The sequence below is a fragment of the Streptomyces sp. NPDC001851 genome (assembly GCF_040297165.1).
GTDB lineage: Bacteria > Actinomycetota > Actinomycetes > Streptomycetales > Streptomycetaceae > Streptomyces.
On the sequence record NZ_JBEOYR010000032.1, the window covers coordinates 1 to 56,030 of the forward strand.

Annotated in this window: 52 protein-coding genes and 5 pseudogenes (1 of these 57 running past the window's edge); 27 read left to right on the forward strand and 30 right to left on the reverse strand. The window is 68.5% G+C overall.

The features are described 5' to 3' along the window. Positions 1-891 precede the first annotated feature (891 nt). Positions 892-1,143 (reverse strand): hypothetical protein, encoded by a 252-nt coding sequence (locus ABT171_RS34645; protein WP_351250480.1) that lies wholly within the window; start codon positions 1,141-1,143, stop codon positions 892-894. A 947-nt stretch (positions 1,144-2,090) separates the two neighbouring features. On the opposite strand from ABT171_RS34645, the gene ABT171_RS34650 reads away from it, so the two are divergent. Then, positions 2,091-2,612, forward strand: coding sequence for a hypothetical protein (locus tag ABT171_RS34650; protein WP_351250370.1), 522 nt, complete (start codon positions 2,091-2,093; stop codon positions 2,610-2,612). 234 nt (positions 2,613-2,846) lie between these two features. Here ABT171_RS34650 and ABT171_RS34655 read toward each other — a convergent pair whose 3' ends face one another. From ABT171_RS34655 to ABT171_RS34680, 6 genes are all read right to left on the reverse strand, one after another. After that, positions 2,847-3,869, reverse strand: coding sequence for a histidinol-phosphate transaminase (locus ABT171_RS34655; protein ID WP_351250371.1), 1,023 nt, complete (start codon positions 3,867-3,869; stop codon positions 2,847-2,849). A gap of 3 nt (positions 3,870-3,872) precedes the next feature. Next, positions 3,873-4,892 carry a 3-oxoacyl-ACP synthase III family protein gene (locus ABT171_RS34660; protein ID WP_351250372.1) on the reverse strand — a complete coding sequence of 340 codons (1,020 nt, stop codon included), beginning with the start codon at positions 4,890-4,892 and terminating at the stop codon, positions 3,873-3,875. Next, positions 4,889-5,542, reverse strand: a complete 654-nt coding sequence (locus ABT171_RS34665; protein ID WP_351250373.1) for a DUF8713 domain-containing protein — start codon at positions 5,540-5,542, stop codon at positions 4,889-4,891. Before ABT171_RS34665 ends, ABT171_RS34660 begins: the two co-directional genes overlap by 4 nt. After that, on the reverse strand, positions 5,514-7,295 hold the full coding sequence (locus tag ABT171_RS34670) for a thiamine pyrophosphate-binding protein (protein ID WP_351250374.1): 1,782 nt from the start codon (positions 7,293-7,295) through the stop codon (positions 5,514-5,516). Before ABT171_RS34670 ends, ABT171_RS34665 begins: the two co-directional genes overlap by 29 nt. Beyond that, positions 7,292-8,308, reverse strand: a complete 1,017-nt coding sequence (locus ABT171_RS34675; RefSeq protein WP_503077765.1) for a GlxA family transcriptional regulator — start codon at positions 8,306-8,308, stop codon at positions 7,292-7,294. Before ABT171_RS34675 ends, ABT171_RS34670 begins: the two co-directional genes overlap by 4 nt. A gap of 936 nt (positions 8,309-9,244) precedes the next feature. Further along, complete coding sequence (locus ABT171_RS34680; protein ID WP_351250376.1) at positions 9,245-10,153, reverse strand: aldo/keto reductase; 909 nt, start codon at positions 10,151-10,153, stop codon at positions 9,245-9,247. A gap of 76 nt (positions 10,154-10,229) precedes the next feature. On the opposite strand from ABT171_RS34680, the gene ABT171_RS34685 reads away from it, so the two are divergent. Continuing rightward, positions 10,230-11,219, forward strand: a complete 990-nt coding sequence (locus ABT171_RS34685) for an ArsR/SmtB family transcription factor (protein ID WP_503077768.1) — start codon at positions 10,230-10,232, stop codon at positions 11,217-11,219. 50 nt (positions 11,220-11,269) lie between these two features. Here the strand turns inward: ABT171_RS34685 and ABT171_RS34690 are convergent. Continuing rightward, positions 11,270-11,654: pseudogene (locus tag ABT171_RS34690) on the reverse strand (transposase); the annotation flags it as partial. On the opposite strand from ABT171_RS34690, the pseudogene ABT171_RS34695 reads away from it, so the two are divergent. Beyond that, a pseudogene (locus ABT171_RS34695) lies at positions 11,653-12,023 on the forward strand (transposase); the annotation flags it as partial. The pseudogenes ABT171_RS34690 and ABT171_RS34695 overlap by 2 nt on opposite strands. 47 nt (positions 12,024-12,070) lie before the next feature. On the opposite strand, the gene ABT171_RS34700 reads toward ABT171_RS34695, so the two are convergent. Continuing rightward, positions 12,071-12,526 carry a MarR family winged helix-turn-helix transcriptional regulator gene (locus ABT171_RS34700; protein WP_351250378.1) on the reverse strand — a complete coding sequence of 152 codons (456 nt, stop codon included), beginning with the start codon at positions 12,524-12,526 and terminating at the stop codon, positions 12,071-12,073. A gap of 70 nt (positions 12,527-12,596) precedes the next feature. Here ABT171_RS34700 and ABT171_RS34705 point away from each other — a divergent pair, with 70 nt between their 5' ends. Then, positions 12,597-13,172 carry an isochorismatase family protein gene (locus ABT171_RS34705; RefSeq protein WP_351250379.1) on the forward strand — a complete coding sequence of 192 codons (576 nt, stop codon included), beginning with the start codon at positions 12,597-12,599 and terminating at the stop codon, positions 13,170-13,172. Between the two features lie 165 nt (positions 13,173-13,337). Here ABT171_RS34705 and ABT171_RS34710 read toward each other — a convergent pair whose 3' ends face one another. After that, positions 13,338-13,916 carry a GNAT family N-acetyltransferase gene (locus tag ABT171_RS34710; RefSeq protein WP_351250380.1) on the reverse strand — a complete coding sequence of 193 codons (579 nt, stop codon included), beginning with the start codon at positions 13,914-13,916 and terminating at the stop codon, positions 13,338-13,340. Positions 13,917-14,348: 432 nt separating this feature from the next. Here ABT171_RS34710 and ABT171_RS34715 point away from each other — a divergent pair, with 432 nt between their 5' ends. Further along, positions 14,349-14,807 carry a hypothetical protein gene (locus ABT171_RS34715; protein WP_351250381.1) on the forward strand — a complete coding sequence of 153 codons (459 nt, stop codon included), beginning with the start codon at positions 14,349-14,351 and terminating at the stop codon, positions 14,805-14,807. A gap of 44 nt (positions 14,808-14,851) precedes the next feature. Here ABT171_RS34715 and ABT171_RS34720 read toward each other — a convergent pair. Further along, a pseudogene (locus tag ABT171_RS34720) lies at positions 14,852-14,983 on the reverse strand (IS5/IS1182 family transposase); the annotation flags it as partial. 245 nt (positions 14,984-15,228) lie between these two features. On the opposite strand from ABT171_RS34720, the gene ABT171_RS34725 reads away from it, so the two are divergent. Further along, positions 15,229-15,456: a hypothetical protein gene (locus tag ABT171_RS34725; protein ID WP_351250382.1), complete on the forward strand. Its 228-nt coding sequence runs from the start codon at positions 15,229-15,231 to the stop codon at positions 15,454-15,456. Between the two features lie 358 nt (positions 15,457-15,814). Here ABT171_RS34725 and ABT171_RS34730 read toward each other — a convergent pair whose 3' ends face one another. Further along, the gene (locus tag ABT171_RS34730) at positions 15,815-16,213 is read right to left on the reverse strand and encodes a VOC family protein (RefSeq protein WP_351250383.1); all 399 of its coding nucleotides are present in this window, start codon (positions 16,211-16,213) and stop codon (positions 15,815-15,817) included. Between the two features lie 94 nt (positions 16,214-16,307). Between ABT171_RS34730 and ABT171_RS34735 the strand changes: the two genes are divergently transcribed. Next, positions 16,308-17,297, forward strand: coding sequence for a helix-turn-helix transcriptional regulator (locus ABT171_RS34735; protein WP_351250384.1), 990 nt, complete (start codon positions 16,308-16,310; stop codon positions 17,295-17,297). Between the two features lie 23 nt (positions 17,298-17,320). Beyond that, the gene (locus ABT171_RS34740; protein ID WP_351250385.1) at positions 17,321-17,599 is read left to right on the forward strand and encodes a hypothetical protein; all 279 of its coding nucleotides are present in this window, start codon (positions 17,321-17,323) and stop codon (positions 17,597-17,599) included. A gap of 153 nt (positions 17,600-17,752) precedes the next feature. On the opposite strand, the gene ABT171_RS34745 is transcribed toward ABT171_RS34740, so the two are convergent. After that, positions 17,753-18,208 (reverse strand): hypothetical protein, encoded by a 456-nt coding sequence (locus ABT171_RS34745; RefSeq protein ID WP_351250386.1) that lies wholly within the window; start codon positions 18,206-18,208, stop codon positions 17,753-17,755. A 684-nt stretch (positions 18,209-18,892) separates the two neighbouring features. Here ABT171_RS34745 and ABT171_RS34750 point away from each other — a divergent pair. From ABT171_RS34750 to ABT171_RS34765, 4 genes are read left to right on the forward strand one after another with little or no spacing between them, the layout of a single operon-like run. Continuing rightward, the gene (locus tag ABT171_RS34750) at positions 18,893-19,771 is read left to right on the forward strand and encodes a TnsA-like heteromeric transposase endonuclease subunit (RefSeq protein ID WP_351250387.1); all 879 of its coding nucleotides are present in this window, start codon (positions 18,893-18,895) and stop codon (positions 19,769-19,771) included. Further along, entirely contained in the window at positions 19,768-22,047 is a 2,280-nt protein-coding gene (locus ABT171_RS34755; protein ID WP_503077648.1) for a transposase, read from the forward strand. Before ABT171_RS34750 ends, ABT171_RS34755 begins: the two co-directional genes overlap by 4 nt. After that, positions 22,044-23,300 (forward strand): AAA family ATPase, encoded by a 1,257-nt coding sequence (locus tag ABT171_RS34760; protein WP_351250388.1) that lies wholly within the window; start codon positions 22,044-22,046, stop codon positions 23,298-23,300. The genes ABT171_RS34755 and ABT171_RS34760 overlap by 4 nt, the downstream gene beginning before the upstream one ends. Further along, entirely contained in the window at positions 23,300-25,252 is a 1,953-nt protein-coding gene (locus ABT171_RS34765) for a TniQ family protein (RefSeq protein WP_351250389.1), read from the forward strand. The genes ABT171_RS34760 and ABT171_RS34765 overlap by 1 nt, the downstream gene beginning before the upstream one ends. A gap of 134 nt (positions 25,253-25,386) precedes the next feature. Here the strand turns inward: ABT171_RS34765 and ABT171_RS34770 are convergent, their stop codons facing one another. After that, positions 25,387-26,550, reverse strand: coding sequence for a hypothetical protein (locus tag ABT171_RS34770; protein ID WP_351250390.1), 1,164 nt, complete (start codon positions 26,548-26,550; stop codon positions 25,387-25,389). Positions 26,551-26,605: 55 nt separating this feature from the next. Then, positions 26,606-27,418 (reverse strand): phytanoyl-CoA dioxygenase family protein, encoded by an 813-nt coding sequence (locus ABT171_RS34775; RefSeq protein WP_351250391.1) that lies wholly within the window; start codon positions 27,416-27,418, stop codon positions 26,606-26,608. A gap of 126 nt (positions 27,419-27,544) precedes the next feature. Between ABT171_RS34775 and ABT171_RS34780 the strand changes: the two genes are divergently transcribed. Beyond that, positions 27,545-28,867, forward strand: a complete 1,323-nt coding sequence (locus ABT171_RS34780) for a cytochrome P450 (protein ID WP_351250392.1) — start codon at positions 27,545-27,547, stop codon at positions 28,865-28,867. A 61-nt stretch (positions 28,868-28,928) separates the two neighbouring features. On the opposite strand, the gene ABT171_RS34785 is transcribed toward ABT171_RS34780, so the two are convergent. After that, the gene (locus ABT171_RS34785; protein WP_351250393.1) at positions 28,929-29,714 is read right to left on the reverse strand and encodes an aspartate/glutamate racemase family protein; all 786 of its coding nucleotides are present in this window, start codon (positions 29,712-29,714) and stop codon (positions 28,929-28,931) included. A 68-nt stretch (positions 29,715-29,782) separates the two neighbouring features. Between ABT171_RS34785 and ABT171_RS34790 the strand changes: the two genes are divergently transcribed. Then, positions 29,783-30,679 carry an LLM class F420-dependent oxidoreductase gene (locus ABT171_RS34790; RefSeq protein ID WP_351250394.1) on the forward strand — a complete coding sequence of 299 codons (897 nt, stop codon included), beginning with the start codon at positions 29,783-29,785 and terminating at the stop codon, positions 30,677-30,679. Positions 30,680-30,733: 54 nt separating this feature from the next. Here ABT171_RS34790 and ABT171_RS34795 read toward each other — a convergent pair whose 3' ends face one another. Together ABT171_RS34795 and ABT171_RS34800 are read right to left on the reverse strand one after the other, a co-directional pair. Beyond that, complete coding sequence (locus ABT171_RS34795) at positions 30,734-32,110, reverse strand: cytochrome P450 (protein ID WP_351250395.1); 1,377 nt, start codon at positions 32,108-32,110, stop codon at positions 30,734-30,736. Continuing rightward, positions 32,107-33,114, reverse strand: a complete 1,008-nt coding sequence (locus ABT171_RS34800; RefSeq protein WP_351250396.1) for a methyltransferase — start codon at positions 33,112-33,114, stop codon at positions 32,107-32,109. Before ABT171_RS34800 ends, ABT171_RS34795 begins: the two co-directional genes overlap by 4 nt. Before the next feature lie 334 nt (positions 33,115-33,448). Here ABT171_RS34800 and ABT171_RS34805 point away from each other — a divergent pair, with 334 nt between their 5' ends. Continuing rightward, entirely contained in the window at positions 33,449-34,561 is a 1,113-nt protein-coding gene (locus ABT171_RS34805; protein ID WP_351250397.1) for a glycine amidinotransferase, read from the forward strand. A 56-nt stretch (positions 34,562-34,617) separates the two neighbouring features. Here ABT171_RS34805 and ABT171_RS34810 read toward each other — a convergent pair whose 3' ends face one another. Beyond that, the gene (locus tag ABT171_RS34810; protein ID WP_351250398.1) at positions 34,618-35,349 is read right to left on the reverse strand and encodes an SDR family oxidoreductase; all 732 of its coding nucleotides are present in this window, start codon (positions 35,347-35,349) and stop codon (positions 34,618-34,620) included. A 79-nt stretch (positions 35,350-35,428) separates the two neighbouring features. After that, a complete protein-coding gene (locus ABT171_RS34815) occupies positions 35,429-36,559 on the reverse strand; it encodes a cytochrome P450 (RefSeq protein WP_351250399.1) in 1,131 nt (376 codons plus the stop codon). A 736-nt stretch (positions 36,560-37,295) separates the two neighbouring features. Between ABT171_RS34815 and ABT171_RS34820 the strand changes: the two genes are divergently transcribed. From ABT171_RS34820 to ABT171_RS34835, 4 genes are all read left to right on the forward strand, one after another. Then, a complete protein-coding gene (locus ABT171_RS34820; protein WP_351250400.1) occupies positions 37,296-38,147 on the forward strand; it encodes a TauD/TfdA dioxygenase family protein in 852 nt (283 codons plus the stop codon). A gap of 257 nt (positions 38,148-38,404) precedes the next feature. After that, the gene (locus ABT171_RS34825) at positions 38,405-39,154 is read left to right on the forward strand and encodes a glycosyltransferase family 2 protein (protein ID WP_351250401.1); all 750 of its coding nucleotides are present in this window, start codon (positions 38,405-38,407) and stop codon (positions 39,152-39,154) included. A gap of 98 nt (positions 39,155-39,252) precedes the next feature. Then, positions 39,253-39,408 (forward strand): transposase, encoded by a 156-nt coding sequence (locus ABT171_RS34830; protein WP_351250475.1) that lies wholly within the window; start codon positions 39,253-39,255, stop codon positions 39,406-39,408. Then, positions 39,369-39,650, forward strand: a complete 282-nt coding sequence (locus tag ABT171_RS34835; protein WP_351250402.1) for a hypothetical protein — start codon at positions 39,369-39,371, stop codon at positions 39,648-39,650. Before ABT171_RS34830 ends, ABT171_RS34835 begins: the two co-directional genes overlap by 40 nt. Before the next feature lie 189 nt (positions 39,651-39,839). Here ABT171_RS34835 and ABT171_RS34840 read toward each other — a convergent pair whose 3' ends face one another. The 4 genes from ABT171_RS34840 to ABT171_RS34855 all read right to left on the reverse strand — a co-directional run bounded on the left by ABT171_RS34840 (position 39,840) and on the right by ABT171_RS34855 (position 44,587). Next, positions 39,840-40,505, reverse strand: coding sequence for a hypothetical protein (locus tag ABT171_RS34840; RefSeq protein WP_351250403.1), 666 nt, complete (start codon positions 40,503-40,505; stop codon positions 39,840-39,842). Between the two features lie 111 nt (positions 40,506-40,616). Next, entirely contained in the window at positions 40,617-41,066 is a 450-nt protein-coding gene (locus ABT171_RS34845; protein ID WP_351250404.1) for an NUDIX hydrolase, read from the reverse strand. After that, positions 41,063-42,442 carry an MFS transporter gene (locus tag ABT171_RS34850; RefSeq protein ID WP_351250405.1) on the reverse strand — a complete coding sequence of 460 codons (1,380 nt, stop codon included), beginning with the start codon at positions 42,440-42,442 and terminating at the stop codon, positions 41,063-41,065. The genes ABT171_RS34845 and ABT171_RS34850 overlap by 4 nt, the downstream gene beginning before the upstream one ends. A gap of 276 nt (positions 42,443-42,718) precedes the next feature. Beyond that, positions 42,719-44,587 carry an ABC transporter ATP-binding protein gene (locus ABT171_RS34855; protein WP_351250476.1) on the reverse strand — a complete coding sequence of 623 codons (1,869 nt, stop codon included), beginning with the start codon at positions 44,585-44,587 and terminating at the stop codon, positions 42,719-42,721. Positions 44,588-45,175: 588 nt separating this feature from the next. Between ABT171_RS34855 and ABT171_RS34860 the strand changes: the two genes are divergently transcribed. Beyond that, complete coding sequence (locus tag ABT171_RS34860) at positions 45,176-45,808, forward strand: Rossmann-fold NAD(P)-binding domain-containing protein (protein WP_351250406.1); 633 nt, start codon at positions 45,176-45,178, stop codon at positions 45,806-45,808. 183 nt (positions 45,809-45,991) lie between these two features. Here ABT171_RS34860 and ABT171_RS34865 read toward each other — a convergent pair whose 3' ends face one another. Continuing rightward, positions 45,992-46,231, reverse strand: a complete 240-nt coding sequence (locus ABT171_RS34865) for a hypothetical protein (RefSeq protein WP_351250407.1) — start codon at positions 46,229-46,231, stop codon at positions 45,992-45,994. 403 nt (positions 46,232-46,634) lie between these two features. Here ABT171_RS34865 and ABT171_RS34870 point away from each other — a divergent pair, with 403 nt between their 5' ends. Continuing rightward, positions 46,635-47,123, forward strand: coding sequence for a hypothetical protein (locus ABT171_RS34870; RefSeq protein ID WP_351250408.1), 489 nt, complete (start codon positions 46,635-46,637; stop codon positions 47,121-47,123). An 857-nt stretch (positions 47,124-47,980) separates the two neighbouring features. Here the strand turns inward: ABT171_RS34870 and ABT171_RS34875 are convergent. Continuing rightward, the gene (locus ABT171_RS34875; RefSeq protein WP_351250409.1) at positions 47,981-48,175 is read right to left on the reverse strand and encodes a hypothetical protein; all 195 of its coding nucleotides are present in this window, start codon (positions 48,173-48,175) and stop codon (positions 47,981-47,983) included. On the opposite strand from ABT171_RS34875, the gene ABT171_RS34880 reads away from it, so the two are divergent. After that, the gene (locus ABT171_RS34880) at positions 48,174-48,512 is read left to right on the forward strand and encodes a hypothetical protein (protein ID WP_351250410.1); all 339 of its coding nucleotides are present in this window, start codon (positions 48,174-48,176) and stop codon (positions 48,510-48,512) included. The genes ABT171_RS34875 and ABT171_RS34880 overlap by 2 nt on opposite strands. Positions 48,513-48,668: 156 nt before the next feature. Here ABT171_RS34880 and ABT171_RS34885 read toward each other — a convergent pair whose 3' ends face one another. Further along, on the reverse strand, positions 48,669-48,830 hold the full coding sequence (locus ABT171_RS34885; protein ID WP_351250411.1) for a hypothetical protein: 162 nt from the start codon (positions 48,828-48,830) through the stop codon (positions 48,669-48,671). A 155-nt stretch (positions 48,831-48,985) separates the two neighbouring features. Between ABT171_RS34885 and ABT171_RS34890 the strand changes: the two genes are divergently transcribed. The 3 genes and pseudogenes from ABT171_RS34890 to ABT171_RS34900 all read left to right on the forward strand — a co-directional run. Next, positions 48,986-49,393 (forward strand): hypothetical protein, encoded by a 408-nt coding sequence (locus ABT171_RS34890; RefSeq protein WP_351250412.1) that lies wholly within the window; start codon positions 48,986-48,988, stop codon positions 49,391-49,393. After that, the gene (locus ABT171_RS34895; RefSeq protein WP_351250413.1) at positions 49,390-53,163 is read left to right on the forward strand and encodes a type VII secretion system-associated protein; all 3,774 of its coding nucleotides are present in this window, start codon (positions 49,390-49,392) and stop codon (positions 53,161-53,163) included. The genes ABT171_RS34890 and ABT171_RS34895 overlap by 4 nt, the downstream gene beginning before the upstream one ends. Before the next feature lie 306 nt (positions 53,164-53,469). Further along, positions 53,470-53,917, forward strand: a pseudogene (locus ABT171_RS34900) (ATP-binding protein); the annotation flags it as partial. A gap of 116 nt (positions 53,918-54,033) precedes the next feature. Here ABT171_RS34900 and ABT171_RS34905 read toward each other — a convergent pair. Further along, positions 54,034-54,888 carry a patatin-like phospholipase family protein gene (locus tag ABT171_RS34905; protein WP_351250414.1) on the reverse strand — a complete coding sequence of 285 codons (855 nt, stop codon included), beginning with the start codon at positions 54,886-54,888 and terminating at the stop codon, positions 54,034-54,036. A 97-nt stretch (positions 54,889-54,985) separates the two neighbouring features. Here ABT171_RS34905 and ABT171_RS34910 point away from each other — a divergent pair, with 97 nt between their 5' ends. Beyond that, positions 54,986-55,171, forward strand: coding sequence for a MerR family transcriptional regulator (locus ABT171_RS34910; RefSeq protein ID WP_351250415.1), 186 nt, complete (start codon positions 54,986-54,988; stop codon positions 55,169-55,171). A 100-nt stretch (positions 55,172-55,271) separates the two neighbouring features. On the opposite strand, the pseudogene ABT171_RS34915 reads toward ABT171_RS34910, so the two are convergent. Both ABT171_RS34915 and ABT171_RS34920 read right to left on the reverse strand, forming a co-directional pair. Then, a pseudogene (locus ABT171_RS34915) lies at positions 55,272-55,399 on the reverse strand (helix-turn-helix domain-containing protein); the annotation flags it as partial. Beyond that, positions 55,374-55,700: a hypothetical protein gene (locus ABT171_RS34920; RefSeq protein WP_351250416.1), complete on the reverse strand. Its 327-nt coding sequence runs from the start codon at positions 55,698-55,700 to the stop codon at positions 55,374-55,376. The gene ABT171_RS34920 and the pseudogene ABT171_RS34915, both read right to left, overlap by 26 nt. 226 nt (positions 55,701-55,926) lie before the next feature. Between ABT171_RS34920 and ABT171_RS34925 the strand changes: the two genes are divergently transcribed. After that, positions 55,927-56,030, forward strand: partial view of a hypothetical protein gene (locus tag ABT171_RS34925; protein ID WP_351250417.1) — the beginning only. The gene runs 949 nt beyond the window's last position; 104 of the gene's 1,053 nt are visible here — the first part of the coding sequence; its start codon is at positions 55,927-55,929; its stop codon lies off the right edge, out of view.

Genomic DNA, 56,030 nt, shown 5'->3' on the forward strand with positions numbered 1-56,030 from the left:
TGCGGGGGCGGGGTGCGTGTTGTTTTTACTTTTTTGGTGCGTCTTGTTTTTTTTTTTTTTTTTGGGCGGCCCCGCCTTATCGCCCCCCCCCCCACTTCATGCGTTGCAAGTACATCCTTGCTGGGACGGATCGGGCGTATCGGGTGCATCAGAGGGTACGTGGGTGATGCACCGGCCTCGCAGAAGCAGCAGTGGAACCCTGCGCCTCCTAAGGCTGCGGGGCCGATGCCCACATCCGGCGCCTTCACCGCCCCACATCCACGAGCTGCTCCACACGCGCACCGGAGCGTCGTCCGGCAGGGTGCCCAGCGCGAGCAGCCAGGCGTAGAAGAGAGCGTGGCCGGCCGACCGGCTGTGGTGGGTGCGCAGCAGGTCCAGGTATTCCAGCCCGTCGCCGACTGTGATGTCTGCGAGTGTTCCGCCCTTCGCCACCGTGATCCTGATAAGAGGGTTCAGGGCCAGGCGGCCGGTGAGTGAGGCGCCCATGGTGAGGGGCCGGCCAACGCCTCCAGCCGGGCGAAGCCGTCGGGGTCCTGGATCAGGGGCAACCGGTCCTGCAGTTGCATCGCCCGCCGCCTCAACTGCCATTCCCGCACGGCCGCAGCACGTCCGCCAGCACCAACGCGACCAGCCCCGAGCTGACGATCGGGCAGGTGACCTGCCCCGTGGAACCCACCCACTCGGTCGCCCGGGCACACCACTTCTGCCCCGAGGCCGCCGCCGGGCACCGGTGACACGGCACCGTCCGAGACGGGACCAGGAGTTCAGCGGCTTTCTGTACGGACAGGCATGGACGCATGCCGAGGGGCCGGTGGCGCTGTTCAGTCACGTGGTGACGTGGCTGCGCAAGAACCGGGTGCTACTGCCGGGCGCCTCTCGGTGTGCGAGTTCTCAACCGTCCTGGCGGGGCGTCACCGCCCGAGCACCCTCCATCAGACCCTTCCGGGCCTCGGCCACGATCTCCGTGTGCCGGATGAGCAGCTCGAGGTGGCTCGTGACCAGAGCCGCCTCGGCGGGCGTCGTCCAACCAGGTCTGTGGATGATGGTGAGGAGGTCCTCGTATTCATCGTGCGTGATGGACCTCGTCATGGTGATGAGATGACGAATCCGCTGCTCCAGGTGGGAAAGTTGAGTCTGCTCCATGGGTGCTCCTTGGACCGTACGGGTTCGAGCAGGCCATACATATCCGGACTGGAGTCGTCGCCATCGCGGCTGAACGGGTGGAGTGAACCCTGCCGAGCGATGCCGCCGTCACAGGTGCGTCTGGTCAAGTGCCCAGGGAACCGGCAGTGCTGTGGCCGACTCATGGCGGCAGCGCCGAGCCCGGCAGTGGGTCATGCGTATGGAAATCAGCGCATCGGGTGGCCGGGGGCCTCACACCGGGGGCTCTGCGTTCCCGGCTGGACGATGGCCGCGACGCGTGACTCCACCAGCCCTCGCACGCTGAGGGGCAGCAGGGGGCACCGGCTCGACCGCGTGGAGGCTGGGCACGCACTGGACCACCCTGCTCACCAGCAGCGTGCTGGCCTCGGGGGCCGTGCCACGGCGCTCGACGAAGTGGGGCACGGTGCCCTGGCCGGCGGCAGCCACAGCGCGGACGATGTCGGGTGCGACACCCACGGGAGACTTCTCGTGCGTTGCGACGCGATCAGAAACTCCCCTGAGCCGACGCTCCCTGCGCTCGCCGGTGACTGCCCGTCCAGGGCGATGGCTGCTCTGGTAGGTGACTGCGGGGGCGAGCTCACCCCGACGGGGAACAGGCCAGACCCGCGCCTGCTTCCGCGGTGGAAGACGGGCGGTGCCGGGTCCGCCCTGGCGTCACTGTCGATCGCGGCATGTGCCTGACTGCCCCGCGAGGGTGCCAGGGGCGGGACAGCAGGGGCTGGCTGCCAGCCGGTTGGCGACGAACGCAACCAGTCCCGCGTAGAGCAGGGCGGCTGGCCGCCAGGCGCGGGTTCCCGGATTCTCTCCAAGGGGTCCGCACGCGAACCCGTACGTCTATTTGACGATCCGGTCCGTGTCCGTCGTACCCTCTGCCTGCTCCTGCAACGGGAGCCAGCCGAGGAAGACGAGAACTAGGATCGCCTCTCATGCGGATCGTCCGGATCGCGCTCCTGGTGATGGGAGCCATTGCCACGCCCTTCACCGGGTTCTTCATCGGCGCGATTGCTGTTGCCGTCCTCGTGAGGCCGCTGACCGGTGACCCGGCTATCGTGGACACGGCGGTCCCGCTGGTCGGCATCGGCGGAGCCGCTGCCGCCGTCATCGGCTGGATCAGGCTCCTGCACTTTGCGCACTATCGACACCTGCGACGGCTGCGCCGCTCCGGCTCGGCCGTGCGGGGGAAGGTCGTCGCGGCGCGCACCTCTTTTGCCAAGAACCCGCGGGGGCCAGGCCACTGGACGGTGCGACTTGAGGTTGCCTGGACCGATCCCGGCAACGGACGCACACACGAGGCGAGCAAGGCTTTTCGCTTCACCGAGCGGAACGTGGAGAGCGTCCGTGACTTCGAGCGTCGCCACAGGGCCGGATCGGCGATCGGTGTGTTGCCCGGTCGGGGGTCCGGTTTCCTGCTCGACGTCCCGGAGCTGCCGGCCTGGTGGGACCGCTGATCGGCATAGTTGGGTACGGCGGTGCAGGTCAGCGACAGCACCGGCGAGGTGGCGAACGCCAAGGTGGCGACTGGCGACGTCACGCTCGACCGGCCCAGCTCGGCCAAGTACGCGGCGGTGGATGCGCTGCACCACGGGTGAGTCACACGTGGAGGCGCCTCAGGGCGCCACGCCTTCAGGCCGTATCGGCGAGGCCCGGTGATCGCCTCCTGCCGGGCCGCCCGCCTCAGGTGCCTACGTCAAGGCCGTGCCGCACTCCCGTACGCGCAGCCCCGCCAACGCGGTGAGCACCGTGTCGTTCGCCGTCCGGCTGCCGACGGTGAGCCGTAGCCCCTCGCCGGGGTAGTAGCGCGTCTGGACGCCGGCGACGGTCAGTGCCCTGGCGGCGTCGTCCACCGGATCGGGCGTGGCGAGCCAGACGGAGTTGGCGTGGCCAGGGGGTATGTGCCAGCCCAAGCCGACGAGTTCGTGCCGGAGTCGCTCGCGTTCGGCGATGACGGTGTCCACGCGCAGGCGCAGCTCGTTGCCGGCCTCCAGCGAGGCCTTCACCGCCGCCGTCGCCACCGCGTTGATCCCGAACGGCAGTTGTTGCCGGCGGACCCGCTCCACCAGGTCGGGGGCGCCGAGGCCGTAGCCGATCCGCAGGGCGGCGAGGCCGTAGGCCTTGGAGAAGGTGCGCAGGACCAGCACGTTGGGGTGCGCGCCCACGAGCGAGGACGTGTCCGGCAGGCCGGTGTCACGGGCGAACTCCACGTATGCCTCGTCGAGGAGCACGGTGACGTGTCGGGGGACCCGGTGCAGGAACACCGACAGGGCGTCGGCGGGGATCACGCCTCCGGTGGGGTTGTGCGGACTGCACACCACCACGACGCGGGTGCGGCGGTCGAGCGCGGCCAGCAGGGCGTCCAGGTCCTGGTGTCCGTCCGGCGACAGGGGTACGGGAACGGGCTGGGCGCCGACCATGTCGGCCAGCAGGGGGTACGCGTCGAAGCTGCGCCAGGCGTAGGCCATCGCATCACCGCGCTGGACGACCGCCTGCAGCAACTGCAGGGCCACGCCCACCGATCCGCTGCCCACCACGACGTGGTCGGGGGGCAGCCGGCACCATGCGGCGATCCGCTCGGTGAGGTCGTCGGGGTAGAACTGCGGGTACCGGTGAGCTTGCGCGACGGCCCGTCGCATGGCCTTGCGCACCGCGGGCAGCGGAGGGTACGGGCTCTCGTTCAGGGCCAGCCGGTGCAGCACGGGAACACTCACCGGTCATCCCCGCCCGCCGTGCCAGCGGATGGCGGCGGCACCGGCGAAGTCGCCCGCATGGGCGAATCCCCCCAGCACCACCAGGTCACCGTCCTTCATCTGACCCGAGCGGATCGCCCCGTCCAAGGTGATCGGGATCGCCGCTCCGAAGAGATTCCCGCACCGGTCGAAGGTGTTCAGGTGGCGTTCGGGCGGCAGTTGCAACGCCTCTCGCCAGTTCCGCAGAAAGGTGCGGTTGGGCTGGTTGGTGATGAGGACGTCGATGTCGCCGGTCGCCACGCCGAGCCGCCGGCACACGTCCGTGACGACCTCCGGGACGAGCCGGTTGCCGCGCGCCAGGACCTTGGCGACGCTGGCGTCGCTGAACCCGATCCGCAGCTGGGACTCTCCCGGCTCCCAGTACTTGCGGCCGTCGTCGACCGCCACGGTCATGTCCCCGGCGTACTCGCCGATGTGCCGGGTCTCCACGTCGAGAACCGGGGCCTCGGCCGACGTCGTCACGTATCCCACGCCGCAGCCGTCGCCCGGGATCGCGGCCTGGGCGAGCCTGCGCACCTCGGACTGGGTGAAGCACTGGCCCGCGGCGCTTTGCGCGTTGCAGATCAGTGCCGTCTTCGCATCGGTGGTGGTGAGGATCTGCCGCGCCAGTTTCAGCATGTACACGAAGGAGGCACAGCCCGCATTGGCCACGTCGACGAGCCACTCCGGATGCAGGCCCAGCCGGCGTGCGACCTCGGTGCCGGCGCCCACGAACGGCAGGTCCGGCAGCTGGCTGTGCACCAGCAGCACGTCGACACCTCGGATCGCAGCGGTGCCGTGCCGTTCGATCAGGGGTTGTACGGCGCGCTCGACCATGTCCGCGTTGGTCTCGTCCGGAGCCACGTGGTGCCGGAACGGCGGGACCTTGAACATGGGGTGGTTGCGGAGCTTGTCCTCGGCTCCGGGGTAGTCGGTGTAGAACTCGGCGGGGACCGGCTCGCCGGGGAGGTAGCCTGCGACGTCGGTGAGACTGACCGTGGTCACCGCGTCACCGCCGCCGCCGGAGCGACACTGACGGGCAGGCCGTTGCGGTGCCGGTGTTCCAGGATGGTCTTGAGGTTGTTCATCTCCACCGCGTGCCCCGCGTAGAACAGGTCCCAGTAGTCGCCCACCCAGGGCCGGTCCCGGCGGGGGGCCTTGTCGGGGTGCGGGTTGGCGTCGTAGTACGGGTGCCGGCAGTTGGTCCACGTGATCACCGATCCCGGCTTGTCGAGCACCAGGCGGGCCGGTACGACGCGCATGAGGTAGATCATCCACAGCTTCTCGCCCTGGTCCCAGGCACAGTGGTAGTCCACGGTCATGGCCTCGGGGTTGGCGGACACCCTGCAGTAGATCCTGGTGTCGTCCTCCAGCCGGTCGTGGCCGACCCACAGCCCCGAAGTGCCGGTCGGTCGGAAGTCCCGCAGGCTGCACGTCCACTCCTCCAGGTGATGACCCTGCCGGAGGTAGTCGTAGGCCAGCTCAGGGGGGCAGTCGACGTACTCGTGGATGGTGCAGTACTGCCCGTAGACCTGGTGGTGGGGGTATACGGCGTGGGTGAGCTCCATGCAGTGGGCGGTCAGCTCCTCTTTGCCGGGGTTCTCGATGCGCATCAGGCCGGGGATGTCAGCCAACGTGGACGATTCCTCGCTCATGCGAATTCTCCTTCTCGGCGGGGCGTGCGGTGCCGCTGTCGGTGGTTGTGGCGAAGGACTGGAAGGGCAGGAACGGCGGGATCTCCCGCGGGTCGCAGTCCAGCGCGACGAACGTCGGGCCGCCGCTCGTGTTGCTGCTCAGCAGCGCCCTGCGCAACTGCGCCACGTCGTCGGCCCGGGTGACGTCGAGGGACGGGAAGGCGGCGGCCACTCCCGCGGCGAGGTCGGTCCGGCCGAACAGGTCGTCGTTGCGGGCGCCTCCCTGGAGGAACCGCTCGCGCAGCGCGCACATGGCGTGGGCGTTGTTGTTGAAGATGACGAAGGTGACGGGTGCGGAGTACTCCACGGCGGTGTGCACTTCCATCCCGTGCATGAAGAAGGAGCCGTCACCGGCGAGTACATAGGTGCGCCGCCCGGTGGCGAGCGCGGCGCCGATGCCGGCACCGAAGGTGTAGCCCATGCCGCCCATGCCGACCGCCACCACGAAGCGGCCGTGGCGCGGCGCGGGGAGGAGATGGACCGCGCTGGCACCCGCGTTGCCGGCGTCCACGAAGACGTGCGCGTCCTGGGGGAGGGCCGCCTCCACGGCGCGGACCGCCTGGGCGTAGGGGACGGTTCGCCCGAGCGCGCCGGAATCCGGGATCGGCATGGGCACGGGGACGGGACCGGCGTGCCCTGGGCAGACCCGTGCGCGCGGTGGGAGCCGCCCGGTCACCGCGCGAAGCGCGGCCCGCAGGTCCCCGCCCAGTGCGGTGCCCCGCACGAACGGTGGTTCGGGACCGAGGCTCACCACTTCGGTGGCGGTCAGGGCCCGTTCGAGGCCGCCGCGGGCCAGGAGCGGCAGCCGGGTCCCCACCAGCAGGCACACGTCGGCCCGCCGCAGGCAGTCCTCGACGTTGCTGTGGCCCATCACCCCGGCCACGCCGGCGAACCGGGGATCTCGGTTGTCGAAGACATCCTTGGCGTCGGGGGTGACCGCCACCCACGCCCCCAGGGTCCGCGCCAGTTCGGCGAGTTCGGCACGAGCGTCCGCCGCGGCGACGTCTTCACCGGCGATGACGAGGACGCGGTCGGCCTTGCGAAGGGCGTCCGACACGGCGGTGAGGGCCGAGGCGTCGAGCGACGCATCCGATGCCGTCGGCGCCGGAACCGGTAAACCGGGCGCCGGCGCCACACCGCGGCCGGGCAACCGGATCCGTGCCTGCTGCACGTCCTTGGGCAGCAGCAGCACCGCAGGTCCCCGCGGAACCGTTTGTGCCGCCGCCACCGCCCGGGGCAGCAACTCCCTGAGGGACTCCGCGTCCTCGACCCGGGCGCAGAACCGGGAGACCGGTGCGAAGACCTCCGCGGCGTCGAAGGAGCCCCCCTTACCGCTGGAGTCCTGGAACGCCCCACGGCCTTCCTGACCGGTCGGCGGCTGCCCCACCAGGGCCAGCACGGGCACCCGGGAGGCGTACGCCTCCGCCAGGCCCGGCACGAGATTCATCGCACCGCCGCCCGAGGTGGCGGCCACGACGCCGAGGCGCCCGGTGGTTCGGGCGTACCCGTCGGCCATCGTGACGGCGGAGAACTCGTGCTTGGCGACGACGCCACGGACGGTGCCGCCGCGGTGAACGGCGTCGTACACGTCCTCGATGTTCGCGCCGCCGACACCGAACACGTGGGTGATGCCGACCCTGGCGAGTTCCCCGGCCAGGTAGTCGACCAGGCGTACCGTCCCTGCCTCGGACACGTCCGAGGTCGTGGTGGTCATGCGGGGCTCCTGTTCGTCTCGTGGTGCCGGTCGATGAGTCCGGAGGGCGAGATGACCTGGAAGCGGTGCCGGTACTCCTTCGGGGTCAGCCCCAGGGTTCGTCCGAAGGAGCGGAAGAAGGTCTCGGTGGCGGTGAATCCGCAACGGCTCGCCACCTGACTGATCGCCAGGTCAGTGGTTTCCAGCAGCTCGCGCGCACGGGCGATGCGCGTCCGCTCGACGTACTGGCCGGGCGTCGTGCCCACCTCCCGCCGGAAGACCCGGGCGAAGTTGCGCACGCTCATGTTGGCCCGCCGGGCGATCTCGGCCACGGGTAACGGGTTGTGCAGGTTTTCCAGAATCCACTCCTGCGCGGTCCGGATGGGCGGGTGGTCGGCCAACTGGGCGTCAAGGACCGCGCTGAACTGGGACTGCCCTCCGTGCCGCTTCAGGAAGAGCACCAGAAACCGTGCCGTCTCCAGGGCGAGCGCCGCACCGTGATCGGCCTCCACCAGAGCCAGCGCCATGTCGATCCCGGTCGACACACCAGCCGAGGTCACGAAAGGGCCGTCCCAGACGAAGATCGGCTCGGCGTCCACCGTCACCTCGGGATAGCGGCATGCCATCGCCGCGCTGTACGCCCAGTGCGTGGTGGCGCGTCTGCCGTTCAGAAGGCCCGCCTCGGCCAGCAGAAAGGATCCGCCACAGACGGACGCGACCCTGCGGGACCGGGCTGCTGCCCGGCCGATCCACGAGACCAGCGCCCGGTCCCGCAGCGCGTTGTCGAGACTCCAACCACCCGGCACGAGAAGCGTGTCGATGGCGCCCTGCCCTGTCTCCAGTGGTAAGGCCTCCACCACTACCCCTGAACTCGTGCGCACCAGTGGTGCGTCGGCGGAGACCAGGTCGATCCGGTAGGGGAGGCCCGACGGGGCGAGGAGCCGGTTGGCCGTATCGAACACTTCCATCGGTCCGGTGATGTCCAGGGCCATCGCTCCCGCGTACACCACCACAACAACACGTCGCTCAGACACGGTCACAGCCTGTATCGAGAGCCCCACTGGCTGCAATGACAGATTATTGACGTATTCGGCCAACAGGCCGTGGTCGGATCCGAGAGAGCGGTGCTGGCCAGCTGGTTCGCGCCCGGGAACTGACAGCGATGGGTGAGGAGGCTCACAGGGAACCGGCTCGTCTCCGTACTGCGGGCGGACCGATGTCAGAGGCGGCGTCGAGATGCCGCGGCTGCTGTTCTCATGAGATCGGGGGCGTTCTCCTCGGCGAGTGCGGCGATGACGTGAGGGGGCCTGGGCGCAGCAGTCCGCGCGGTCCAGAGAGGATGTCGCTGGTCCAGGAGATGACGCGGCTGACTGTCCGCGCGATGCGCCGCACGCGCGGTTCGCAGAAGAGGTACTCGGTTTGAACTCGCGGAGTCCGATGGGCTCAAGGCCTTTCACCGACGGTCAGGCCGGTGGGCGTGAGGCAGCCGCCGATCACGTGAGGCCAATACCGGATCTTCTTCAGCTGCCGCTTGACCACCCGGGTCAGGTGCGCGAAGTCGACGGCGGTGACATCGGCCGGCTGTCGCTTGCGTGTCTGACGTCGCTTGGGTGCCGCTCAACAGGCCAGGTTCCGTGTCGCCGGTCGCTGGCGCGTCCAGGCGATGAAGGCGTCACCGGGCCCGCTCTCTGCATGTCCGCGTACGAGCCCGCGGCTACCGCCGCGGACTTCGCGGAAGCCCGGCGGTGGGTGAACGGGATCGACCGGGCGCCGAGGCCGCGACCGAGTAGGGGAGACTGGACGCCGCCCGGTGGCCGGGTCAGCGGCCGAAGACTGGGTCTTGTGACCGTAGGCCGCCTCCTTCAGCCGTTGCCGCTCGGTGGCCGTCAGGGTCATGGGGCGGGCGGCGGAACGGGCAAGGCAGACAGCCCGATCAGCAGAAGTGGATCGCAACGCCAGGGGGGTCTTGCTCAAGTCGTCTCGTGGTGGAGGAGGTCCAGGGCGGTGAGTTCTTCCTCCGACAGGCGCAGGGAGCCGACGGCGACGTTCTGGACGAGGTGGTCGAGGTCGCCGGTTCCGGGAATGGCCAGGACGTGGGAACCCCGGTGCAGCGTCCACGCCAGCCGGATCTGGGCTGCGCCGACGCCGTGGGCGCGGGCGATGGCGTGGACCTCTGGGCTGTGGTCGGTGGTCGCGCCGGCGGTGCGTCCGGCGCCGGCGATCGAGTAGAACGGCACGAACGCGATGCGCTGTTCACCGCAGAGGTCGAGGAACCCCTTCTGCTCGGGCGATGCGCCGATGCCGTACATGTTCTGGACGCAGACCACCGGCGCGATGCTCTGGGCTTCGGCGAGGTGGTGAGGGCGGATGTTGGACAGGCCCAGGTGACGGATGAGTCCGGCCTCCCGCAGTTCGGCGAGTGCGCCGAAGCGTTCGGCGATCGAGTCGGTGCCGACGATGCGCAGGTTCACAACGTCGAGGTGGTCGCGGCCGAGCTGGCGCAGATTCTCCTCGACCTGGCTGCGCAGCTGCTCGGGGGTGGCGTGCGCCACCCACTGGCCCGAGGGATCGCGGCCCGGTCCGACCTTGGTGGCGATGACGAGGTCGTCGGGGTAGGGGGCCAGCGCACGGTTGATCAGCTCGTTGGCCGAGCGCAGCGGCGAGAAGTAGAACGCAGCGGTGTCGATGTGGTTCACGCCGAGCTCGACCGCGCGGCGCAGCACACGGATCGCCTGGTCGCGGTCGCGTGGTACGGCATCGGCCGCGAACGCCTCGCCGTGCTGCGGCAGGCGCATCGCGCCGAAACCGACCCGGTGGACCGTCAGGTCGCCGAGCCTCCAGGTGCCCGACGCCGCCGCGGTGATCGTCTGTGAGGTCATGGCGGGATGATCTCCGCACGGTAGGCTGGCCCGCCATTGATTCAGATATGTGTGAATCCATTGAGGAGTGGTTGTCCTGGCAGAGCTGGCGTTCTCGACGAGCGATCTGTCGCAGGTGCGGTTCGCCGTCTCACCGATGTGGGAGGTCGCGCCCAGCTTCCGGCTGCTGAGGTCCGGCACCGCGCATCCGGTCCACCGGCCCTGGGTCGACCAGGTACGCCCGCGCCTGGTGTCCGCCGGGCTGGACCGGGGATGGCTCTGCGAGCTGATCCCGCCCACCGGCGGCTACGTCCCCGACTTCCTCACCCCGGCCCCCGCCGGCCCGGCCCCCACCCCGGCGGCAGAGCGGGACGCGGTCCGGGCCGCGCCCGCCGACCGAGTACGCCAGGACCTCGACCACCTGGCCCGCCACCAGGGAACCCTCGGCTCCCGGCTACGAGCCCTGCACAACGACCCAAAGGGGCTCCTCGCCAAGGTCACAGACGAAATCGAAACCTACTGGGAACTGGCACTCGCCCCCTACTGGGCACGCATCCGGGCAGTCCTGGACGCGGACATCCTCTACCGGGCCCGCCTGGCCGCCGAGCACGGCACCGGCCACCTCCTCAACGACCTGCACACGTCCGTGAGCTGGGACAACAACGCGCTGCGGATGTCCCACCGCAAGCAGCCACTGACCCGCGCGACGGCAGGCACAGGACTGCTGCTGATCCCCTCGGTCTTCACCGGACCGGGGCTGCGCACCCGGACGACGCCGCCGGATCCACCCCAACTCGCCTATCAGGCACGCGGTGTCGGCTCACTCTGGCAGGCACGGCCCGTCACACGAGCCGACACCCTCTCCGCCGTACTGGGCCGCTCACGCACCCTGCTGCTGACCGAGTTGGAGATCCCGGCCTCCACCACACAACTGGCTCACCGCACCGGACTCTCCCCAGCCGGGGTGTCCCAACACCTCACCGCGCTACGCGACGCGGGCTTGGTAAGCGCCCACCGCGCCGGCCGCGCCGTCCTCTACGCCCGCACCACCGCAGCCGAAACCCTCCTCCAAGCGGCCTGCGCCTGACATCGCGTCAGCCCCGAAGCGCTTTCGGAGCTGATCACTTACTGATCGTTTCAGAATGAGGTTCGCAGGCGGCTGAGGCATAGGAGGCTGCAGGCCAGTTCGAGCAGTCCCTGGTGGAGATCCGCGCGTCGCTCGCAGCGGATGCGGAGTCGTTGGAACTGGTGCAGCCAGGCGAAGGCGCGTTCCACCACCCAACGGACCTTGCCCAGCGCGGAGCCGTGGGCGACGCCGCGTCGGGCGATCAGGGGGTTTGATGCCGCGTTTCCACAGCAGGCGGCGGTACTTGTCGAAGTCGTGGCCCCGGTCGGCGTACAGCCGCCGGGGCTTGTGGCGGGGGCGTCCCCGCAGACCCCGGATCGATGGGACCGCCTCCAGCAGTGGCAGGAGTTGGGTGACGTCGTGTCGGTTGCCGCCGGTGACCGTGACGGCCGGCGGAGGTAGACGCAGTTTCACCCGGACCGACTACCGCGACCTGCTCATCGCCGCGCGTCAGCAGATCGGCGCACCCATTGTGCTCGTGTGGGTCAACCACAAGGACCCCCGACTGCGGGAGTTCATCGACACCCACAACTGGATCACCTGCTATTTCCTGCCGGCCTACGCACCAGACCTCAACCCCGTCGAGGGCATCTGGTCCCTGCTGCGGCGCAGCAGCCAGGGCAACACCGCCTTCACCGACCCCGACCACCTCATCAACACGCTCCGGCTGGTCTCCGCCAGATCCAGTACCGCAGCAACCTCATCGACGGAGGTCTCGCCGGAACCGGACGTAGGTTGACGACGTCACGGCAACAACGTCAGTAGCGCTCAACTGCGGGAACGGGCGTCCGCGGCGGCCCATGACACGGAGATCATTGGTCCCCGGCGGCCTCCGTCGGCAGGCCCTGGCGAGTGGCCAGCCGGTCAAGCAGACCGGTGAGTTGTGCGGTTTCCCCGGCGGTCAGTCCCGCAGCCAATTCGGCGTCGGCGGAGTGTGCCAGCTCTCCGCAGGTCACGAGTAGTTCCCGGCCGTGCTCGGTGAGCGTCAGCACCTGCCGCCGGCGGTCGGCCGAATCCCTGACCCGCAGAATCGCACCCAGCTTCTCGAGGTGGTCGGCCAACGCCACGACCAAACTCGGCGCCACGCCCATCACCCCGGCGATCTCGAGCTGCGACGAGGCCCTCCGGGTGTCCAGCACCACCAGCAAGCCGACGTGCTTCGGCTTGAGTCCGAGGGGCTCGATACGGGCCGCGAAGAGATCGGCCGCCATGGCCCCGAGTACGCCGAGACGGAAAACAACGCTGGAGTTCACCTTGCTCTGAGCCACAAAGGCGATGCTACATTAAGGGAACCATTCAACTGTTGAATGATTCAGCCAGTGACCGAAGGGGTTCGTCATGCTTGACCCTGCCACTGTCCAACTGCACTTCGCTGACCTCCAGGAAGGCATCATCGAGCTCAGCGGCACGACTCCCCCCGCCACGATCAGGCAATCCATCGGCTTCCTGACCCACCTGGCCCAACTCCTGGACACCCCGGTCACCGTCTCCGCGGCGCCACGGCCCGGCGGCCCCGCGGTCATCAAGGAGGCTTCCCTCCCCACAGAGCCCGTCTTCGTCCGCAGCGGACCGTGCGCCTGGGATGATGCGGCCACCCGTCAGGCCATCACCGCGCAGCGACGAAAGCACCTTGCCATCTGCGGCGTGACCAGCGAGATGGTCGTACTGCACACGGCACTCGACGCCATCGCGGCAGGCTTTGAGGTCTCCGTGCTCCTCGACGCCTGCGGAGGACTGTCGCCGCGCACCGAGCAGGCCGCCTTCCGCCAGATCGAGGCGGCCGGAGGCCGCATCACCAGCGTCGTCAGCTTCGCCACCGACCTGGTGCGCAACTTCACCACCCCGATGGGCCGAGAGGTCGTCGGGGCCTTGCACGATTTGATCCAGCAGCCCACGTACGAGCCCGCACGGTAGACCGCCAGCACATCGTCACAGCCTCACAGGACTCTGTCCGGCTACCGGTGATCTCCGCCTGCCGCGGTGCGACGGACCCCGTCCGCGCAGTTCAACGCACGCCGCCAGACCGCGACATCGCGCGGCGAATCTCAGTAGCCGATACCGGGTGCCGAGCGATGGAACTCAGTGGGCGGGAACCGGATCGGACGGCGGCTGCCACTCCCGCCTGATCAGCCCGTAGACCCATGAGTCAGAGACCTCGCCGTTGACGACGCAGTCTTCCCGCAACGTCCCTTCACGCGCGAAGCCGAGCTTCTCCAGGACGCGGGCGGAAGCCACGTTGCGCGTATCGGTCTCAGCCTGGACGCGATTCAGGTCCAGCGTGTCGAATGCCCAGCGCAGCAGAGCGCGCGCGGCCTCGGTCGCGTAGCCGTGGCCCCACGCTGCATCGTCGAAGCAGTAGCCAAGCGACGCGCTGCGGTAGTCCGGATTCCACCCGGTCAGGCTGCACCAGCCGATGAACGCCCCGTCGGAGACACGATCTACGGCCAGCCTCGCCCCGGTGCCCTCCTGTGCCATCTGCCGGCAAGCCGTGATGAACTTCTCGGCGCGCCCGCGTTCGCTCCACGGTGGCGCGTCCCAGTAGCGCAGCACGTAGGCGCTGCTGTGCAGTGCGAAGAGGTCGTTCGCATCCGCGTCTTCGAAGGCACGCAGTCGAAGGCGGGCGGTGTGCAACGAGGGGGTGGGCAATGACGTCCTCATGTCCCTCCCCTGAGCGGTGGCCGATCCATCAGACAACCGATGCGGGTCACTCGCAACGGGTTTTCGCGACGGGCCCGCAGAACGACGTGCCCGCTCATCGGCGCGACCGAGCGCCCGTGGCCGGGTGAACAGCCCCTGCTCGGTCTCGGCCAGGATCCCCCGCTCGGCGAGCCGCTTGCTCAGGTTTTTCCGACACTCGATTCGTGCTGCACGAGGCTCTCCCGAAGATGCCCCAAGACCTCGGACTGGCCGTTCATGCCCCGCCCTGCCGGCCGGTGGCTGCTGCAAGAGCAGTCGGGTGCCGTCGGGCGTCATTCTGGGCATGACTGACGTCGGGGCCGCGGAAGCGCGTTTGGGACGGCGCGGCAGTTGCAGCGCAGCACCAGGGGGCGATCGATGACGGTCGAGGAGCTCGTGGCGACAGTCGTCGCCTTGGCTGTCGTATCTGCGAAGAGGCTGGGTGCCGGTCTGGCGGATCGCGCGGTGCAGGGTCTGGAGCAGTCGGTGGCCGCCCGGCTGGGGCGGCTGTACCGCTGGATCGCCGGACGGCTGCCCGGTGAGGAGGGCGCGACCCTGGTCGAAGAGGCGGGCCGTTCTCCTGCCGCCCAGGCACTGCTGCGACGGCGGCTGGTACTTGCTCTGGGTGAGGATCCGGCAGGCGTTGAGGAGCTCAGGCGGCTGCTGCCGCCGTACGCGTCGGCGCGCGGTTTCCGCCTTGCCCGTCTCTACGGCGCCGCCGGCAAGCACCACGACGTCCTCGATGTCCTCCAGCAGTCCCGAACCCATCACCGCGCCGCCGGAATGCCGTTCCCCGACCTTGCCGACATCGAACTCTCCAGGGCACTCACCCGCCCCGCACCCCGAGCCCGCCGCTTCCGCCGGCACCAGTGATCCCTGCGGCCTGGCAAACCGGATGCAGGAGTCAGGCATCGTCTTCAGCGCGGCCGCTTCAAAGCGGGGACGGCTGCTGCGATTGACGTCGTTCGATTCGGGCTGCACCGGGATCGGCGGAAGATGCGCCAGGACTTCAGTCGTACCAGGCCGCCTTCGACCGGTGCCTGTGCCGGTGTAAGGCGAGAACGGATGGTGCCGAGTTCAGGTACCAGTTGTTGGTCAAGCGGTTCCAGAATGCCGTCGGGTTCCGATTGGCTGAGTCTCTGGACCTTGCTCGCCACGGCTCCGCCTGGCCCGCGCCTGCTGTGGCCGCCCCGTCCTTCTCCGCCCCGCTGGGCAACGACTGCATCTTTTGGCCTACTGTGCTTTCGACCCTGCGGAGGACGATCGTGCGGCACCGCCGCGAGACGGTTGATCCGTGCGAACAACCATCGGTTACACCGTCGAAAGCATCGGCTACGTCGTAGGAGCGCAGGGGCTCATCAGCTTCATTTCGCGGACCTTCTTCGGCACGGAGTGGGGCTGGATGCACAAGGTCGTCGACCTTCCGTCCATCGCTGACCTCGGCATCGTCGTCGTGGGGCTGGCGCTCATCGTCGGCGGGGCGAAGACGCGGAAGACGCCCGAGCGCCAGGAGGCCGCCTGACCGACGGGCCTTTCAGCCCGCGACTGCCATTTCAGTGTCGTCGCGGTCGAAGCCCGCAAGCCGCCCGCCACGTGACCCGCCCTGACGGCGGGCGGCCTTGTGGTGGCTCTGCTCCGGACCCGTCGCCAACTTGTCACAGAACTGGCCGCATCGGCGATGTCCTCGCTCGCGCGGTTGGGGCTGGCGATGGGCAGGGAGGAACGATCCGTCGGTCCGTCCTCGCCGTGGGCGAGTCAGCGGGCGTACCACTTGGCTGGCCAGGCGGCGGGGGGAGATTCCTGAGCTCCTGGACTCGGGGGCCGCGTTCATCGGGAGCCCTGGGATCTCAAGGCTCCCGCGTGAGCGGCTCTGCGGGGCGTCAGTGTGCGAACTTTTCGACGGCCGCCGGGGTGACGGGGGTGAAGAAGTTGACGAGATTGCCGTCGGGGTCGCGGAACAGCAGCGACCGGTTGCCCCAGGGCATCGTGGTGGGCTCATTGACGAAGTCGGTGACGAAGCCGGTCAGGTTCTGGTGAACACGGTCCACGTCGTCGACGAGGAACTCAATGATCACGCTGTGGTTGGCCGCCGGGCGGGCAGAGCCGGGGGCGAACAGCGGGACGGTGCGGGTACCGGCGATCGCGAGGGTCGCGTCCTGGGTCTTGAGTTCGGCGAAGTCTTCGGTGGCCCACGTCGCCCGTGCCTCTGTGGCTCGCTCGTAGAACTCGACGAGGCGCGGTACGTCGCTGGTGATGATGCGGATGGAGACGAAGTTCATGGGGATCTCCTTGGCTGTGCTGGAGGCGTGCATGTCGCAGGCTAGGAGAAATAGCGGACAGAATCGGTCCTGTATTCGGGTTAGGTTTGGGCACATGTCACGACCCACCGGCCGCGTGCTGACACTCCTGGAGCTGCTGCAGTCGGGCGGCACCCGGACGGTGGCCGAACTCGCCGACCGGCTCGGCGTCGAAGGGCGCACGGTGCGGCGGTATGTGGACCAGCTGATCGGCCTGGACGTGCCGGTGGAGTCGGTGCGCGGCCGCTACGGCGGGTACCGGCTCGCGCCCGGGTACCGCTTGCCTCCGCTCATGCTCAGCGACGACGAGGCGCTGGCCGTGCTGCTCGGCCTGGTCGCCGGCCGCCGTGCAGGGTTGGCGACGGCGGAGCGCACGGCAAGCGAGACGGCGTCGGCGAAGATCAGGCGAGTGCTGCCCAAGCACGTCGCCCGTCGGCTCGACGCCCTCATGGAGGCTCTCGCCTTCACGGATCAGCCGGGCGAGTTCGACACCCCGGACGCTGGGGTGCTGCTCACCCTCGCCGATGCGGTACGCCACCGCCGGCCGGTCTCGATCCGTTACACCGACCGTGACGGACGGCGCAGCGAACGCACGCTTCACGCGTACGGGATCGTCGCCCATGCGGGCCGGTGGTACGTCACGGGCAAAGACGCCCGGATCGGGGAGGACCGAACCTTCCGCCTCGATCGCATCGCAGACGCGAGGACCCTGCCCGGCTCATTCGAAGCGACCGCGGGTCCCGGTCCGGCACAGCGCGTGCTGTCAGGATTCGCAACGGCCGAGTACCAGCATGAGGTGACCTTGCGGATCCACGGGACGGTCGAGCAGATCCGCGCCCACCTTCCCGCCGGCGTCGCGAGCCTGGAGGAGTACGAGCCCGCGGCAGGCCAGGACCAGGAGGCCGAGCGCTGGCTGCGCGTCGAGCTGCGGGTGCAGCGGCTCGACTGGTTGCCTCCGGTGCTCGCCTCACTCGGCCGGCCGTTCGTCATCGAGCGCCCCGATGAACTGCGCGACCTCGTCATCGCTCTCGCCGATCGCCTCGCGTCCTGCGCCCGCCAGGCCTGACAGCGAGGAACCCATGTCATGAGATGGCACAACTGGGCGCTCAAGCAGAGGCCGGAACGGGACCACTGGCGTTCGCGGAGCCGTTCGTGCAGGAGGACCGGCCGATCCTGTGGGCAGCTCGTCTGTCGTCGGGGAGAAAGGTGGCGGCACTCGCGGCGGTTGCCCGGGATCTGGCGCCCGGCAGCGAACTGATCGTCGACGGTGCCGAGTGGATGGTGGAGACGTTCGAGCCCCAGGTGGGCAAGGTCGTCCTGATGCCGGCAGACGGGCCTTCCTGGCTTTCTGCCAGCGGCCCCGGCTGAAGTCCGTGCAGTAGCCCCGCTTCCGGCACGATCCGGCTTGGCGGCGGCGCTGCCTGCAGGTCGCGTTCGCTGGTGTACCGGACACCACCACGGCGGAGCCGCGGAGGATCAGATAGCCGCCGCTGCTCCGGCCCGGGCCGTAAGCGGCAGGGCTCAGCTGAGCCAGTAGGTCGGCGACTGGACGTTGCCGTGCCAGACGCCGCTCGCGTCCACCCAGCTCATCGAGACGTTGTAGTAGTTGCCCGGCTGAACGCCTCCGCTCCAGGGCGTGTAACTGCAGCTGAGGCCCGGTCTGCAACTCGCCCCGTTGACATAGAACTGCGGTATTGCCTGGGCGTTGACGACCTTGTTCAGGGCGAACACCACATGCGCACCGCTCGGGAGCGCGGAGGAGGCACCCACCATCGTCACCAGGCTGGCGGACTGGTTGGGCAGAATGCAGATGCCGGGCTTCAGCGTGACCCCGCTGACATCGACTGCCGTCCGCCATTGGCAGACGGTCGCGTCGGCGTGGGCAGTTCCGGTACTGATCGCGGTTCCGCCGACGACAACCGCGGCCGTGGCAGCCGCGGCGACGGCGCGCCTGGCCATCTTGCGGAGCTTGGACATGTGTGCAGTCTCCTCGCTGTAGTGGCTCTCTGGCTGGTGCCTACGGAAGACTGCCTGGTACAGCTGACGTAGAGTAAGTCTGATTTACGACATGATCACGGCGTGCCAGTCTTGGACCCGGCCGCTACCGGGCGATAGCCGCCGAGCGGTGCCTGCTGGGGCGGTTCGGTGCACGTCCGGATCCCGTAGGCTGCTGCGCTGCTGCTGGGTGCTCTGGCGTGTGGCCGGCCGTCCGCGGCCCGGCGATCGTTGAGGTGGAAGAGTGGCCTCCGCAGCGGACCAAACCTAGCCGAACGCCTGCGCGGGCGGGCCGTCGCCCACGACATCGACCACCTCGACGGGCTGTTCTGCACCGACCGCATGCGGCCCGACGTCAACCCGATTCCGGTGGGCATGATGGTGCATCGGCCGCACCTGGGGTCGTCCGCCGGTGGTCGGCGGACGGTGCTCTGCGACTGCCTGAGGTAGTTGGCACTGGGAAGGCCCGTTGACCTGGGCTTGTGCCATTTCAACTCGGCACGGCCGCAGCCAGATTGCCGAGTCTTCTTGTCATCTGCGTACACGGCGACACTCCGGCGGGGGCGAACGTTGGTGCGATGGGTTTTCGGAAACACAGATCTTCGCGTGGATCTTGGCCATAGGTTCGTCCCCACGTGATCAGTTCGCGACGGAGGGCGAGGGAACGTGGTCTCGACGTTATCTGGCGGGCCCCGGGTGGAGGGGATAGTTGAGCCGACCATTATGTGGTCCGATGCCTGCGATCTGGGCGACCTCGCGCGTCTACACAAGGGACACGAGACCTACGCGGACTCCTTGACTCTCGGGGCTGGCTGGAGCGACCGCTGGACCGCCACGTGGCGCTTCGGCCGGACGCCGGTCACCTGCTCGGTGCGGAACCTTGCCGAGGTCGAGGCGTTCCGGAGCCAGCCGGTACGCCGTTTCACCTGGCGAACGGGCCAGTGGCACCGGCCGGGCCTGGAGTACCTGGTCAGCACCGACAGGCACCACGGCTTCGAGAGCTTCGAGGAGGAACTGCTCCTGTTGATGGCCGACTTCGCGGCCGACTTGGTGGAGGCGCTGGCGCAACCGTTTCGCCTGGAGTGCTTGACCTCGGCCGGGGTGGTCAAGCACACCCCGGACTATCTGCTGCTGACCGAGTCGGGACCGTGGCTGATCGATGTCCGGCCGGCGGCACGCATCCGGCCGGAGGACGAGGTAAAGTTCGCTGCGTCGGCCGAAGCAGCACTGGCGGCCGGCTGGAACTACAGCGTGGTGACCGGCTGGCGGCAGCACATTGTGAGCATCGTCGACACTCTCTCGGCAGGCCGGCGGGACCTGGCCGACCAACTTGGCCTGGACGAACAGCTGTTACGAGCTGCCGCATCGGGCCCACTCCCGTTCGGCGAGCTGGTCGAGCACTGCAGCTATCCGGCGATCGCCAGAGCCCACGCTCTGCATCTGCTGTGGCACCGCCGTCTCGGCGTCGACATGTCCGCGCCGCTGGCCGACTCGAGCCTGGTCCGCCTAGCGGCGGACACGCGTCGATGCGGAGGCGAACCGTGACGACCCCCGCCGCAGTCGCCTGGGACCTGTCTCCCGGCAACGAGCTGATCATCGACAGCGCCGAGTGGACAGTTGAGTTGTTCGAACCGCAGGTGGGCAAGGTGGTCCTCGTGCGAGCTGACGGGCTCGCCTGGCACACCTCGGTACGGCAGCTGATGCACCACCCCACGTGCCGCTCGTCCACCCGGACTCGCAAGGACCTGCCGGCCGCGAGCCGTGGGCGGCAGCCGAAGGCGATGCCCGACCTGACGCCCGAAAAGCAGCAGTTGACCCAGCTGCGGCTGGCACACCTGAACGAGGTGGAAACCGGCTACCGCAGCGGTGACCCGCTGCTGGCCGCACCGGGTGAACCGCGCCCGCAGTACGACCCAGACACCACGACGTTGACGCAGCGCCGACAGGCCAAGGCGGAGGAACTGCGCCTGGCCGTAGCGGAGAACCCCGAGCAGGCCGCCGCACTCGGCCTGAAACAGGTCGGCTACCGGACGTTGATCCGCTGGGACATGGACCGCCGCCGCTTCGGGCCAGTGGGGCTGGCGGACGACCGGTGGCTTCGCGAGGCGACCGGGCGCCGGATCTCACCAAGCGTGCGAGAGGCGCTGTTCGCGGTCCGTGCGGAGACGCTGCACCGTTCCAAGCTCAGCGCGAAGGATCGCGAGCGCCTGATCCACCAGTACGTCCGGGAGACCTTCGGGCCGGACGAGCCCGTGCCCAGCTACCAGACGCTGCGGGTGGTGTGGCAGGAGTGGTTCGGCTCCACCGGCGCACGGCAGCGGTATGCACGCTCCGCCGCCCGCGCTCAGGAAGTAGCGACGGGCAAGCATGTCGTGGTGCACCGCCCGGGCCAGGTGGTGGCTCTTGACACCACGATTCTCCCGGTCAAGGTGCGCGAGGACGTCTTCGGTGACCCCGTCTCTGTCCATCTGACCCTGGCTTTGGACGTCTACACGCATTCGATCGTGGCGTTCCGGCTCACCTTGGTCTCAGACACCTCGATCGATGTGGCCATGGTGCTGCGGGACGTGATGATGCCGCTGCCGATGCGGCCGGACTGGGGCGAGGAGATGGAGTGGGCCTACCCGGGCGTCCCCGCGACGCTGGTGGCCGACTTCGCCGGGCACAAGGTCGCGGGCCTGCCGTTCTTCGCCCCGGAGACCGTCACCACCGACCACGGATCGGTCTACAAAAATCATCACCTGATCGAGGTTCAGCGGGTGATCGGTGCGAACATACGTCCGGCCCGGGTTCTTCGCCCGACCGACAAGCAGGCCGTGGAACGGGCATTTGGAGCCATCCAGTCGCTGCTGTTCCGGATCCTTCCCGGATATCAGGGGGTGGATGCCGCGGACCGTGGGGTGGACCCGGAGGGCGACGCCGTGCTGACCATCGCCGAGATGGAGCACCTGATCGCCACCTGGATCGTCCGGGCGTGGCAAAACCGGCGATTCGGGTCCTATGCGCCGAGCTGGGATCCGGGTGGGGACCACAGCCCGAACAGTCTGTTCGCGGCGTCGATGGCCCAGGGCGGCTTCGCGCTGCAGATACCCCGCCCTGAGCTGTACTACCAACTGCTGCCGACCCACCGGGTGATGATCCATGGCAAGCGCGGCGTGAAGATCAAGAACCTCTGGTACAACGGCGAGGCGCTTGACGAGTACCGGTTCCTGCCCTCGCGCCGCGGCGGAGTGGCCAAGAACAAGTACGTCTTCCACCGGGACCCGCGCGACCCGTGTTTCGTTTTCTTCCAGGACCCGCGCACCCACGACTGGCACACCCTGCGCTGGACCGGCCTGCCCAGCGAGGGCGAGGTGCCTGCGTTCAGCGACGCACGGGTACGCGAGGTGATGCGCGAGGTCCGCTCCCGGGGCCTTGCCCCGAAGTCGGACGCGGAACTGCTGCCGCTGCTGCTGGAGCTGATCGGCGGCAACATCCCCGTCGAGCAGTGGCCGGCCCGGCTCACCAAGAGCCAGCGCATCGAGCATGCCCGCGAGATGGCCCAGGCCGCCGCTGCGGCGGCGGACCGGCCACCCGCCGCCGGGACCGGTGCTGGTAAGCGGGCGGCTACCGATGAAGCGGACAACGTCGTGCCGCTGCGATGGCGGGAGCGGGCACAGCGGGGGCAGGCCGCGGTGGACGACGAGCGTCGCCGCCGGCGCGAGAAGGCGGTGCCCGAGCGGCCCGCCCCGCCTCCGCCGCTCGGACAGCGGTTGCGTGAACGCAGCCTTCTGGCCCTGCCGGACGAAGACGAGCGCGAGGACATCGAGGGGGAACTGTGAGTACACCGCCGTGGTCGGGGGCGACCTCGTTCCTGCCCGGGCCGCCGTTGGACCGCACCCGCTACGCCAGCTGGCAGCGTTGGCGAACGACCCGGGACAGCTTCGTTGCGGCGCCGGTGATGTCGGCCGCCGAGTACGCCCGGCTCAGCCCGCGTCAGCGCCGGATCTACAACCTGCACCGCCTGGCGACCCACAGCAGTCTGCCGGTCCAGGCCACTCCGATGAGCGAGGATGTGGCGTGGCTGGTGCGCACCCGGATCGAGGACGGGGCCTTCAGTCACAAGGCGGGCACCCGTACCGGGGTGATGGTCAACGGCGGCGGCGCCCAGGGCAAGACCGAGACCGTCTGCGAGGCCGTTGCCGCCTTCGAGGACGAGTGGCTGGAGCTGCATCAGCAGATCAACCCGGACGCGATGCCCGGCACGCGCGACCTGCACGCCCCGGTGGCATACGTGCGCTGCCCGGTCAAAGCAACCCCCATCTCCACCTGCCAGCGCATCCTGGACTTCTACGGCGAGGACTACAAGGGGATGCGCCTGGAGGATCTCGTCCGGACGGTGAACGCCGTGATCATCGACCATGCCACCAAGGCGCTGGTCATTGACGACATCACGAGGCTCAAGCTCCACCGCGAGGCGGACCAGGACGTGCTGGACCTGATCCGCGAGATGATGAGCATGCCGGTGACCTTGATCCTGGTCGGGGTCGGCATTCCCACCTCCGGGCTGCTGCGGGACGGCCGACGCGACCCGGTCACCAAGCAGTGGGTCTTCCCGCCGGTCAGGGACCGGGGCCGCAGCCCCAACGCCCGTGCCGCCACCCAGCATGAACGCCGCTTCGAACTGATCGACCTCGACCCCTTCAGATACGACACGCCGGAGCAGATCGCCGCCTGGACAGCCCACCTCAGAGGGTTGGAGGGCTGCCTGCGGCTGTTGAACGACACCGACGGCATGGTCACCGCGGGCGACATGCCGGAATACCTGTTCCGCCGCACGAACGGCGTCGTCGGCCTGTTGGAGAAGCTCATCCAGACCGGCTGCCGCCACGCCATCGAGACCAAGGAGGAGCAGCTGACGATCGACCTGCTGCAGCGGTGCACGCTCAGCCCCACCGACCTGCCCGACCTCGACGCCGAGTCGGGCGAACAGCCGTCGATCCCCGAGGTGCCCGTCCCCAAGAAGAAGCGGCAAGGCCGCAACAGCGTTTTCGATGACGCTGGCCCGGCGGCCGGAATCGCTGGAGGGGCGTGATGACACCGCCTCCGCTCGCGCGCAGTCTCGCGCCGCTGCCGGAGGAGTCGCTGCCCGGCTTCCTCTTGCGGCTGGCTCACCGCCTGGGCCGATCCCCTGGCCGGATCGCCGGCTTGTGCGGGCTGACCTCGGACGAGCGCCGGCCGCCTGCGTATCACCTGATCGACTTGCCCCACGATGTCGCCGCCACGTTCGCCGCCGTCACGCGGCTGTCCCAGGCGGAGGCTCATGGCCTCACCCTTCGCCACCGTTATGCGGCCACCTACCCGGTGCTGTCGAAGGCCCGGGCACACTCCAAGATCAACACGGTCGCTCTGCGGGATTATTGGGCGTTCAATGCCAGCAGCCGGTACTGCCCGGAGTGCCTGAACGGTGACCGCAGCCCGGTACAGTCCGCCTTCGGCGGGCCCTGGAAGCTGAGCTGGCACCTGCCCGTCGTCTTCGCCTGCCCCCTCCATCACCGCCTGCTGGAAGTGAGCTGTCCGAAGTGCGGAGACGTGGTGGGCGGAGCTGCACAGAACCGAGGAAACCTGGTCCGGCAGCCACAGCGCGAGGGCCTGCACCCTCTGCAGTGCCGCAACCTGCTGCCGGAGGAGACCTCTGCTGGGCGACGCGCCCTCCGCAAGGAATCCTGCGGGGCCCGGCTGGACATGACCCCGCAGACCAGCGGAAGCCAGCTGTCCGAGCAGGAGCGAGCTCTCATGATCACCTTGCAGGAACGCCTGGACCGGCGGCTCGCCCCAGACCCAGCCGAACCTGCTGCCGCCACGCCAGGCGACCCCTTCCCTGATCTCATCCTCGCAGCCGGGCTGATCAAGCTCAGCTGGCCCGCCGGCGCCGATTTTGCACCCACGCACGCGATAGCCGCGCTCATCGACGCCCACGCCGCACCGATCACCGCGATACTCGACGGCCCCCGGCCCACGCACAGTACGTACCTGCGGATTGCGGACCTTTGGCCAGCCCCGAGTGACCCAGCAACCTGCGGCGCCCTCCTGTTGGCTGCGGACACCCTCCTCGGCGATCGCGAGCCCTCGTCACTACGAGAACGTGTCCAGCCACTGGTACAGGCTGCCTACGAGCGCGCACCGAAGCGCGCCTACCATCTGCTGCGAGGCGCAGAGGTGTCCGCGGCCGTGGCCCGCTCCCTGGTCCGGCGGCGCCAGATCTTCCACGCCGGCGGCAGCAGCCGAGGACCTGGCCGCCTGCGAGGCCCCTCACGGGACTGCCGCTTCAGCGCGGAGGAAGTCCCGCAGCTGGTTCCGCAAGCCTGGTTCGACGACCATCTCGCTCACCTCATCGACCGCATTCCGCAGAGGAAGAAAAACAGCTGGACCGTGCGCCATCTGCGGCGAGCAGCGTCCCTGAAGCTGGTGGAGATGACCGCCGGCGGCACCTGGGGTGAATGCGCGGAGACACTGGGCATGCCGCGCGGCTGCGCGGCCGGGACCCTCCAAGTGCTCAACGGGGCGCTGCCCGGTGACCTGTGGGAGGAGCTCGCAGCCAGCGTGGAGCGGATCGCTGCCGAACTCGACCACAACCCCAACCGGATCAACTACGCGCGACGACGTCGAGCCATGGCCACCTGGCGGATGCCGATGTCCGATTGGCCCGAGCTGTGCGACGGCATTCCCAAGCTCGGCCGCCTCGCCGGGCAGGCGCCGAACCTTGGCACCGTCCTGGTCTGGGCTGAAGTCACCCAGTCCGAGCACCTCAACTGCCCTGTTCTTGCCGCGACGGTTCTTGACAGCCGGGAGAGGTACCTGCTGGTCGACCGTGTTGCCCAGTTCCTCACCCCGGCCAACCAGAAGGCCGGGCGTCTCGAGCTCCGCCGCCGGCTTGGCCTGTACGCCGCCCGCCTCGCCGTGCAGTGCGACTCCGCGGCCTCCGGTACCTTCGGGCGGGACACTGCGACAGCTCCATCTGACCGGAGCAAAGTCGCCGAATTATGAGATGAAGCGGGATCAAGTTGCCTTGGCGAGCCGGTCCCAGAGGGCGCTCTACTCTGTGGTCTGGCCGTGGGTGGGGAGTGAAGGTCGTTGCTCCAACGTCCCTGTGTCCACTGGTAGACGACTCCACTGCGCTTCTAGCGACTGTCGAGCGTCGAGGTCAACGCTGTCGTGAACTCTTTCGCTGAACGTTGCGCATGATCGTTGATCCGGTTCGCGATGGCGGTGGCACCGTCACCCTCTATCAGGTGTGCCAGCCGGTCGATGCGCTGGTCGTGCACATGCGAGGTGTAGGGGAGGGTTGCGAGGTAGAAGTCGGCCGCCTCGTAGGCGAGGTGGAAGATCTGTTTCTTCAGGTCGTTCTCGGTCAGATAGTCACCTTCTTTCGGCGCTGCCGGCTGTGGCGCTCCCACGCACAGGACCGGTGTACCGCGCCCCCATGAGTTCAACGCCAGGTGGTAGGTGTCTGTGATGACCAACCGGTATCGCGGAAGGACTGCCAGAAGGTCGCCCATGGTCCGCTCGCCGGGCCGGAGGGTGAGATCGCGGAATGGCTCGGGAACCGGGCGGTCGAACCAGGGGAGCCACTCCATCTGCGTCCCCAGCCGCTTTGCCACGTTCCGGCAGAATCCCGGGAGCCAGTCTGGAATTTCCGTTCGTGACCCGAGGAACACTCCGACCGCTTTCCCCGCAGGCAGCTCCCGAGACCACTGGGTGGTGGGAAGCAGTTCCTCCTCTGGCCGTGACAGAAGGGCCGCGTCCGCGCCGAAGGTCTCCCCGGTCTGGTCACCACGTAGCTGTGCGATCTTCACGGCCGACAGGGGGTCACGCATCCAGACCCGGTTGCTGCGGGTCATCAGCCGGATGAAGGCCGGGCCGTATTCCTTGTCCTCGTAGTCGGACTGTGTGTTGTGCAGAATGGAGCCTCCGTATGCCAGGGTCCGTGCCAGGACGTCATCCGGTTCCTCCACGAGTAGCAGGTTCCGGACGAGCAGTCGGTGCACGGCGGCGGGGTCGGTCATCCCGGCGTGGTCCCGCAGGCGCTTCGCCGCGTCCTGTATCAGATAGTGGCGCGCGTGGAGGAAGTCTCCCCAGAACACCACGGCGTCGTGCTTGCGCAGTGCCGGGCGGTACTCGTCCAACGGCCTGAACGCGGCGGGAAAGTCGACCTGGCCTATGTCAGTGCGTTGCGGCGCGGTTTCCGGTGGGTGCAGGGTGTGCCAGGTGACGTGGATCTCCCGTCCGTGTTCCTCCGCGGCTCGACGGCGCAGGGACTCGAAGGCGAGGTCCACGGTCATCATGCCCGGACTCCGGTACCCGGGGTTGGAGGCCGTGATGACGGCTACGCGCGCGGGTTCACAGTGCGGACCAGTCACCGCTCTCCATGATCCGTCGCAGCGGTACCTCGTCGTCGGTCTCGGGGAGGTGGAATCCCTCGTATCGGTCTCCGGCGCCCAGGAGCTGGCGCTGCACGGGCGAGAGGGCCGCCAGCCGCTGCGGGGACAGGTCGTATTTCTCGATGGGGCGGATCCACCGGTAGGCGTAGGCGTAGAACAGCGTCGACCTCGTGCTGCCGGAGCGGTTCGCACCCACCGTGTGCCAGACGCGGGAGTCGATAACGATGGCGGAACCTGCCGGAGCGAGGATGGGTACGGATCCAGGCGGTTCGGGGCCTGTGGGCTTGGGCGTCTCCGGGCCGATGTGGGAGCCGGGAATCACGAGGGGGCCGCCGTCCTCGACGCGGGTGATGTCAGTGAGCGGATAGGACACCTTCACCGAGAGCAGTGGGAGCGGGAAGGTCAGGGTATAGGTGATGCCCTGCAGGTCCCGGTGCCAGTTGAACGGGAAGTCGACGTCGTCCGGCAGGGACTCGTTCTGGTCGAGGTGCGAGTGGTAGACGAAGATGTTCCAGCCGAGTGCGGCGCACACAGTGGGCAGCGTGGTGGCGAGTGCCATCGGTTCGAGGAAGGCGGGCTCCAGCTCCTGGACCGCGAAGAGCACATGGCGGCGCGGGGTGTAGTAGCCGCGGGCCCGGTCCCGGAACTTCTCCTGCGTCAGACGGGCTGCCGCCGAGAGCCGTTCCACCTGCTGTGGCGTGAGGGCGTCGGGGATCACCTCGTAGCCGTGTTCCGCGAGCCTGGGTGTCTGCATGATCGACGTGCTGGTCATGGCCGATCTCCCGTCGACATCCGTCTTTCACGTTTCGTCCGGCGGAAAGCGATACTGGTGCCCGAATCACTATAGAGGTGATCGCTGACAACTGAAGGCCGGATCCGTTGATGGCTGAATTTAGGTGTGCGAGGCGTATTTTCCGGTTCCTTTCCGCTGTGTCGTGGTCATAGAAGGTTGGCGTCGTTCGTTTTCGGGCAGGGTCAAGAAATTCGGACCGCGGAAGAGATCCAGGGATCCCCGGAGGACTGGGTGACGAATTCACGCTGGCAGCACCAGGAGGAGATTGAAGGGGTTCGGTTGGACGTCGACCCCGCCCTCGTGGCGAAGAACAGCACGGAGCCCGTCGCCCGGACGACGCTGTCTGATGGACGCCCGGCCTGGCTGGTCACAGGGTGGGCGGAAACCCGTCAGGTGTTCACCCATCCGGCGTTCAGCCGCACTGTGGCCACGGGCCTGCGGGACAAGGGCGTCGAGCCGACGTTCATGCTCGACATGGACCCGCCCGCGCAATCGCGCATCCGCAGCAGGGCCGTCGGCGCCTTCACGCACAGGCGCATCGAGCAGATGCGGCCGGCATCGGAGCGGACCGCGGACGAGTTGCTCGACGCGATGGTGACGGAGGGCGAACCGGCTGACCTGGTGGGGCGGTTCGCTCAGCCCCTGCCCCTGACGGTGATGTGCGACATGCTGGGCATACCCGCACAGGACCGCGCGATGCTGCATCCATGGTCGGAGGTGCTGCTGTCATTGACGGCGCACAGCCAGGAGGAGATCGACTCCGCGTGCGCCGGCCTGGACTCGTACATGTCCGGATTGCTCCGGCAGCGCCGTGCCGATCCGGCCGATGATCTGCTGTCCGCCCTCGTCCATGATCCGCGGCAGAGCGGTGAAGACCCCCTCACCGACGACGAGCTGGTGCATCTCGGTGTCAGCTTGCTGGTGTCCGGGTTTCCGGCGACGGCCAGCCAGATCACCAATTTCAGCTACGTCCTGCTGAGCCGGCCCGACCTGTGGGGGCAGCTGCGGGACGACCCGGCCCTGGTCCCCAGGGCCGTCGAGGAACTGCTCCGCTTCGTCCCCCTGGGATCCGACGCCGGACTTCCCCGGGTGGCTACAGAAGACGTGAAGATCGGGGGGCAGCTGATCCGGGCGGGAGACACGGTCATGGTGTCCCGTCCTTCGGCCAACCGTGACCGGGCCGTCTTCTCCCGCCCGGACGAGATCAGCCTTGACCGGGTCGACAACCCCCATCTCGCGTTCGGCTACGGGATCCATCACTGCCTGGGTGTTCATCTCGCGCGGCTGGAACTCCAGGTGGCCATCGGGCGTCTGGTGACCCGCCTGCCTCACCTGCGCATCGCCGTCCCCCATGAACAGTTGCGGTGGCGTACCGGCCTGGTGGTGCGCGGCCTGCGCGAGCTGCCGGTGGCCTGGACCGTTACCTGACCGATGTGCAGAGCCGCCCGCTCCATCCGGTGCAGCGGGCGGTCGGGTACGGCCATCCGGGTCAGACGTGACCGAAGTAGTCGCGGTGCACCACCACGGAGTACGCGTAGTCCAGGAGCGTGCCCCAGCTGAAGACCGGCATGTCGATGCGCCGCTGGATCGCCCGGGCGAACGGCTGAACCGCCCCGCACTCCAGGACCATCGCGCCCATGTCGGGGTGCTGCCGGGCGAACTCCTCGGCAAGGGTGACCAGTTCCGCCTCCACCACCTCGTACTCGGCGTGCCGCGCGGCGGGATCGGGGTCGTTGTACAGGCGGACAAGGGTGGGGCAGTGCCCGGACTCGTAGATGCCAGTGACCGGGTGGCGGCCATCCGTCTCGATACCCACCGCCTTCAGATGGTCGTCGGTCAGGTGGTCGCGGAACGCCACCATGAGTCCGACCGTCCGGTGCGCCCCCGCGACCGCTCGAGCCAACGGAGCCTGGAGCAGGCTCGACATGAACACGGGCACGTCGACGGCGTCGGCCACTTCCCGCTGGAAGTACGCGAAGTAACCGCACTCGGCCGCGATCGCCCGACAGCCCAGGTCCTCCAGCCGCCGCGCGGAGGCGATGATCGGCTCCACACAGGACGACTTGTCCGATTCGAAGATCAGCTCGTCGAAACCGACTCCGCGGACGATGTCGTACTGGATGGGAAAGGGATACGCGCTGGGGTTGCGCATATCACCGGGGAATCCCGGGTACACGTCGTCGATCAACATGATTCCCAGCCCCATACCGTATGCGCGGTGCTGTTTCCGGGACCGTATTTCGGACAAGCCCGGGTCACGGGATCCGTACCACATGAATTTCACCTTCCTGTTCGGCGTGAAACGGCTGTGCGGCAGGCGTGGGCGGTCCCTACGCTGTCTGCATGGATTACGCCATCGCGTTACCTTTCGGCGGCCAGGGTGTGATGGACGGGGACTGGGTGGCTGAATTCGCCCGGCATGCCGAGATCTGCGGATTCGAATCCGTCGTCGCCGCCGAGCATTCCGTCATGGTGAACGGCACGTCGAGCCGCTATCCCTACAGCCCCACCGGGCGTCTGGCTGTCCCCGCGGACAGCCCTGTCCCGGACCCGCTGGAACTGCTGAGTTTCCTCGCCGCACGCACCACCGGCATCGGGCTTGCGACCGGGGTGCTCATCCTGCCCAACCACCACCCCGTTGTGTTGGCCAAGCGCGCCGCCACCGTGGACACCCTTTCGCGTGGCCGGCTCCGGTTGTGTGTCGGGGTCGGCTGGCTCCGGGAGGAGATCGAGGCGTGCGGCGTGGACTTCGCCACGCGTGGCCGTCGTGCGTCCGAGCAGGTGGAGGTGATGCGCGCGCTCTGGGCGGACTCCGGCCCCGAGGGAGCAGCGTACGAGGGGGAGTTCTTCCGGTTCCGGGATGTCGTGTGCCGCCCCGGTCCCTGGCGGCCCACGGGAATACCCGTTCACTTCGGCGGTCACAGCACCGCTGCCGCACGGCGGGCCGGCCGGTACGGCGAGGGGTTCCAGCCGCTGGGGGTCGACCGGCCCGAACTGTTGCGGCTGCTGGACGTCATGCGCCGCGAGGCGGAGTGCCATGGCAGGGATCCGGACGCAATGGAGGTGACGCTGTACCGGGGGCTCACGGAGCTGAGGCGGCGGGAGGCGGCCGAGCTGGCGGCGCTCGGCGTGCACCGGATCGTCCTCCAGGTGGAGGCGCGGGCGGATCTGGAACGGCTCAAGGACCAGATGTCCGCCTGTGCCGAACGGCTCATGCACGGCAGCCCCGGCGCCAGTTGAGCCGTTCACGGCCCGGCGGCCGTCGCCGTATCCGGACACGGCGACGGACCGTCGTCAGCCGGCTGCGCGTCGGCGTGCGGTGAGCCACACGCCGGCGCGCGGCCGGAGATTCGCCGCCACGGTCAGCCTCGGTGTGCGCCGGGGGTGCGGGGAGAACTCGTACCGCTGGAGCGTCTGGGCGAGGATCAGGTGCCCGAGCGTCATCGAGAACTCCCGGGCCACACAGCCCCGTCTGCCGCTGCCGAAGGGTATCCACGCCTGCCGGTGCCGGAGCTTCGCACGCTCCGGTGCGAACCGCTCCGGGTCGAAGTGTTCGGGCGCCTCCCAGACGTCGGGGTGGGTGTGGATGCGGTGGATCAGCACGACCACGTTGGTGCCGGCCGGGACGGCGACGCCGTCAATGACGTCGTCCCGGGCGGCCCGGCGCTGCACCCAGTAGGTGGGCGGGCACAGCCGCAGTGCCTCCTTGAGGACCATACGGAGGTACGGCAGGGCGGCGAGATCCTCGAAACGGGGGCACCGTCCGGCCAGTACCTTGTCGACCTCAGTACGGGCAGCGTGCTGGGCGTCCTGGTGGCGGGCCAGCAGGTGCAACGCCCAGCTCACCGAGATCGCCAGCGGCTCCGCGCCCAGGAGCAGCGAAACTGCCTCGTCCCGTAGTCCTTCCGCGTCCAGTTGGCGTTCCGCCGCCGAGAGTATGTCGACCAGTTCAGGCGCCCTGGCCGACCGTGCGGGGCCGCGGCGGGCGACAACGTCGCGGACGACGTTCTCGATGACCCCGATCGCCTGCCGTTGCCGACGACGGCCGGGGAACGGCGCCCAGGGCGGCACCGCGGAGGCGAGCATGCCCACCCACATGTAGTTCATGATCTGCTCGAAGGCCCGCGAGACCTGGCCTATCTCATGATCGTTGATCGGTGCCCCGTAGAGCAGTTCGGCGAGTGCCGTGGTGACCGCGGTCGTGACTGGAGGCACTACGTCCAGGCCCGGTTCCGCACCGTCCTGCGCTGTGGGCCAGGCAGCGGTGTGCTGTTCGACGAGCTGTGCCATGTGGTCGGTCATTGCCTTCAACGCTCCTTGCCGGAACGCCGGGCCGATGAGATCGCGGCGGCTGCGCCAGTGTTCGTCCTCCACGTCGATGGTGGACAGCCCTTGCCCTGTGAGCGGCAGGAGCGTTGCCCGGAATCCGGTGGGTCCGCCCTTGTCGACGTAGTTACGTGCGTTCTCGATCAGGACGTGGTGGGCATGGCGGGGGTGGCTGACCGCCACCAGGCCGGTGACGCCGAGATCCAGGTGGACGATGTCCCCATGTGCGCGGTGGATGTCGGTCCAGAACGACTCCTTTCGCCGTATCAGGTCCGGCAGGCAGCCCAGCACGGGCCAGGTGCTGACGGTGGGGATGGTCCGCACAGCCGCCGCGTGGCCCGTCATATCGCCTTGGTGCCGATCAGAATGCCGTGCGGGGTCCATGTGGGCAGCGCGATCCGCCGCAGCTCGGTGAAGCCCGCGGCCCGCAGTGACTCCTCGTGCTGCGACCAGGGATAGATCATGCCGCCCTCGGCCGGCAGCGCGGCGAAGTACACACTGTCCAGGGCGGCGATCAGCGGTCCGTCCCCGCTGTCGTCCGACATCGAGTTGAACACGGCCACCCGGCCGCCTGGCCGTAGGGCGTCGTGGGCCTTGCGCAGCAAGGTGGTGTTCTCTTCCGGTGTCCAGATGACCAGCTGGTGGGCGAAGAGGACACAGTCGAAGCCGGCCGGGAAGGGGTCGGCGAAGAGGTCGACACCGCGCACGGTGATGCGGTCCGCCAGGCCCGCCTGCCGGATGCTGTCCTCGGCCACGGGGATGGAGGAGGGGATCTCCAGGACGGTGACCTGCAGGTGCGGGTTGGCCGCGGCGAGAGCGATGGCGTTGACGGCGTCGCCGCCACCGCAGTCCAGTAGCGACCGGGCCTCGGTCAGGTCCAGATGGCGCACCAAGTGCTGATTGGCCAACTGCGACCAGGACCGCATGTAGCGGTAGAAGACTTCTTCCAGGTGCGGGTTCTGCGCCAGGCGAGGGTAGAGGTCCTTTCCCTCGCCGGGGATCCGCCGCAGCCCTACGTTGGTGTTGCGTCGCAGCGACTCGGTGAAGTCGGCCTGGCCCTCGTAGACGATGTACTGCTCGAAGGCGACGGTGTTCACGACGTGCGTCCACTCGCCACGGTCCATCAGCTCGCCGATCTCGGCCGAGAGCCGGCACACGGGACCTTCGCGGTGGATGAGCCGCAGCGCCGCGCAGCCCAGCAGCAGGACATCGCAGGCACGTTTCTCCAGATCGAGCGCGGTACGGACCTCCTGAACAGAAAGCGGTCCTTTTTCCGCCAGAAGATCGAAGAGCCCGAGCTCGCACGCGGCGTTGAGATACTGGAAAGCGGCATGCCCGAACAGGATCATGGAAAGCCCGTCCGAGTTCCATGGGTTGCTCGAACCAAGCGAAGCGGATGCGGTGCCCGAGAAAACGGTGCTGTTGACCTGATCGGCTGTCACTGCGCCTCCCTAGGCGTGCCGGTCGGACCGCACGGAGAAGTCCAGATAGGACCATGAGAGCCTCTCCCCGGCGTGATCCGCTGTCAAGGAGGCGAATGAATCATGACGGGTACCAGCCGCACCTGACTCTATTTGGATGCTACATTCAAGCCATTATCGATAGTCGCTGTAGATTTCACCGGTGCTCGGCGTGTTCACTCGTGCAGTGGCACACTTACCCGTCGAGAAGGGCTGATCCGGGATGTCCGTACACAGTTACGACGAATGGTCGCCCCTGAAAGAGGTCATCGTGGGCTCCGGGGTCCGCTATGACGCCCACGAAGTGGAGCTTTCCTTCAAGCTCTTCTTCCACGATGTGGCCGGAGCCTTCTACTACCCCACGTATGGAACCCCGGTCGAGGGGCGGCAGGAGCTGAAGAAGCGGTACGTGGAGGAACTGAACGAGGACGTGGAGGAGCTGGTCACAGCACTCAAGGACCTATCGGTCACGGTGCACCGGCCGAAGACGCTCACGCGGTCCGTCGAGTTCCGCACACCGTACTGGCAGGCCAGCTGCGTACCCGCGCTCAATGTGCGGGACCAGGCCGTCGTCTTCGGGGACGAGATCATCGAAACACCTCCGCAGGTGCGCGCCAGATACTTCGAAAATGATCTCCTAAAGCCGGTGTTCTACCGGTACTTCCAACAGGGCGCGAAATGGACGACCATGCCACGCCCGGTGATGACGGACCGGTCGTTCGATATTTCGTATGTCAACGGCCAGCATGCTCCCGCACTTCAGGAGATCTCCGACCCGAAATCTTCCGAATTCGATGTGGGCTTCGAGATGCTGCTGGATGCGGCGCAGTGCGTGCGTTTCGGCAAGGACGTGATCGTGAATGTCGCGACGGAGAATCACGCGCTGGCGGTCCGCTGGCTGGAACGCCATCTCGAAGGCCGGTTCCGCCTCCACGTCATGTACCGGTTCTCGGACAACCACATCGACAGTCTCGTTCTTCCCCTACGTCCTGGGACCCTGCTGGTACGGAATCCCGAAGTGGCCGAGAAACTTCCGGATCCTCTCCGGTCATGGGACCGGATCTACCCCCCGGACCCGACCGACGACATATTCCCGCGGTACGAGGACGACGACATGATCCTCACCACCAAGTACATCGACATGAATGTGCTGTCGGTGGACGAGAACACGGTCATCGCCAACTCGCTGTTCCCCGAACTCATCAAGGTGCTGGAGCAGAACGGCTTCACCGTCGTCCCCGTACGCCACCGGCACCGGCGCCTGTTCGGTGGGGGATTCCACTGCTTCACGCTCGACACCGTCCGGGCCGGCGAAGCCGAGGACTACTTCAGCTGACCGTCCAGCGGGCGCGAGGGGAGGCGTGGGGTCAGCGTCTCCTTCGCGCCGTGTCCTCAGCCGACTCCTCCGCAGGCGCTGATGTTCTGACCTGTCAGCCATGAGGCCGACGGGCTGGCGAGCCAGACGATGACCTCGGCAACCTCCGCAGGGGTGCCGACCCGGCCGAGCGAGGCGAGGCCCGAGGCCCAGGTCCGGTCGTGCTCGGGCATGAGCGCCGTTTCCGTGAAACCAGGAGAGACGGTGTTCACCGTGATCGCGCGTGGCCCGAGCTGCCGTGACAGTGAACGCGCGAACTGCTCCACCGCCCCCTTGCTGCCCAGGTAGAGCGGAGTGTTGGGCAGCAAGAGCCGGGTGCCCACCGTCGAGACGGCGATGATGCGACCGCCGTCGGGGAGGCGGAGAGCGGCCTCGCGCAGAGTGAGGAAGGCACCCTTGGCATTGACACCGAAGACGTGGTCGAAGTCCTTCTCCGTGCTCTCGGTCAGGGGCTTGGTGACCACCACTGCGGCATTGGCGACCACGATGTCCACGGCGCCGAAGGCTGCCTCCGCCTCGTCGAACAGCCGGCGCACCTCCCCCTCCCGGGCGACGTCCGCGTGAACGGCCATGGCTCGACCACCGGCCGCCTCGACTTCCGCCACGATCTCGTCGGCAGAGCCCTCGTCCTTGACCCAGTTGACGACCACGTGGGCCCCCGCCTCGGCGAGCCCACGCACCACGGCTCTACCTATGCCCCGCGAGCCGCCGGTCACCACTGCTGTCTTGCCGGTGAGGGAAGGAGACATGGGAGGATTCTCCGTGCGCCACCGCACACCCCGCCAGATCTCTTCCCGCCATACAACTGCCCCGGCCGCGGCGTCGGGGTCACCAGGCGATCGGCAGGTCGCGGACCCCGTAGACGAACTTCTCCGTACGGAATGACAGCTCAGATAGCGGCCGGTCCAAACGAAGTCGGGGAAACCGCTGGAGCAACGCCGGGTACGCCACCTGGAGCTCCAGACGAGCGAGGTGCTGTCCCAGGCACTGGTGAGGCCCGTGACCAAAGGTGAGGTGACGGCGTGTCATCGAGCGACGCACATCCAGCCGGCCGGCATCCTCGAACACCTCAGGGTCCCTGTTGGCGAGGTCGCCGGCGAAGATGACCGGATCACCGGCTTTGATCACGTATCCGTGCAGGCCGATGTCGGCGACCGCCACCCGACGCCGTCCCATGTGCGTGACGGAAAGGTACCGGAGCAATTCCTCGACCGCAGTCGCCACCTGGTGAGGACCGCCGTCCCGGACGAGGGCCAGCTGGTCGGGGTGCTGGAGCAGCGCGCAGATGCCCAGCGCGATCATGGCGGTGGTCGTCTCCTGGCCGGCCGCCAGCAAGAGCCGTGCCTCACGCGCGCATTCCTCACGTGTGGTCCGGCCAGTGGCCAAGTGCTCGACGGCCAGGCGGCTGAGCAGATCGTCCTCGGGAGCGTTGAGCTTTTTCTCGACCAGTTTGCCGAGGTAGGCGGTCAGCGCACAGGACGCGTCGAGCGCAGCCTGAGGCGTACTGCGGGTGTCCACCACCACGGCGTTCGCCTCCTGGAAGAACCCCCGGTCCGCGTACGGCACCCCCAGCAACTCGCAGATCACCCTGACCGGTACGGCCATGGCAAATGCGGAGACGAGATCCGCAGGCGGCCCCGCGTCCTCCATGAGATCCAGCAACTCGGCGACGATCTGTTCGATACGCGGCCGTAACCCGGCCACACGCCGCACAGAGAATTCACCCATGAACTTACGCCGTGCTGCGGCATGATCGGGATCATCCATGCTGATGAAGGTGCGGTTGTGGTCGCGTGTGGCGTCCTCGGCGGCGCTGACGGCCGGATAGGAAGGATGAGTGTCGTCCGCGCTGATGCGCTTGTCCCTGAGCAGCGCGACCTGGTCGGCGTAGCGGGTGACGAGCCAGGCCGTGGTGCCGTTCCACAAGGTGACCTTGGAAATCGGCGCAGTCGCGATCAAACGTGCTCGCTCAGGAGGCGGGTCGAAGGGACGTCCCGGCACTCGCCGTGTCGTCCAGGCGGCCGGTTTCAAGGGCGGCTTCGGCGGTGGCTCCGGCATGATCCGTCCTTCCGTAGGAAGACGATCCGGTCGGACCGTAACAGGCGCGAAAGCTGCACAGAAGGTCACACACGCACAGGACATGCACTTCCGGACACATCCACGCCGTGAAGAGACCCCACCCCACCACATGGCGAGCCCGGACATGCCCGTGCAACCTGGCGCGGGTGCAAGCGGCACTCGAGGCCACACCGGCAGAGCGGGAACGGACCGGGGGCACGTGTGCCCCTGCGTCGGCGGCTCGAAGACTGCGACGCGATGGCGCGGTCGACGGCGGCACAGCGCTGCTCAGCCTCCGCGTTCCATCACATCTGCGGATGGTTCGGCCGTGACTTCGCCGAGCCTTCCGCAAGTCCAAGCCCTTGTGTGAACGCACGCTACCAGAAGGCGAGTTACGGGCACGCCTGTTGTGGCGCGGGGCGATCTGTCGGGTGCCGTGCATGCCCAGTAGGCTGGCATCGACTCCGAGTCGAGGTGCATCGTCACGCGAGGCTTCGTGCAGCGCGACATGCAGCCGCAAGACACCTGCTCTACCGGGGGGTTTGCTACTCCCCGGGACGTCGAACGCGTGACGGCGACGTGGACGCCAATCAGGCCCTGCGCCGCATGACCTGCTATTCGAGGCGGAGGTCGGGACGTGAAGGTAAAGCGGCTGGGGACCTATGTCGGCGCCGTCGTCGAAGGTTTCGCGCTCGACGGGAACGACCACTCGCAGCGGGATACCATCCGGGAACTGCTGCTGGAGCACAAAGCGCTGTTCTTCAAGGCACAGAACTTGAAACCGAGCGAATTCGTAGCGGTTGCTCGCAACATCGGAACCCCAGAGGTTCATCCGTTCCTCTCGGGCGACGAGATGATGCTGAACGGGTTCTCGCTCTTATTTCCGTACGCAGAGCACCCTGAGATCAATGGCGTATACCACGACGAGAAGAACACGCGTGATTTCAAGTCCTGGCACAGTGACCAAGTCTGGCACCATGCGCCGAGTTCCGTCACGATGCTGCGGAGCGTGCTGGCCCCGCCAGTCGGCGGAGACACCTGCTGGGCCGACATGTCCGAGGCGTACAACTCCCTGTCCGAGTCGATGAAGCGTGATATCGACGGCCTGCAGGTGGTCCACGACTGGGTGCAGAGCTACGGAACGGCCTTCGAGGGCAACGAGAGTGCGTTCCGTCGGCTGCGGAAATACTATCCGGCCCAGATGCATCCCCTGGTCCTACGCCATCCATGGAGTGGCGAGAAGGTCTTGTTCTCCAACAGAGTATCGGCGGTCCGCATCGAAGGTTTGCCAGAGGCGGAAAGCCGCTCTTTACTGGACATGCTCCATCTACGGGCGTGGCTTCCCGAATTCCAGTGCCGGTTCCACTGGGAAGAGGGAGACGTCGCGATATCGGAAAATCTGGCCACGCAACACTACGCGGTGTCCGACTACTGGCCGCATCCTCGAAAACTGGAGCGGATTACCCTGGCGGGCTCCCCACTCCAGTGACAGGTAGAGAGTTCCCATACTCGTACCCGGCTGACGGTGAGACGTCGAGCTCCTGGCCGCCGCCGGCCAGTTCCTGGTCAGTGACGGCGAAGGGCGCGCAATGAGTCCCGCCTGGTCTCGGCAAGAGGGTCCTGGCCACGACACAGTCATACGCCTACCGCTGGTGAGAGAAGAACAGCTTCAGCCACGCATACTGCCGCCGATCACGCCGAAGGCCAGAGATGACGAACGCAGCCCAACAGAGAATCTCTTACTGCGTGACCTGCAAGAACCGGTTGTGGCAGCTCCGCGAGACCTTGCCGGAGAACTTGGCGCGAGTGCAGGCCGACGGTAATGCGGAGATCGTCCTCATCAACTACAATTCGGACGACGAACTCGACGAGTGGGTGCGGAGATACCGGGAACAGATCGATTGCGGCTTGCTTCGCTACCTTCATGAACGAACCGCCCGATTCATCCACCTCCCCAAGGCGAAAAATCTTGCGCATCTTGGAGCCACCGGTGAGTTCCTGGTCAACTTGGACGGCGACAACTTCATCGGGGACACGATCCAAACTTGGCGTGCACTGTGGACCGCGTGTCATGACACCTTGATTCATGGCTTCTGTGCAGAAACTGATGCCTTCTGTGTCGGGGCCAGAGACGGCAAGCCAGCTGACGGAAACGGAACGTATGGAAGAATCGGTCTGCCGCGCTCGCACTTTATAGCCCTGGGTGGTTATGACGAAGAGATGCCACCGGCTTCACAGGAGGATGTTGATTTTATCGATCGGGCGCGCGCCCGCGGCATCAACATCGTGCGTTCTCCGCAGTCGGGGCGGGCGGCGATCTGCAACAGCATTGAAGAACGGCTCCAGTACTGCGGCAGCAGACTCGCGTGGCAGGACATGCGGAAAATTGCCGAACAGCGCCGACGGGAAAACCTGGAACTTGGTCGAATCACCGTCAATCGTGGCCGCTCACCAGTGAAGGTTCTACTCAACTTCACTGAGGAGATAGAGCTTTAAGGCCACGTCTTCAGAGATCATCTCGTGATGGATCATTGTGGCTGCGATAGGCCGGCCATGAACTCATCGACCTTGAGTGGGAGTTACGCGGTTTCCTGATACCGCGAGCCGTAGCGGGGCGACCTCGCGTCGAGGACCGGGAGATCATCAACGGCATGGTCTACAAGATCCGCACCGGGGTCTCCTGGCGCGCCCTGCGGACCTGTTACGGCCCGTGGAAGACGGTGTCACCCGCTTCCGCCGCTATGCCCTGAACGGTGTGTTCACCCGGGCCCTGCAGCAGATCCAGGCCCAGGCCGATGCAGCCGGCGACATCGACTGGCTGGTCCAGATCGACTCCACCGTCGTGCGCCCGCCAGCACGCCGCCGCTATCCGCCGAAAAGTCGGCAGCATCGGATCGGCGACGTGCGTCGTCCGGTCAGTGTCCGCAGCCGGGTGTTGGTGACAGTTGTCGCTGTTATGTGTCAAGTGTGGGCGTCAGTCGCATGCTTGTGACGAGGCGCCGTAGTTGGCACCTGAGCGACTCCCTGACCAGCACACATGCCAACCGTGCTGCGGAGCGGATCGCTCGATTAGGCGGTCTTGTTGGCACTTCCGTACAGCCGGTCGCCGGTCGCGGTACCTTCGATCAGGAGGTCTTCGCGATTGGCGATCTTGATGCCATCTATCGCGCTTCGGTGCCAACTACAGCGCCTCGTCACAATGCTCAACAGATGCCGGGCGCAGCCCGTTACGGCCGGGCCACTGGAACACGAGGCGGCAGTAGGGCTTGTGCAGGACGTCCCCAGCAGGCAGCTCGCGGTCGGCGGTGCCGACCGGGTACACGGTCAGGACAGGGTCGTTTTGTTTACCGTCGTTCTTGCGCACGGCGTGATCCCAGGCTCTCACCGTGGCCGCCAACTGCTCGGCGCGCTGCGCGCCGTGCTGTCCGAAGCCGTGGACGACCCACTCCCACTCCTTTTCGGCAGGGCTGTCACCGTGCCGGGTCTGAACATGGACGAGGTAGGCCAGTGAGGCGTCGCCGAGGATCGCCGGCGCATCGCCGTCCTTCGCGATCTGGGTGGCGCCTGTGCCTTTGTCCCGGTGGGCGGACAGACGGACGAAGCCGGGCAATGTGGTGGCCGCGTAGAGCTGCAGCGAGCCGAAGTAGAAGCCCGCCTCCATGGTCCCGTCGGTGGCGACCTGGTAGCGCGGCCCGCGCAGCGCCTCCTCCAATCCCTCCGTCGTGGCCGGGGTGCCGTCTTCGCATCGGAGCTTCAGCTCGCCGTCGGGGAGGTCCACGACCGGGCGGGCGTGTTCGTCCTGGGCGCGGAGGAATCCGCAGTGGATGAACTCTCGCGCGTACAGCACCTCACCGCGCCGCTCGAACGCGATCGCCCTGGTGTATCCATGGCTCGCAAGAGGAGTCCGGCTGTCGGGCGGCTTCAGGACCGGGCCGGTGCGGGTCCATCTCCGGGGCGCTCACTTCCGCCGCTCCCAGCCGGTCTCGGTGTACAGCCGGCCGGCACGAATCCCCTCGATGGCCGCTCGGGTGTAGGGAACGGTCGGCTCGGGCAGGCCGGCGACAGGCCACCAAGCCCAACGGAGGCACTTGTCCGGCTCCAGCACGCGGGGCTCGCCCTCCCACCGGCTGGGCCGGAAGAACAGCTGAACGCGCGGAACGGCGTCCTCGTGGTCGAGGAGTTGCACGGTATGCACGAGGGTGAGGTCTTCCTCGGCGACGACCAGCTTCGCCTCCTCCCTCGCCTCCCGTGCCACGCAGGTCCGGGCCGGTTCTCGTTCCACATGGCCTGTGAGCAGATGCCACTGGCCGCCCGCGTATGCCGAGTCCGGGTGCCGCTGCCCGAGCAGCACCATGCCGTCCCGCTCCAGGTACAGGTGGCCGCCGATCACGTTCAGTTCCGCGCTCACGCCGTACCACCTCCGCCCACCGCGGGATTGCGCTGTGCGTCGCCGGCGGGGGCGGCGCCGGGTGAGGGGACGGGTGGTTGCATGAGTGGATCTCCTGGATGGGAGGGGACGGGCTGGGCTCCGGGCATCTGGCGGAGGCTGCGTAGTGGGGAGCGGTAGAGGACCACGAGGGGGACGAGGAGCAGGCAGGTCCCGACGATCATGGTGGGCCGTACGCCGATCCGCGTTCCGAGGCCGCCCGCGACCAGGGCGGCCACCGGCCGGGCGCCTGAGGTGAGCCAGGTACTCACGGCCTGCATGCGGGCCTGCATGTCATCCGCGGTGACGACCTGACGAATGGTGCGCTGGGTGGTTCCCGCCGCCGCGGCGCAGGCCAGCTGGAGAATCAGGGCGGCGCCGATGCCGATCTGCCAGGCCAGGGCTGAGGAGGCGAGTAGCAGCGGGATCTGGGTGAGCGGGGTGAGCGCGAGCGCGACGAGCATCATCGGCCCGGGCCCGTACCGTCGCGCGAGCGCGGGGGCGGCAAGTGCTCCTGCCGCCGAGCCGAGGGCTCCCAGTCCCAGGACCACGCCGAAGGCGGTCGGGCTCATCGAAAGGGACCTGAGCAGGTACAGGGCCCACAGGGTGTTGAGGAGTGCCAGGGCGGCCGAGGTGGTCGCGTTGACCAGGGTCAGCGTGCGCAGCCGGTGGTCACGGCGTACGTACCGCAGGCCCTCACCGATCTCGGCGTGCAGACGGTGGGTTCCTGCTCGCGTTCGGGGGGTCTCGCGTGTCTGGATGCGGGCGGTGCACCAGGCGCTGACGAGGTAGGAGCCGACGTCACCGAGCAGTGCCCGGGCCGGTCCGAGGAGCGCGGTCAGGGCGGCGCCGATGTTGCTGCCGGCGGTGGCGGCGACGGCGAACAGGGCGCCGATACGGCTGTTGCTCCGTTGGATCAGGGACCGGTCGACCAGGCTGGGCAGGAGACTGATCGCTGCGGCATCATGCAGCACCCCTGCCGCACCCTGCACCGCGGCGACCACCATGAGCTGGGCCAGGGACAGCCTGTCCAGCGCCGCCGCTGCGGGCACGCTGGCCAGCGCGGCGGCGCTGACCAGATCCCCGGTGATCATCTGCTTCCGCTCGGAGTGCCGGTCGGCCAGCGCTCCGGCGTGCAACGCCAGTAGCGCGGGCGAGAGTTGGCCCATGAACGTGATCCAGGCGACCTGGGCAGGGCTGGCATCCAGTTGAAGAACGGCCAGCACGGGCAGGGCCATCGCGCTGATCGAGCTGCCGGCCACGCTGGCGGCCTGGCCGGTCAGGTATCGACGGAAGTCCTGGTGCCGCCACAGCGACCTCCGCCCGGCCGACGGGACGGGGTCACACGAGGAGGACATGACGTACCCCCTCGGCTGCAGTCGGGCGCACGCCCGGCACGACCGTGGTTGCGTGATCGTGTTGCTCGGGCATCCCAGGCACCGCGGTGTCCACGCCCGGGTCGCTGCCCCGGATACAGCCGCGGAGCAGAACCCCCTTTCGCCGCAGAACGGGAGCGCGAGATGGATGTGGGCCGGTCAGCGCATCGGCATCCGGACGGGCCGGCATGGCGGTGTGCTGTGTGCCCACTGTGGCGGACAGGTCTGTGAGCACGCTGCTCTTGCGCGGGCGTGTGCTCATGCGGGGGCCTGCTGCTGTTCGTCATCGTCCCGGGCATCCGAGGAGACCTGGCACGACAGCAGCTGCCGGAACAGACCCGGTTGCTCGGCCAGCTGTTCGTAGGTGCCCTCCTGCACGACCCTGCCCTGGTCGAGCACGACGATCCGGTCGGCTACGGCGACGCTGGTGATGCGGTGGGTCACCAGCAGTACCACCCGGTCCCGGGCAAGCCCCCGTAGCCGCTGGAAGATCCGGTACTCGGCAAGTGGATCGAGGTTCGCGGTCGGCTCGTCGAGGACCAAAAGCCCCGCCTGGCGGAAGAAGGCCCGTCCGAGAGCGATGCGCTGCCACTGGCCCCCGCTCAGTTCCTCCCCGTTGAGCCACTCGCGGGCGAGGAGGGTGTCCAGGCCGGCGCCGAGCTTGTCGATGACCTCGTCGGCGCCGGCGGCCTCACACGCATCGCGTACCGCCACGTCGCCACGCGCCGTGGGCTGCCCGAGGGTGATGTTCTCCCGCACCGTCAAGGGCCAACGTGCGTAGGTCTGGGGTACCAGGGCCACTTGCTTCCACAGCGCCTGCGGCTCGGCGTCGCCGGTGGGAACGCCATCCCACAGCACCTGCCCCTCGGTGGGCAGGTACAGGCCACTGATCAATTTCGACAGCGTCGACTTACCTGAGCCGTTGAAGCCGACAAGGGCGGTCACCTCGCCCTGGCGCAGGGTGAGCGTCACGTCGGACAGAGCGTCTTGACTCTTGCCCGCGTACCGGTGCGTGACCGACTTGACCTCGATCTTCTTCGGCGGCCCCGGGCGATGCGCACCCCGGCGCATGCGGAACCCTCCGGCCTTGTCCAGGAAGCCGCTCCAGTCGTCCATGTACAGACCCGTGCGCACGGCGCGCGCCCCTACCGAGACCAGACCGCGGACCGACTGGCCCACCGTCTGCAGGGCGAACACAGCCGTGCCGGCGTGTCCGACGCTGATGCGGCCGGTGGCCAGCAGCCACACGACCGCCGCCCATACGACCGCCGATCCCACGCCGCCGCACAGCGCGCCGATCAGGGACATGCGGGCTCCCTTGTCGGCGGCGGCGCGGTCCTCGCGGTTGATCCGGGTGACCGTCTGCCGGTACCGGCCGGAGAGGAATCCGGCCATGGTGCCGGCACGGATCTGGTCGGCAGCCTCCTTGGTGTAGATGTGCCAGCGCAGGATCGACAGCATCCGCAGGTCGCCGTTGCTGCGCAGATTCGCCAGATATCGCACACGAGCGGCGCTGACCTGTGCCAGGGCCTGCGGCAGGCTGGCCGCGACCAGAAGGGGGAGAAGGACCCAGTGCACACCGGCCAGTACGATCGCACCCGCGACGAAGGAGGCCGACGAGGCGATCAGGTCCTGCCCCTCGTCGATCAGGTCCCCGGTGACTTGCGCCCCGCGGTCGGCGGCTTCGCGGTCGTGGTTGAAGTCGGGCTCGTCATAGGCGCACAGCTCCACCTCGGCGCACCCGGTGAGCAGCATCTGCTCCGCCTCGCGCGACATCAGCGGGCCCAACCGGGAAGACAACCAGGAGACGGCGATCCCCAGAAGAGCGCGTACGCCGGCGGTGCCGGCCAGCAGGGCCACGGACGGCCACGCCTGAAGGAGCCGCTGGTAGACGTCTCCGCTGGTCAGCAGGGCGGTCAGGGTGCCGCTGATGGCGACCAGGCCGAGGGCTTGCATCACGCCGGTGACGGCCTGGCACAGGAGGAGACCGATGGTCGCCCGGCGGTCGACCCGCCACGCGAGAGCCAGTGACCGGCGTACCAGCTGCGGCAGCCGCCGGGCCATGTCGCGCATCCTGATCGAACGGCCGGCCGCTTCACGGCTGCCCGTCAGATCGACATACCGCATCTGCGGCTCGCTGGCGGCCGTTCCCGATGGTTCATCCGGCTCGGCTGCGGAGGACGCCTCGGGCCCCGACGCCGGTCCAGGAGGCGACGGAGAGGGCGTGGACTCCAGCGGGGCGGTGCGCGGCCCCGGGATGTCGTCGGGTGATGCATCGGTGGGCTCACTCATGCCGCCCACCCCGTATCCGGTCGCGCTGCGCGCGGGGTGGCGGCGTCAACCTGCCGCCCGGACCGTGCGGAGCACGGGACAGACGGCACGGGACGTTCGAATACGGCGGTGGGATTCTCGGGGACGGGCAGAGGATTCACGGAGTCCTCCAGTTGGACGCATGAGGGGTACTGGTGCTCTAACAACGGCCCCCGGACGGGTCTGTCACGGGCGAATCCGGGGCAGATCGTGGATGGATGTTCTATTGGGTCGCCGTGGTCAAGCGGGCCTTGTCGCGGGGTGTGCCTGCATCGCTCGAACAGCTCGGATCACCCCTTCGAGGTATTGCGGGGATCCCGTCGGGCGCGGTGCGGTCACCCCGGTCCTCGCAGCCGCTGCAAGCTGATCGCATCGGCCATCGGCCACGACGCGCAGCTGGTGAGGATGGCGCGGACCCGAGCGCTGGCCTTCGGCCCCGAGGAGCACTTCGTGCAGTCTTTGGGCATCCACACTGTGTTCTTCAGCCTGCCGAACCATCCGGGCCTGGACCACACCGGGCAGCTCTACGTCTCCCCGGGGAAAGCGGCCAACATGTTCGCCGGCGACGCAGGCGGCCGAGCCCGAGCAGCCCTGCACTTCGCCGCCGAGGAGCTCGCCTACGACCGCCACGGCACCGGTGAACAACAGAGGATCGTCGCCGAACGGTTCACCGGGGAGGGCTGGGAGATCCCGCGGCTGCTGGCACAGATGCGGAAGTCCGAGGACGTCTGGTTCGACGCCAACGTCCAAGTGCTGATGGACACCTGGTCCAGCGGACGAGTCGCCCTGCTCGGTGACGTCGGCTACTGCGCGGCCCGCACCTCGGGACGCGGCACGTCGCAGGCGCTGAACGGCGCTCACGTACTGGACGTGGACGGCGAGCTGGCACAGGCCCGCGGCGACCACCGGGCAGGCTTCATGGCCTACGAGAGGGCGATACGGCCCTTCGCCACCGAGCACCAGGCCGTGGACGCGAGGGCGCGCAGCGGTTCTTCATGCCCGCGCCCACCCAGGAGGTACTGGACATGCTCGCCGTGAACTCCCCGGAGAACACCCGCCCGGAGGTGGTCCGCCGCCCCGAGCTATGCGATGCGCCGACCTGCCGGAGGATCCGCCGGGTCAGCGATCGCCGCCTGCGCCGCCTGACTTGGGGAATCGAGACGTATGCCGACTGACCGAGGTCCGGCCGCAACCCCTGTGGCGGGCCTCTCCGCAATCCGGCTACGCCGCTGTCCCAGGGCCTGCTTCCCTGGGATCCCCCAACGGCCGGGTCAGCGCATCATCCTCGCTCATCCGGCGTCCCGGTTCCGTCTCGTCCAGTTCCCAGTAGTGCCGGCAGTCGTCGCACCGGTACACCGGGATCCCCGCGTCGATCGTCAGTACGGCCCCGTGCGGGCATCCGCTGCCGTCACCGCGGCCCGCACACTCCTGTTCCCAGGCGTCCCCCATGCGTTCGACCATGCGCCGCACCTGGGGTGGTCGGGCAGAGGGCGTACAGGGCGCACGGGCGCTCACCTCCGGCAACACACCCCAGCACCCGTCAGCAGCCCCACCCGCTTGCGTCCGGGGAGACCGGCCACCATCCCTCACGGACTTCGATTCGGCCGATGACCGGCAGGATCAGTGTGGGGACGTCGTTGCTCCGGAACACCTTCTCGATCAGCATGTCCACTCCCCATCCGATTCACGCATTCCTTGAACAGGGCCGGGCGGAGTCGCGGTCGCCGCTGCGCCAAGTGCCGCCGACCGTCGTATCGGGTGTACGCGCCAGTGAACTGCGGTGGTGGTCAGGGGAGTCGGTCAGCCAGCCAACGGCATGACTCACCTCCTGCGACGCTCAGCGATCATCTGAGATGGTGAGGTCATGCAGATGACCGAGCCGTTTGCTACGACTGTCGCAGCAGTTGCCCCAGTCATCATCGTGGCTGGATCAGTGGAGCTGGCCATCTACGGGAATTCCTTGCGCGATTGGAGTCGGCAGGTCGCTGTTCCCGTTTTGGAGGCTCTCGGTTCCGCTGGTGAGGGATTGACGGCCGGCGCACGGCAAGAATCAGCCAGAAGGCGATTACGGCAATCGCTGCGCCGACGGTGGCCGAAGGCGTTGACTCAATTTGCCAGGGCCGCCTTTGGGCTGGCGTGGAGTCTCGTGATGCTGGCGCAAGTCCTGGCAGAGGTGCTTGCGCTGGACTGGTTGAGCACGCCCCACGCGGGCCCCGACCAGACAGAGGCCAAGATCAGCGCATTGGCCATCGTCATCGGAACCGTTTGGATCGCCCTGTTTCCGGTGGCCCGCCTGCACTGGGCGCCCTATCAGCCAATATGGCACTGGTGGCTGAACCGAAACACTCGATGAGCCGGGTCGGTCGTCATCTTGGAGCGGGCTGGGGTCTCAGAGCCCGGCACCACGAGCTGCTTTGCTGACACGTCGCCCAGGCTGGGACCGCTGGCCCGTCGTAGCCTGATCGCGGCCACCAGCCGAGCCAGGACGGCACTCGTCAGGCGGGAGTTTCAGCTGTCCACCGCCACGGCACCCCAGAGCAGTTCGAGGGCCTCTTCCGCCTCGTCATCCGCGATGATGCCAGCGGCCGGGTCCCTGCGAGCCCTGCGGTGGTCTGGCCCGCCCCACGACCTCACGCCGGATGCACCGCCGGTTCGGTGGGACCGAGCAAACCCGGACCTGCCCGGGTGCGGTATGGCCGCACTACCCCGTAGGTTCGGGTTCGAGTCCCCTTCGGAGAACGCGAACCCACAGCCTTTCGCCAGGGAGCGCAGGACGTCCAGCGCCGCGCATGCATCGCCAAGCGCGCGGTGTCCGCCGCCCGACGGCAGGAAGTCCCACCTGCCCTCCCAGGCAGAGCGCTTGCGCATGATGTCCCCCCACGCTCCGCGGCCGCCCAGGTGGTGCGGATCGGCCCCCACACCCGGTGACAGTCGCTCATGGTGACCGCCTCGTCGTACTCCGCGTCGTAGTCGCGATCCGCTGCTCACGCCCACGGCCACGGCCCGCCCCCGCTGACCGGGGACGACCTGGAGCAGCATGCGGGGGAGGGGCTGACCGTCCTGCTCGGCACCGCCACCGAGTTCGTCCGCGCTCTGGCCGCCGGCCGAGGCGATCGCACCGGACACCTCCTCGCCTCCTGGAGGCGGCTGCCCGGCATCCAGCTGCGCCTGGAAACCTGCTGGCGCGGCCTCCCCGGCATCGGGCCCGCCTCACTGCGCCTGGCCGCCCGCGCCCCGACCCTCGTCGACCAGCTGGGTATCCCGGCCGTGCTGACCGACGCCGTCCGCCATGCCGATGCCGGCCAGCACCACCTCGCCGGCGTCCTGGACGCCGGCCGCCTGCGGCGTCCCGTCGACCGCCCCCCTCGACTCCGGCGAGCGCTGACTGAAGGGCCCGGCCGCCATGTACGAGATCGCCCGCCGGATCACCGTGGCCGCCGGTCACGGCGACGGCCGCGCGGCCCGCCTGATGGCCGCCACCCCCGACACCGCCGCCGACCCCGTGGAAAATCTCAGTCTGGGCCGTCCCCGCTTCCCCGAACCCGCCGCCGTCGGCGTCACGGGCAACCCCGAGCACGCCGCCCAGCTGCTGCGCGAGCGCGCCGAGGCCGACCTCATCCGCCGCGGCCTCGACCGCGACCCCTTCGCCCGTCAGCGCCTGGAGGATGAGCTCGCCTGCATCCGCACGCTCCTGCGCCGGCACGAGGCCATTCAGCCGTGCCGCGACGGGTCAGGCTCCTGAGCGGCACGAAGCGCGGCGACAACTTCGGCGAGCGCACCGTGGCGGTACACGCCTACAAAGAGCAGGGGGAATGCGATGTCACGCTTTCCCCGCGTGCTTCCTGCGGGGATGCTGCCATTGTCCGTGACCGGCTGCGAGTTCTACGGCCCGAGCGGTTCATGCGGCCTGGCCGCTGAGCAGGTTTCCAGCAGCGTCGGCCACTGGCTCAAGGACGCGAATGGCTGCTTTCTCAGCGGCAAACTCCAAAGCGTTCGGGCGGAAACCGACCTGGGAGTCCTGGGTGAAGACGACATGCGCCCGATGCGGGCTGGTCGTCATCGGGCTGGTCGTCATATGGGCGCCGGCGGCTCGCGGGACTTCCTCGTAGACGGCTGTCAGGGCGGAGCGCCTCCGCTGCGCCGGGGTACGGTAGATCTCAGGGGCCACTGCGCGCCGACCCGGGCGGAGGCCGGCCGAGCCGACGGAGGTCGCACATGGACGCCAGTCTGACCGCAGCGGAGATCACTCCCTACGTGGTGACCGCGATCGGCGCCTACGGGACCGCGGTGCTCACCCGGGTCAGGGAGCAGGCGGCGGACGCCACCGTCACGCTCGGGCGGGAGATCCTGCAGCGATTCGCGCGACGGAACCGGCATCGGGAGGAACTCGAATCCGCCGTCCGCGATCTGGCCGAGAACCCCCAAGACCCCGACTTCCAGGCCGCGTTGCGCGGACAACTGCGCCGTATCCTCGAACAGGATCCGGAGCTGGCCGGCGAACTCGGCGCGCTGCTGGCCCTGTCGGGCGCGCACGTCACGACTCTGGGTGAACGTGCTGTCAACGTCCGGCACATGACGGGCGGCACCGTCGTCACCGGCGATAACAACCGGATCAACGGGTGACAGGCGGCGTGCCGGGCTCGGGCGACCGCTGGGTCGCCGCGGAGCACATCGTCGACTCGGTCGTCGTGACCGGCGACGGCAACATCGTCATCTACTACGCCGACGGCCATCACGCCGAGCCGGAGCCGCCTGCCTCCCGTACCCACGCAGAGCGCCTGCTGTTCGGCCCGGAACCGGCCGCCCCGACGGACCGGCCGTGGACCTGGCTCGCTCCGGAGGCGGGGCTGCACCCCCTGGTGAGCCGGCCCGAGGAGGCGCAGCTGATCGAGTGGGCGCGCGACGGCCGTGGCACCGCGCTACGACTCGTCTGCGCACCCTCGGGCCAGGGCAAGACCACACTGGCTCTGCAGGTCTGCGCGCGGCTCCGCGGGCTGGGCTGGACCGCAGGCGTCCTCGACCTTGAGCAGACACCCAGTCGGTACCAGGGCGGCGGGGGAGCGGAGACGGGCTCGCTCGCCCGGTCGATCCGGCGCTGGGACCGTCAGCTGGCGGCCGTCGCCGCACTGCCTCGGCTGTCGGGCCGCGCCCTGCTGGTGGTCGACTCCGCGGAGGTACACCGCTCGCGCATCGAGGAACTGCTCCGCACGGTCACCGAACTGCCCACCGCGCACGGCGTGGCCCCGGTGAAGCTGCTCCTCCTCGCCCGGGACACCGGGGAATGGTGGGAGGAACTCTCCGTGGGCAGCCACCGGCATCAGTGGATCGAGCGGCGGGTCACGCGGTTGGGGCCCGTCACGGACGGCATGAGCGAAGCCCGGATCGGCGAGGTGTGGCGGGCCGCGGCCGCACGATTCACCGAGGTCGCCGAGCAGGCAGGGATGCGCCTCGCCCCCGAATCGGCGCACTCGATCACCAAGGGCCGCCCCGACGTCGTACCGACCACGCTGCACCTGTATGCCGCGGCACTCCTGCAGGTCCTCGACGCGGCCGAGGGACGGGCCGCCTCGCTGGACCATCGGGAGCACCCCATCGCCGGGCTGGTCGAGCATGAGCAGCGCTACGTGGCGGGCGCGTTCACCGCCGCCGGTCTGCCCCTCAGCCATGACCGCGCCCGCCTGCTCCTGGCACTGGTCTGCCTGTACGCACCACGGGACGAACAAGCAGCGGTGCGCACGCTGCAACGCGTCGAAGCGACCGCGGCGGAGGCAGAACTTGCCAGGAGGGCACGGCAGTTGCAAGCCCTCTACCCGGGCGGTGACCGATCGCTGTGGCGGGCCCCCGGCCCCGACCGGCTGGCCGACTCGGTCCTGCACACGCTCGCGGCCGGCAGCCGATCGGACACCGAGGCGGAGCGCCTGTTCGGCACCCTGTGCGCGACGGACGACTGGTTCGAGGGCAGGGACTGCGCCCGCGTCCTGATCAGAGCCATGGGGACGGCGGCCGAGGACGCGGCGGCCGCGCCGACGGTCCCCGAGCGCATCGGCGGGGCCCTGCGGGCGCTGATCCTCGACCATCCCCGGGGCTACGTGGCCGCCGCGCTGGAAACGGCCGCGGACCGGTTCGAGCAGCAGATCCGCGCGGCGGTCTCCGGACACAGCAGTGCAGCCCCCGAGTCCCGGCTGACCATCAGGGAACTGGAGGCACTCGACCTCCTGCTCCCCTTCCCGGTGGGCAGCGACAGCCGGGCCAGGATCGCCGTCGAGATCAGCGGCAGTCTCGTACAGGCGGCGACGCAGCCGTGGCAGGGCGAGGGACCCTGGCAGGCGAGCGCCCGGCTGACGAAACTCGCCCGGCACGCTCGTGGGCTCCAGCGGGCCGGCGACCCGGAGCGCGCAGCGACGGCGGCACAGGAGGCGGTCACCCTGGCACGCCGGATGCGGGAGTCCGGTGACGCGGCGGTCAACGGGCGTATTGCACAGGCCATGTCACGAGCCGGCCGCGAACTCGCCGCGGCAGGACTGGACGACGCGGCGCTGGAAGTCAGCACCGTCGCAGTGGACGGCGCCTGGTCGTCGCTGTCCTCCCCCGAGCCGCTGGACACCGCGGAGCGCGCCGCGATCCTGAACGCGCACGCCCTGCGGCTGTACGCCCTGGGGCGGACACACGCCGCCGCCGGATGCTCCGCGGAGGCCCTGTCGCTCTACGGCGAGGCGGCCCAACAGCACCCCGGGCGCTACGACTTGGAGCTGACGGGGGCACGTGCCGACTACGGCATGAAGCTCCGGGCGGCCCACCGGCCGCAGCAGGCGGAGCCCTATCTGGCCCAGGCTCTCGCCGCCTACCGGCGGCACCTGGCGGCGGACGACCGGCCGGGCATCCGCCACGCTCTGGTCCAGACGCTGCGCGCCTACGGGGGAGTCCTGCACGATCTCGGGCAAACGAGCCAGGCGATCCCGTACGCCGAGGAAGCGGTGGAACTCCAGCGCGCACTGACCGCACAGGACCCCGAGGCCCTCCTGGATCTCGCGGGCGCGCTCAACCAACTGGGCTCGACCCTGGCCGCGGCCGGCTCCCCGGAGGCGGGGCGCCGCCACCTGGAGGAGTCCGTCGGCGTGCTGCGGGGCATGGGCGGCGACCCGGGCACGGCGGAGGAACTGGCGAACGCGCTGGCCAACCTCGGGACGCTGTACGGCGAGTGCGGCGACCCGGCACGGGCGGTGCCCCTTCTCGAAGAGGCGTTGGCACTGAGGCAGGCCCAGGGTGCCCGCCCCGGCGGTTCGGGTCTCGCCACCACGGCGCACAACCTCGCGCAAGCCCTGCACCAGAGCGGACACCCCACGCGGGCACAGGCGGTGCGCGCCCGCTACCTCGATCCTCGGTCCGACGACCCCGGCCCTGTCCGCACAGCGGCGGAGGTCAGGGCCGAGGTCCCGCCGGTGACCGACGAACTGAGAGCCGCGGCACGACGCATGGCCGGGGGCTACCTGTACGCCATCGACCCCGCCTTCGATCCCCAGGGGGAGGTGCCCGGGTACGGCATTCGGGGCGCGTTCACCGTAGGAGCCGATGGCGAGATCACCGGATACGAGACCAATGAGCACTACCGCCCCTCGCCCCTCGCATTGAACTTTCCCACGCCCACGGATCCGCTGGACGAGGCCGCTCAGCTGGCCCTGACCGGTTACGGGCCGCAGTCGGCGGTGGAGCGTGCGCTCAGGTCGATCACGGTCGCGGTGGCGAAGGTGACCACCTCCGCGACGGCGGATCCGGAAACAGCGGTCTTCAGCTCACCGAGCCACCTTCCCGACGGCATCACGGCCACCCGCGTCTCCGGCGTGCAACTGCTGGCGTCGCTCCCGGTGGGCAGCACGATCCACATCAACCCGGCCTCACCGGTCCCCTACCGGTTCACCAGGACCGCGGGCCGCGCGGAAGAGGCCGGCGAACCGGAGCCGCCCCGCACCAGCGAGGCCGCCGCACCAACGCCGCCCTTGGAAGCACACCCGCAAACACCGCCTCCCGCTCCCGCGCCCGTCACCCCAACGGACAAAGTCGCGGGCCTGTGCGCCCGGTACGCCGCCGGCGAGCCCGTTCTCGACCTGATCGCGGCCGAACTGCGCAGAAGCCGCGTCTGGTACGTCACCTCGGGAGGCGACCGCCGTCACCTCGTCATCGCCTCGATCTACGACGGGCGCTCCGCCGTCTTCGTCTACAGTTCGCGCGAGTACGCCTCGACCGACGTGCTGAGCTTCGACACGAGCGCCCGGTTGTCCGAGGCGATGATGAGCGACCTGCTGAACGAGCTGCCCCCGGCGACGTATGTGGTGCTCAACAACGAGGGCCCGTATCCCCTCCAGATTTCCGCCTCGGCCCTGATGGCGTACGGCTGACCGGCCTTTCAGCCATCCGTCTCCGGGAGACGAACCGACTCTCATGGCGTAAGACGTTCCGCGGATCTCAGTGCGCCTTGGTCCGATGCAGCCGCTCGTGGTCAGCCCCTGGCGCCGCCGGTACGCCACCGGTCTTCGCATACATGTCCTGGTAGCGGCCGCGGATCCAGTTCAGGTGCGGCCCGGCGATGGAGGGGTCGGCCAGGGCGTCCCAGGACGCCCCAGGACTTCGCGCGGGAGCGCCGCACCTGCTGCCGCTGCCGGCAGAGGCGTTCGAGACAGCGATGACCTTCCAGCCGCGGGGGTCTGATCGGGGACTCCGGCACCGGCAGTCCCACCTGCTGATCGGCTTGGGCAGCGCGGCCGCCTTGGCTGGCTACCGCGTCCGCTACACCACCGCGGCGGCCCTGGTAAATGAGCTCGCCGAAGCCGCCGACGACAAGCAGCTCGGCAAGACCATCACCCGCTACGGACGCGTCGACCTTCTGGAAATCGACGAACTCGGCTGCCTCGAACTGGACCGGCACGGGGCGGAGATGCCTTCCAGGTTCTCACGGAGCGCTAGGAGAAGAACAGCATCGCGATCGCCTCCAACGAGGCCTTCACGGGCTGGTCAAAGACGTTCACCGACCCGCGGCTCTGCTCTGCGCGGCGACCGTCGACCGGCGCACCTTCAACGCCACCCTCATCGACCGGCACGGAGTCCTATCGGCTCGCTCGCACCAGGGCGAACAAGGCCAACGGGACGAAATAGACGCCCGTCCGGTGCGCCGGAAGGGAACGGCCCCGGCGGCCACCTCGGCTGCGACCTATTGGGCTTCTGAGCCAGGCCAGTCGCTCTACTTGACGAGGCTTGCTCCGACCGGCAATTCAGCGCGGGCTGAGAGACGTTGGTAGCGGGCCGGCGAGCGAGGCAATCGCTGTGAGCCCGTCCTCGTAGCCGAAAATCGCGGCGACGCCTCGTATATCCGGGTCGAAGGGGTCCGGGCCGAAGCCGACGCGAGCGCGTTCGGATGGCTCGATCAGCGTGGCACGCTCGAGGACCTGCTGACGCTCTTCGGTCAGGTACTGGGGCAGCTCCGGCGTAGGACGGATCACGATCACATGCTCGGCCGCTCGGGCGAGTTCGGCGTGGGTGAGGGAGAACGTACCGCCGTCGATGTAGTCCTCTCCTCCGATGCGCATCTCAGGCCACAGCCCCGGAACGGCGCAGCTCGCGGTGAGAGCGTCCACAAGGCCAACTCCTGAGGCGCTGGTGAAGACCGTGCGGCTACCGTCGGCGCGTACGGCGGTGATGTACAGACGATCGCTCGGCCAGGTGTCGCTCTTGACGCGCCCGGCGATGGCCGCACGGCGTCGCGACGGATCGATCCCCGCATGCTGCCGGGACAGCTGTATGAAGTGCCTGGTCTTCACCGCCGGAGAGTCCCCGCTGCTGTGGACGGCCAGGACGTCGGGGAGCACATCAGCCAGCGCTACAGCCGGAGCGAGTTCGTTGTTGCGGAGCGACTTGCGCACGATTCTGTCGAACTCGGCGCCCGCCGATTCGGCCTGAAGCACGGCGGCAGCCACCGCGGCGCCAGCCGACGTACCGATCACGCAGTCGGCGGAATCCAGCCGGAGCAACCCCTGCTCCTCCAGCGCCGCCAGGACCCCGATGGTCCAGCCGATGCCGGCGAGCCCACCGCCGCCGAGCACCACGGCCGTTGAGTGTCCGGACATCATGGCTCCCTCCCTGACGAACTGCCCTCTGGCAGCTCGTAGTCCGTACGCTAAACTCTGACATCCGTGTCAGAGTCAAGCCGCGCGGAGGCAGGCCTGCATGCGGATGAAGGACATGGTCGCTCGCACCGGCGTTCACCAGCGCCTGCTGCGCTACTACGAGGCAGGGCCTCCTCACTCCGAAGCGGCTGCCAAGCGGCTACCGGGCTTCTCCACAGCGGTGATCGCGCAGGCCCTGCCTTGCCTTACAGATGACGAGAGCGCCGCCGGGCTCGCCCCCGCCTGACCTGAGCTACTCGGCCACCTCAGGAAGGGGCGAGCACGCATGACCGAGGAGATCAAGGCCCTGCACAGCTCTCGCGCCATGCTGGACACGATCCGATCGCCACCGGTGCCACCTGCCGCAACGTCAGATACGTGCGCCAGTGCGCTGCCACCAGCAACACCCGGTCCTCCAAGGCAGCCGCCAAGGACGGCCACGCTGCACGTCACCACCACGGGACTTCGTGCGGGCGGCGGGGTCGCGGCCGGGTGTTGGTCCGGCTGTCGTGGACGGCCCGGACGAGGAGGCCGAGCTCGCGCAGGACGGCGATGTGCCGCTCCAGGGTGCGCCGGTTGATGCCGAGGCGCTTGAACATCGTGTCGCGGCAGTAGGCGACGTGCCCGACCCTCTGCGTCGTCGTGGGCGTCGCCCTGATCCGGTGGCCGCCGCCAGGGGAGGAGCACTGGCACGGCGCCGCCCCCGACCACTTCATGACGCACATCGCCCTGGGGGAGACCGACGACGTCACCTGGCTCGACCACGTCAGCGACACCGGATGCACCGCCGAACGACGCAGCAGCCGACGGGGCGAGGGCAGCGCACCTGTGCCGGCCGGTCGTGCACAAAAGTCGGTCATCTGTTGTCGAAATTGGCTTCGTTGCGGCATTTCACTGGTCGTGTTCGGAGAGAGATCGGATAACAACGTAAGCCGCCCTCGCGCGTGGCATGCGGATCGGTACGTTCGCGGCTCATCTTCCGGCCGTTCAGAGAGATATCGGATGAGTCATGACGACACGGCGTCCTGCGCGGGACTGGGCTGTGCCGGGCTGGTGTTGCTCCACGTCTGGGTTCCGGTCGGATACCTGCTCGCCGCCCCGGTGAC

What these genes read in the sequence shown, in the direction of transcription:
- ABT171_RS34645 (WP_351250480.1), bottom strand. Translation starts at nt 1,143, where the DNA reads ATGGAGCAGACTCAACTTTCCCACCTGGAGCAGCGGATTCGTCATCTC.
- ABT171_RS34650 (WP_351250370.1), top strand. Translation starts at nt 2,091, where the DNA reads ATGCGGATCGTCCGGATCGCGCTCCTGGTGATGGGAGCCATTGCCACG.
- ABT171_RS34665 (WP_351250373.1), bottom strand. Translation starts at nt 5,542, where the DNA reads ATGAGCGAGGAATCGTCCACGTTGGCTGACATCCCCGGCCTGATGCGC.
- ABT171_RS34670 (WP_351250374.1), bottom strand. Translation starts at nt 7,295, where the DNA reads ATGACCACCACGACCTCGGACGTGTCCGAGGCAGGGACGGTACGCCTG.
- ABT171_RS34680 (WP_351250376.1), bottom strand. Translation starts at nt 10,153, where the DNA reads ATGACCTCACAGACGATCACCGCGGCGGCGTCGGGCACCTGGAGGCTC.
- ABT171_RS34705 (WP_351250379.1), top strand. Translation starts at nt 12,597, where the DNA reads ATGCTTGACCCTGCCACTGTCCAACTGCACTTCGCTGACCTCCAGGAA.
- ABT171_RS34710 (WP_351250380.1), bottom strand. Translation starts at nt 13,916, where the DNA reads ATGAGGACGTCATTGCCCACCCCCTCGTTGCACACCGCCCGCCTTCGA.
- ABT171_RS34730 (WP_351250383.1), bottom strand. Translation starts at nt 16,213, where the DNA reads ATGAACTTCGTCTCCATCCGCATCATCACCAGCGACGTACCGCGCCTC.
- ABT171_RS34735 (WP_351250384.1), top strand. Translation starts at nt 16,308, where the DNA reads ATGTCACGACCCACCGGCCGCGTGCTGACACTCCTGGAGCTGCTGCAG.
- ABT171_RS34740 (WP_351250385.1), top strand. Translation starts at nt 17,321, where the DNA reads ATGGCACAACTGGGCGCTCAAGCAGAGGCCGGAACGGGACCACTGGCG.
- ABT171_RS34745 (WP_351250386.1), bottom strand. Translation starts at nt 18,208, where the DNA reads ATGTCCAAGCTCCGCAAGATGGCCAGGCGCGCCGTCGCCGCGGCTGCC.
- ABT171_RS34765 (WP_351250389.1), top strand. Translation starts at nt 23,300, where the DNA reads ATGACACCGCCTCCGCTCGCGCGCAGTCTCGCGCCGCTGCCGGAGGAG.
- ABT171_RS34770 (WP_351250390.1), bottom strand. Translation starts at nt 26,550, where the DNA reads ATGATGACCGTGGACCTCGCCTTCGAGTCCCTGCGCCGTCGAGCCGCG.
- ABT171_RS34775 (WP_351250391.1), bottom strand. Translation starts at nt 27,418, where the DNA reads ATGACCAGCACGTCGATCATGCAGACACCCAGGCTCGCGGAACACGGC.
- ABT171_RS34785 (WP_351250393.1), bottom strand. Translation starts at nt 29,714, where the DNA reads ATGTGGTACGGATCCCGTGACCCGGGCTTGTCCGAAATACGGTCCCGG.
- ABT171_RS34790 (WP_351250394.1), top strand. Translation starts at nt 29,783, where the DNA reads ATGGATTACGCCATCGCGTTACCTTTCGGCGGCCAGGGTGTGATGGAC.
- ABT171_RS34795 (WP_351250395.1), bottom strand. Translation starts at nt 32,110, where the DNA reads ATGACGGGCCACGCGGCGGCTGTGCGGACCATCCCCACCGTCAGCACC.
- ABT171_RS34800 (WP_351250396.1), bottom strand. Translation starts at nt 33,114, where the DNA reads ATGATCCTGTTCGGGCATGCCGCTTTCCAGTATCTCAACGCCGCGTGC.
- ABT171_RS34805 (WP_351250397.1), top strand. Translation starts at nt 33,449, where the DNA reads ATGTCCGTACACAGTTACGACGAATGGTCGCCCCTGAAAGAGGTCATC.
- ABT171_RS34810 (WP_351250398.1), bottom strand. Translation starts at nt 35,349, where the DNA reads ATGTCTCCTTCCCTCACCGGCAAGACAGCAGTGGTGACCGGCGGCTCG.
- ABT171_RS34850 (WP_351250405.1), bottom strand. Translation starts at nt 42,442, where the DNA reads ATGTCCTCCTCGTGTGACCCCGTCCCGTCGGCCGGGCGGAGGTCGCTG.
- ABT171_RS34855 (WP_351250476.1), bottom strand. Translation starts at nt 44,587, where the DNA reads ATGCGGTATGTCGATCTGACGGGCAGCCGTGAAGCGGCCGGCCGTTCG.
- ABT171_RS34860 (WP_351250406.1), top strand. Translation starts at nt 45,176, where the DNA reads ATGGCGCGGACCCGAGCGCTGGCCTTCGGCCCCGAGGAGCACTTCGTG.
- ABT171_RS34865 (WP_351250407.1), bottom strand. Translation starts at nt 46,231, where the DNA reads ATGGTCGAACGCATGGGGGACGCCTGGGAACAGGAGTGTGCGGGCCGC.
- ABT171_RS34870 (WP_351250408.1), top strand. Translation starts at nt 46,635, where the DNA reads ATGCAGATGACCGAGCCGTTTGCTACGACTGTCGCAGCAGTTGCCCCA.
- ABT171_RS34880 (WP_351250410.1), top strand. Translation starts at nt 48,174, where the DNA reads ATGTACGAGATCGCCCGCCGGATCACCGTGGCCGCCGGTCACGGCGAC.
- ABT171_RS34875 (WP_351250409.1), bottom strand. Translation starts at nt 48,175, where the DNA reads ATGGCGGCCGGGCCCTTCAGTCAGCGCTCGCCGGAGTCGAGGGGGGCG.
- ABT171_RS34885 (WP_351250411.1), bottom strand. Translation starts at nt 48,830, where the DNA reads ATGACGACCAGCCCGCATCGGGCGCATGTCGTCTTCACCCAGGACTCC.
- ABT171_RS34890 (WP_351250412.1), top strand. Translation starts at nt 48,986, where the DNA reads ATGGACGCCAGTCTGACCGCAGCGGAGATCACTCCCTACGTGGTGACC.
- ABT171_RS34905 (WP_351250414.1), bottom strand. Translation starts at nt 54,888, where the DNA reads ATGATGTCCGGACACTCAACGGCCGTGGTGCTCGGCGGCGGTGGGCTC.
- ABT171_RS34910 (WP_351250415.1), top strand. Translation starts at nt 54,986, where the DNA reads ATGCGGATGAAGGACATGGTCGCTCGCACCGGCGTTCACCAGCGCCTG.